The organism is Streptomyces apocyni (assembly GCF_009739465.1).
Classification (GTDB): Bacteria; Actinomycetota; Actinomycetes; order Streptomycetales; family Streptomycetaceae; genus Streptomyces; species Streptomyces apocyni.
Map to the genome: position 1 here is coordinate 1 of NZ_WHOM01000052.1, position 55988 is coordinate 55988.

Below are 55988 nucleotides of genomic sequence, written 5' to 3' on the forward strand. Positions count from 1 at the left end.
TCGGGCCGTCCCGTCCCGGTGCGGCGGACCAGGACTGGTGGCGGGTGGGACCGGCACCGGGAGGCGGCGGGGCGGACACCGTGCCGGGCTTCGTGGGCGGCGTGGAGATCCCGGAACTGTTCCGGGCGCCGCTCGACAAGGACGCCAAGGACGACGCCACAGCACCCCGCAAGAAGCCCGCCCCCTCCACAGAGCCAGCCCCAGCCCCGGCCCAGCAGCCAGACGCCACCACCGACACCACGACCGACCCCGCCACCACGACCACCCCGCCCGCCCGCCGCCGCTTCCCGCGCCTGCGCACCCCCGGCGGCCCGGGCCTGGGCAACCCACTCCTCCTCCTGGCTGCCGCGTCCCTCGTAGCCGGGGCGTTCCTCGGCAACTGGATCGCCCTGGGCATCGGCTGGGTCCTGGCCTACACCTCGCGCCGACTCACCCGAAGCGAGGCGAAGTTCGCCGCGCTCGGCGCGCCCGGGCTGGTCGCGGCGGCCGGGATGGTGTGGCTGTGGGGGCGGGTCGAGGGGCGCTGGGGCGCGGAGGTACCCAGGGACGGCATGGCCGACGCACTCGGCGACACCTGGCCCTGGGTCGTACGGGGAGCGGCCATCGCCTCAGCCCTGTTCCTGGTCTGGCGAGCCCGCCGCGCCCGCGCGTAGCTATTGACCACTAGATTAACGTTGTGCAACCTTGGAGGCATGACCGAGATCGCGATCAGTGCGGCCCGCTCTCAGCTCGGTGACCTCGTGCGCCGCGCGGCTCACGGCCGCGAGACCATCGCCCTCACTGACCATGGGCATGTGGCGGCCCTTCTCGTCTCGCCCCAGGTGATCGAGGACCTCGAAGACGCCCTCGCGCTTGCGGAGTACCAACGCCGCAAGGCCGAAGGCGCACTTGAAGAGGGCATCCCGCATGAGGAAGTCGGGCGGATGCTCGGGCTGCGCCCGTGACCTACCGGATCATCTGGGAGCCTGGCGCCACCAACGCGGCGGTGCGGTTCCTCAAGGACGACCCGACCGGCCTCGCCGCCGTCTACGAAGCCGTGGACTCGCTCGCCGAAGCGCCGCGCCCCGCGCAGTCCACCGCGTACGGCCCCGGCGCGCGACGCCTGCGTATCGGCAACTGCCGCGTGCTCTACCTCATCGAGGACGACGCCATCCGTATCTTGGTCACGCATCTCGGCCGCACGCCGTAAGCCGTATCCGCAAACGGCTGCGTATCGTTGAAGTACGCGGCTGCCCGACGACGGGGAGCTGGGGAGGAGCGCCACGATGACCATCGTAGAGACCGACAGGATCGAGATGGCCGACGACAACGCCCGGCGACTGGACGAGTTGTTCGAGCTGCTTGAGCGGATGACCCCCGAGGGATTCAAGGCAGAGGTCGTCGAGGGGGCCGTCCAGATGGTGCCGCAGCGGAATGTGCACTGGCAGATCATCCGCAAGATCCTGCGTGCACTGGAGAACAGGTTCGGCGAAGACGTGTTGGTGATGTCGGACGTACGCGTCGACTTCCCCGGCTACGAGAACGGCTTCTGCCCGGACGTGGCCAAGTTCCGTGACGGCGCGGAGCCGGACGCCGAGGGACGCTGGCGCCACGAGGACGTCGAGTTCGTCGCCGAGGTCATTTCCCGTGGCACGGGGGCGAACGACTACGGGCCGAAGAAGACCGCCTACGCGAAGGCCGGAGTCCCGGTCTACCTCATCGCCGACCCCTACCAGGGCCGGTGCCACTCCTACACAGACCCCAAAGACGGCGAATACCGCACCGAGTCCCGAGCCGACTTCGGCGAGCAGATTCCCCTCACCCACACCCTCCTCGACCTCACCCTCGACACCGCCAAGTTCCCCCGCGACTAGGGCCTGTCTGGCAATTCGCGTCGTCGCCCGGAGGGCGGCCTCGGTGCGGCGAGAGTGCGTGCATGGCGTCGCGAGACAGACGGGAATTGTCAGACAGGCCCTAGGACGTAGCGCGTCTCAGGCGGCCCGCGTGAGCCGGTTCGCGCGGGTGAACTGCCGTACGGCTTCCAGCCGTTCCTCGGGGAGCGGGCGCTGTTCGGTGAGGGCTGTGACGAGTTCCGGGGTGGCGCCCAGCTTGCGCAGGGGCGCGGTGTGCAGCCTGACGCAGAGGTGGCACTCGTCGCGCGTGGCGACGGTCAGGACGACGATCTGCACGCCCAGTGGGCCGAGGCCCTGGGAGCGGAACGCCTGCGCGCCCTGGAGTCCGACCTGCGCGCGGTCGTCCCGGCGGAGGCCTTCCGCCTCGACGCGGAGGGCTGGCTCGGAACCTGATCGCCGATGACCGTGCCATGAGTGCTGCTGGGGCCGCTAGGAGCGGCCACACGGGGTACTCGGAACGGTGGCCCGCCCCATCAGCTACGCGGCCAAGGAAGGAAGCTGATCGTCATGATGCGCATCGCGTTCCTGGCGGCGCCCAAGGGCGTCGAACAGGTGGAGCTGACCGAACCCTGGCAGGCGGTGACCGACGCGGGCGGCGAGCCCGTGCTGGTGTCCACGAAGGCGGGGGAGATCCAGGCGTTCCACCACCTGGACCGGGCCGACGTGTTCCCGGTGCAGGAGGTGGTCGGCGAGGTGTCCGCTGAGCACTTCGACGGTCTGGTGCTGCCCGGCGGGGTCGCCAATCCGGACTTTCTGCGCATGAACGACCAGGCCGTGGCGTTCGTGAAGGGGTTCTTCGAGCGGGGCCGACCGGTGGCGGCCATCTGTCACGCGGCGTGGACCCTCGTCGAGGCGGACGTGGTGCGAGGCCGCGTGCTGACCTCGTACCCGAGCCTGCGCACCGACATCCGCAACGCGGGTGGCGACTGGGTGGACGAGCAGGTCGTCGTCTGCGACCGGGGGCCCAACGCACTGATCACCAGCCGGAAGCCGGGTGACCTCAAGCCCTTCTGCGAGGCATTCCTGAAGGAGTTCACCGCGGCGGGACTACTGGCCGACCCCACGGCGGAGCCCCCCGACTGACCTCACGCCAGCCCGCCACCGTGAACCGCCCCGCGAGCGTCGGCGGGCTCTGTGGGGGTGGCGTGCCAAGGGGCGCCCGGGACGACCAGCGGGGACCCAGTGACAGGGTCGGGGACCACGACGCAGTCGAGACCGAAGACGTCGTGGACCAGGTCGGCCGTCACGATGTCGGCGGGTGGGCCGGAGGCTACGACGTGGCCGGACTTCATGGTGATGAGGTGGTCGGCGTAGCGGGCGGCCTGGTTGAGGTCGTGCAGGACGATGACGACGGTGCGGGCGCGTTCCTTGTTGAGCTGGCGCACCAGGTCCAGGACCTCGACCTGGTGGGAGATGTCCAGGTAGGTGGTCGGCTCGTCCAGGAGGAGGAGTTCGGTCTCCTGGGCGAGTGCCATGGCGATCCAGACGCGCTGGCGCTGGCCGCCGGAGAGCTCGTCGACTGAGCGGTCGGCGAGGTCGGACACGTCGGTACGGGCCATCGCCTCGGTGACCGCGCGCTCGTCCTCCGCTGACCACTGCTGCCACCAGTGCTGGTGCGGCTGCCGTCCGCGGGCGACCAGGTCCGCGACGGTGATCGCCTCGGGGGCCACGGGGGTCTGCGGGAGGAGGCCGATCTGTTGCGCGATGCGCTTGGTGGGGAGCTTGGTGAGGTCCGTGCCGTCGAGCAGGACCGCGCCGGTCTTGGGCTTCAGGAGGCGGCCGAGCGCGCGGAGGGTGGTGGACTTTCCGCAGGCGTTCGGGCCGACGATCACCGTCACCTTGCCGTCCGGGACGGCCAGATCGAGGTCGTGGACGACGGTGCGGTCCTCGTAGGCGAGGGTGAGGTTTTGGGCGCTGAGCCGTGTCACGACTTTCCTCCGGTACGGCTTCGGATGATCAACCAGATCAGGTACGGGGCGCCCACCGCCGCGGTCAGCACACCCACCGGCAGCTCGACCGGCGAGAGCAGACGGCGAGCCAGCAGATCGGCGAGTACGACGATGAGGGCGCCCATCAAGGCGCTGCAGAACAACGGGATCTGGGCGGTACGGGTCAGGCGCCGGGTCACCTGCGGGGCGAGCAGCGCCACGAACTCGACCGGGCCCGCCGTCCCCGTCGCCACCGAGGCGAGGATGACGCCGAGCGCGACCAGGCCAAGACGCACCCGGTTCAGCCGCACCCCCAGCGCGGTCGCCGTGTCGTCGTCCATGCTCACCGTGCGCTGCGCGCGGGCGGCCCAGGCGATCGCCGGGATCAGGGCGAGCAGCACCCAGCCGATGGGCGCCGCCTGGTCCCAGCCGAGGCCGTTCAGCGAGCCGGTCATCCAGATCATGGCCTGCTGGGCGACCAGGTAGTCGCCCTTGGTCAGGAAGAGCGTGGTGAGGGCGCGCAGCGCGAGCGCGAAGCCGATGCCGATGAGGACGAAGCGGGTGGCGTGCAGACCGCCGCGCCAGGCGAAGAGATAGACGAGCGTGGCCGCCAGGACGCCGCCGGACACCGCCACGTACGGCAGCGTGCCGTACGAGGCGAGGCCGAAGGTGACCGTGGCGACAGCCAGGACGCTGGCGCCCTGGCTGATGCCGATGATGTCGGGGCTGGCGAGCGGGTTACGGGCGACGGTCTGGATCAGCGCGCCCGCGACCCCGAACGCGGCGCCGACCAGCAGGCCCACGACCATCCGGGGAAGGCGAAGGGTGCCGACGACCAGTTCCTCGGACGACGGCTGGCCGAGGATCACCTTCAGGACCTCGGCCGGGGCGACGAAGCTCTCTCCCACGGAGAGGTACGCGACACACACCGCCGCGAGCAGTACGGAGAGGGCCGCCGCGACGACCGCCGCGCGCCGGTGGAGCAGGAAGGTGGCCCGGTGGACGCGGATCACCGCGTAACCGGCCGGGCGAACCGGGCGTGCCGGGGGCATGCCTTGCGTCCCCGTGGGGCGGGCGTTCAGGTCCGTCGTCACGCCGGTACCGCCTTCCGGCGCACCAGGGCCACCAGGAACGGGACGCCGATCAGGGCCGTCATCACGCCCGCGGGAATCTCGCCCGGCGGGAGGAGCACCCGGCCGATGACGTCGGAGACCAGCAGCATCACCGGGCCGAGCAGCGCCGCCATCGGCAGCACCCAGCGGTGCGCGCTGCCCACCATGGCGCGGGCGATATGCGGGACCGCGAGCCCGATGAAGGCCACCGGGCCCGCCGCCGCGACAGCGGTACCGGTGAGCACGGTCGCCCCGAGGCCGCCCACGATCCGTACCCGCGCGACGTTCTGCCCCAGGCCCTTGGCCATGTCCTCACCCAGGGCGAGCGCGTCCAGGCCGCGCGCCACCGAGGCCACCAGCGTCATGCCGAGGATCAGGAACGGCGAGAGCTCGTAGAACATCTCCAGCTCACGCCCGGCGAGCGAGCCCACCTGCCAGAACCGGAACTCCTCCAGAGCGGCGGCCCGCGTGGTCAGGACGGCCATGATCACCGAGAGCAGCAGCGCGTTGATCGCGGCACCGGCCAGCGCCAGCTTCACCGGCGTGGCGCCGCCCCGCCCCCGCGAGGCGATGGCGTACACCGCGACCGAGGCGATCGCCGCGCCCGCGAAGGCGAACCAGACATAGCCCGCGAGCGCGGTGATCCCCGTAAAGGCCATCGCCAGCACGACGGCGACCGACGCGCCCTGGCTGATGCCGAGAATCCCGGGGTCGGCGATGGGATTGCGGGTGATGCCCTGCAACACGGTGCCGGTGAGCGCGAGGGCCACGCCGACCATCAGGCCGATCAGGGTTCTGGGCACCCGCAGTTCGCGCACCACCGCGGCGTCGTCGCTGGTCCCGCCGTGCAGCACCGCGTCGAAGACGACCGACGGCGCGATCGGGCGGGCCCCGACCGCGAGCGAGAGCAGTACGGCCACGGCGAGCGCCAGCATCCCGCCGACCACCCAGCTGATACGTCGGATCACCAGCGACCGTCGCGCGGACACGGACTCCGCGCCGGACGAAGCGTCCGCACCGCACGAAGCGTCCGCACCGGACTTCGCGGACGCGGACGCTGAGGACTCAGAAGTCGAGGGCGACTTGGGTGGTATGACAGCCATCTGACCCTTTTCGATATGAGCTTAGGCTGGGCTAAGTGTACGGGCCGGGGGTCGGCTTCGAGTCGGCACAATAGGCGCCATGGCATCCCCCGATCACACCGGTCCGTCCGCCCACCCTTTCACCGTCGGCTTCGACCTGGACATGACCCTCATCGACTCCAGGCCCGGCATCAGGGCGGCCTACCAGGCGCTCTCCGCCGAGACCGGAGTGTGGATCGACGCCGACCTCGCCGTCACCCGGCTCGGGCCGCCACTGGAGCAGGAACTGGCGTACTGGTTCCCCGAGCATCGAATTCAGGCCATGGTCGACCGGTACCGCGAGCTGTACCCGACGCACGCGATCGAGCCAACTCTGCTGATGCCCGGCGCCCGCGAGGCCGTCACCGCCGTCCAGGAACAGGGCGGCCGCGCCATCGTCGTCACCGCCAAGCACGAGCCCAGCGCCAAGCTGCACCTCACCCACCTCGGCATCGAGCCCGACGCGGTGATCGGCTGGCTCTGGGCCGAGGCGAAGGCGGAGGCGCTGCGCGAGTACGGGGCCGCGGTCTACGTCGGCGACCACGTCGGCGACGTACGGGGCGCGCGCACCGCAGGGGCGCTGTCGGTCGCCGTACCGACCGGGCCCTGTGACACCGGTGAACTGCGCGCCGCGGGCGCGGATGTGCTGCTCAGCGACCTGACGCGGTTCCCGGGATGGCTGGCGGGGCACCTCGCGGCGCGCGCCTGACCGCACGGGCCCGACACGCCCGACGGGCCCCGAAGCGCCCCGCGGCGTCCGGTCAGTCGCCCGCTATGTCGCCTCGCGGGCCGCGCGGCGCTGCGCCGCGATCGACTGCAGCACCCCCGCTCCCGCGATGGCGAACCCGACGCCCATCAGCATGCTCACGGCATACGAGACGGTCGGGAACGGCTCCGTACCCAGGAACAGCGGGGCCACGGTGACCAGAGTGGCCACCGCCCCCACGAAGAAGACGATCGCGCCGATGCGGACCAGCCGGTCACCCGCGGCTTTAGGTGTGTCGCTCACCCGACCAGGGTAGTTCCCTGCGGGCAGGAACCAGACGGGGACGTCTTGTCACCGGCTCATGGACCAATAGTCTTGGTGGTGGCGGGTCAGTCGGCCCGCTGTAGTGCTATCCAGAGCCGTTTGAGCCCGGAAGTCCCGGGGGACCCGGCATCGGACCGACGAGTACGAGGACGAGGACAGACGTGCCTACCGGCAAGGTCAAGTGGTTCAACAGTGAGAAGGGCTTCGGCTTCCTCTCCCGCGACGACGGCGGTGACGTCTTCGTTCACTCGTCGGTGCTGCCCACGGGAGTGGACGCGCTCAAGCCCGGCCAGCGCGTCGAGTTTGGCGTCGTCGCGGGCCAACGCGGTGACCAGGCGCTGTCTGTGACGATCCTCGACCCCACGCCGTCCGTGGCGGCCGCCCAGCGCCGCAAGCCGGACGAACTCGCCTCGATTGTCCAGGACCTGACGACGCTCCTGGAGGGCGTCGCACAGCAACTGGAGCGCGGCCGCTACCCCGACAAGGCGCACGGCGCCCAGATCGCCGGAATGCTGCGGGCGGTGGCGGACCAGCTGGACGTCTAGAGAAACTGGACGTCTAGAGAAAACGGACGTCTAGAGAAGCCTGAGCGCGTCACGGCCGAGGGGCGGTACGAGCCCCTCGGCCGCCGCGCGCGTCAGCAGTCCCCGTACCGCCGCGTAGCCGGTCTCGCCGAGGTCGGCGGTGAACTCGTTCACATAGAGCCCGATGTGCTGGTTGGCGACGGCCGGGTCCATCTCCTGGGCATGCCGCAGCACATACGCGCGGGACGCCTCGGGGTCGTCCCAGGCCATCCGTACGGACGTGCGCGCGGCGTCGGCCAGGGACTTCAGCGTCGCCTCGCCCAGCGACCGCTTGGCGATGATCGCGCCGAGCGGGATCGGCAGCCCGGTCGTCCGCTCCCAGTGCGCGCCCATGTCCGCCAGGCAGTGCAGCCCGTACTCCTGGTAAGTGAACCGCGCCTCGTGGATGACCAGTCCGGCGTCCACCCGGCCGTCCCGTACGGCGGGCATGATCTCGTGGAACGGCATCACGACGACGTTCCCGACGCCCGCCTCCAGCGTGTCCGCGGCCCACAGCCGGAACAGCAGATACGCGGTCGACCGCTCGCTCGGCACGGCGACGGTCCTGCCCGCCAGATCCATGCCGGGTTCGCGCGTGAGGACGAGCGGGCCACAGCCGCGGCCCAGCGCGCCGCCGCAGGGGAGCAGGGCGTACTCGTCCAGGACGTACGGCAGAACGGCGTAGGAGACCTTCAGCACGTCCAGCTCGCCGCGTTCGGCCATGCCGTTGGTGACGTCGATGTCGGCGAAGGTCACGTCCAGCTCCGGCGCGCCGGGCACCAGACCGTGCGCCCAGGCGTGGAAGACGAAGGTGTCGTTGGGGCAGGGCGAGTAGGCGATGCGCAGCGTCATGGCGTCTCCCTCGGCCGTTCGCGGTTCTCCACAGGGTCCAGTACGGGGTCCAGTACGGGGTTGAGTACGGGGACGAGCCTGGCGGTCGCCGCGGTGAGCGCGGTGAGCGCGTCCCCGATCCGCCAGGCCGCGCGGTCGCGCGGGCCCACCGGGTTGGAGACCGCCCGCAGCTCCAGTACCGGACAACCCCGCGCGGCGGCCGCCTCGGCGACTCCGAAGCCCTCCATCGCCTCGGCGACGGCACCCGGGTGCCGGGCCCTGAGCAGCGCGGCCCGCTCGGCGGAGCCGGTCACGGTGGAGACGGTGAGTACGGTGCCCACGCGGGCGCCGGTGGCCGCCGCGGCGGCCCGTACGAGCGCGGGGGGCGGCCGGTGCTCGACCGTCCCGAAACCGAGCTCGGTGACCGGGACGAACCCGTCGGCGGTCTCGGCACCCAGATCGGCCGCGATGATCGCGTCGGCGACGACCAGGGTCCCGACCGGCGCGTCGGGCTGGAAGCCCCCGCCGATTCCGGCCGAGACCACCAGGTCGTACGGCTCGCCCGCGAGCGCGGCGGCGGTCAGGGCGCCCGCCGTACCGGCCGCGGCCGCCGCTGGTCCGACACCCGCAACCAGCAGCTCGACCTCGACCCCGACTCCGACCTCGACCCCGGCCTCGACCCCGACTCCGACCTCGACCGGACCGGGCCCGCGCTCCGGCAGGCCCGCGGCGACGGCGTCCGCCTCAGCGGACACCGCGGTCACCACTAGTACGCGCATCGGCCGCGCTCCCGGGATGTCACCGGCATGTACCGGGACGTCAGGCGTCTTCGTTGACGAGCTTGTAGTTCCAGACGCCCTTGATCTTGCCCGGCTCGCCTTCCTTGGCGGCCGACGTCTCCACGACGCTGATGTAGAGCTTGTCCGGCGCCGTCTCGCCCTGCGGGGCCGCGAACACGTCGATGTTCTGGAAGCTGCGGTAGGTCTTCTTGAACGGGTCGCCCTGGAAGACCTCCTGACCGTTGACCCACAGGGTCCAGCCGGTCTTGGAGACACTCGGGTCCACACCGATGCGCATCGTCTCGCCGGTGGTCACCTTGATGGACTTGTTGGACTTCTTCAGGGCGCACTCCTTGGCCTTCACCCGGTCGAGGCCCTTGTCGCCGTCGTCGTAACAGGTGGCCTCAGAGCTCACCGTGTTGTCCCCGAACGTCACCGTCGTCATGGGCGTCGGCTTGTCACCACAGGCCGACAGCACGAGGAGTCCGGCGGACACGGCACCGAGGGCAGCGGCGGTGCGGCGGCCCTTGGCCGCGAGCAGGAAGGTCATGACCCGAAGGCTATCGGGAGGCGACGGCCGTCATGCCACGCGGGGGTGCGACGCGCCCCGTCTGGCGGCGGCGAGCAGTCCGCGTACGGTCGTCAGCCAGCCGAGGGCCACGATGCCCGCGCCCACCGCCAGCCCCACACCGCCGTGCAGCGGCAGCGCGATCCCGATGGCGCCACCGACCACCCAGGACATCTGCAGGATCGTCTCGGAGCGAGCGAACGCGGACGTACGGACGAGCTCGGGCACGTCCCGCTGGATCACCGCGTCCAGCGACAGCTTGGCCAACGCCTGGGCGAAGCCAGCGGACGCCCCGAGCAGGCCGACCACCACCGCGCCGTACAGGGACGCCGCGGCGATCGCCATGGCCAGCACGAACCCCACCACCACGACGATGATCAGCTCCGGCGCACGGGCCCTGAGCGCCGCGCCGACCGCCGTACCGATCGCGTTCCCGACCCCCGCCGCGACGCCGACGATGGCCAGGGACACCGCGGCGCTCTGGTCCCCCAGCGGATCCTCACGGAGCAGGAACGCGAGGAAGAAGATCAGGAAGCCGGACAGACAGCGCAGGGTCGCGTTGGCGACCAGTCCATGGGTCACCGACGGGCCGACCGTCCGCAGCCCGATCTTGCGGGGCTCCTTCGGGGTACCCGGCAGATGCACATGGACGTGCTCCGCGTCCGCGGCGAGCAGCGCCCGGCGCTCACCCTTCGCCGAGTCCACCTTGTGCGGCAGCGTGAACGACAGGAACGCCCCGGTGACGAAGAGCACGAAGGCGCCGTACAGCGGCCACTCCGGGCCGATCCGATGCAGCCCGACAGCCGCCGGCGCCGCGATACCGGTGGCCAGCAGCCCGCCGAGCGTCACCCGGGAGTTCGCCTTGACCAGCGAGAAGCGCGGCGGCAGCAGCCGCGGGACGACGGCGCTGCGGACGACGCCGTACGCCTTCGATGACACCAGCACCGCGAGCGCGGCCGGGTACAGCTCGATACTGCCGGTCGCGACCGCACCCGACAGAGTGAGCGCGAGCAGCGCCCTGGCCAGCATCGAACCCGCCATCGCCGCGCGACGGCCGTGCGGAATACGGTCCAGGAGCGGACCGATCACCGGGGCCAGCAGAGTGAACGGGGCCATGGTGATCGCCAGATAGAGGGCGACCCGGCCGCGCGCCTCGTCCGTCGGTACGGAGAAGAACACCGTGGACGCCAGGGCGACGGTGACCATGACGTCGCCCGCGCCGTTCACGCCGTGCAGCTCGATCAGCTTGCCCAGGCCCGACTCGCCCGCGCCGTGCGCGTGGGTAGCCCGTCTGATGCCCTTCGCGGTCCCGGTGAACGGCAGGTGCAGAGCGCGCCCCACGGCGCGGGCTGCTTTGCGCAGCGCGCCCGGGTTCTGCGACGACTTTGCCGTGGTCACCCCGTCATAGTGCCCCAACACCAGCCACACCGGGGCCGTCCTGACGCCTGGTTGTCATCTGTTCACCGATCTTCACCGGGTGGCGTACGGGTCTTTACCGAGGGTGGCGTACGGGTCGCCCGCGCCGTCTTGGCGCCGTCCTGGCGCCGTCCTGGCGACTTCCTGGCGACGTCTTCACCGACGCACCTACCCGGTTCCCCTGACCTTGATGTGGGCCTCGGCGCGTGGAAGAGGTAGCGTGCGTAGCGCGCCCGCGGCGGTTGTTCTTGGCCGCGCGCCTCTTCGCGATCCCGCAGAATGGATGGCGTAGGCGCGCCCGAGAGTGACCGGGCGCGGACGTCGACGCGGCCCACCGGTCCGCTCCGTCCGTGCCCCGTAGCAGGTGAAGGCGCACTCGTGACGGCGTAGGAGAGAAGCGATACCTGTGAGCGCAGCGACAACGCGAAGCCGCACCCCCGACCGCCTGTGCGCCGAGGCGGTCGAGCTGGCAAGGGCCGCGGCCGAAGAGGCCGCCGCGCCCGGAGTCGTCGGCGAACACGTCGACGCCGTCTGGGAGGGCGACCGGGTCGTCACCCACCTCTTCGAGTGCCAGGACATGGGCTACCGGGGCTGGCGCTGGGCGGTGACCGTGGCCCGCGCGTCCCGGGCCAAGGTCGTCACCCTTGACGAAACGGTGCTGCTGCCGGGCGCCGACGCGCTGCTCGCGCCCGAGTGGGTGCCGTGGAGCGAGCGGCTGCGGCCGGGTGACATGGGGCCCGGCGATCTGCTGCCCACGGACGCGGAGGATCTGCGGCTTGAGCCCGGGTTCACCGGCGAGGATGTTCCGCCGCCGAACTCCGCGGTCTCCGATGAGATGGCCGAGCTGGTCGAGGCGGAGGACGCGGAGCTGACCGGCGGACCACCCGCCGAGCTGCCGATCGCCCCGGTCCGGGGCTCCATCTCGGCGGTCGCCGAGGAGCTGGGCATGCGCCGGGCGCGCGTCCTCTCCCGGTACGGGCTGCACATCGCCGCCGACCGCTGGGACGAGCAGTTCGGCGCCAAGACCCCGATGGCCCAGGCCGCGCCCGCGAGCTGCGTCTCGTGCGGGTTCCTGGTGCCGATGGCCGGGTCGCTCAGGCAGGCCTTCGGCGTCTGCGGCAACGAGTTCAGTCCGGCGGACGGGCGGGTCGTGTCGCTGGCGTACGGCTGTGGGGGGCACTCCGAGGCGGCGGTCATGCCGAAGCCGCCGCGTCCGGCGCCGCATGTCTTCGACTCGATGCAGGTCGACCTGATGCCGCTCCGGCCGCCGACGGACGCTGGGTCGGTGGACGCGGCGGGCGCCGCGGAGGACCTGGGTCACTCTTAGTGACCCAAGGCGGCCTGCCCGTGACGGCCTGCCCATGACGGCCTGCTGATCACTGCGGGGTGCTGCGGGGTGCTGCGGGTGTTGCGGGGTGGGGGTTATTCGGCGATTTCTGTGCGCTCCCACCATTCGAAGACGACCAGGCGTCCCTTTGCCGTGTCCGTGTGGCGTGGGGTGGCCTTGAAGTGCTCGTAGCCGCCGCGGTGCAGGATCTTCAGCTCGTTTCCCGGCGGGGTGATCGGGACGATGCGCTCGGGGAGATCGTCCGGTCCGCCTTCGAGGAATGCCTTGACTGTCATAAGACCAGTCTTGTCGGGTGTCCCCGCACCCGCATGTCGGGTGGTTCAGCCGAACGACGCACTCCGTGTGCGGAGGGAGCGGGTGGCGGAGAGGCTGCTGCCGTGGGCCAGGGGAGGGCCCCGTCAGCCTCGGCGCCCCGCGCCCTCAAGCAAGGAGTCACCTCGGATGACCGTACGACCCCTCATAGCTGGCCTCGCACTCGCGGCCCTCACCTCGATGACCCTCACCGCCGCCCCCGCCCACGCGGGTGATGGTGACCCGAAGGACGCTGGCAAGGTCTCCGTCGAGCTCGCTCGGGCCATCGCCGGGACCGCCAAGTACCACTATGAGCCGCTCGCCCTGAAGGACGGCTTCGTTCCCGACGCGGTGTGTGTCGAGTCTCCCGAAGGCGGCATGGGCTTCCACTACATCAACGAGGCCAACATCGGTTCGCTCGATCCGGCCAAGCCCGCGGCACTGCTGTACGAGGAGAAGAACGGCAAGCGGAAGCTGGTGGCCGTGGAGTACCTGGTCTACGACGCCGACCAGGACCTCGGCACGGACGACGACCGCCCGACGCTGTTCAACCAGCCCTTCGACGGACCGATGCCCGGCCACTTCCCGGGCATGCCTGTCCACTACGACCTGCATGTCTGGCTGTACAAGTCCAACCCGAACGGCAAGTTCGCCGAGTGGAACCCGCGCGTGAGCTGCCCCGAGGAGTGAGAGCACCGCGTATGCCACACGGCGGCGAAGCCAGTCCACTGGCTCCGCCGCCGTTGGCCGTGGGGTGACGCGGTACCTTCGGGCGGCAGTCGTCGTGAGAAAGGCAGAACCCCGTGAGCAAATTCGTGCGGCCCGCCCCCGAAGGGACCGATCCCTTCGGTACCGCGCGTCTGCGCCGGGCGGTGCTCGACGCGTGGAGCACCGCCCCGGCCCGGTTCCGGGAGGACGCCAACGCCGAGGAGGACCTGGCGCTGGGCGGGTACCGGGACCGGCTGGTGGTGGAGCTGGCGCAGAACGCGGCCGACGCTGCGGCCCGCTCGGGTGTGCCGGGACGGCTGCGCCTGACGCTGCGCGACGGGGTGCTGGTCGCCGCCAACACGGGGGCGCCGCTCGACGCGGCCGGGGTCGAGTCGCTGAGCACGCTGCGGGCCTCCGCCAAGCGGGAGGGGCACGAGGCGTCCGTGGGGCGGTTCGGGGTCGGGTTCGCCGCGGTGCTCGCGGTGAGTGATGAGCCCGCGGTGGTGGGGCGTTCGGGTGGTGTGCGGTTCTCGTTGGCTGAGGCGAGGGAGCTGGCGCGTCAGGCCGCGGGGTCCAGTCCCGGGCTGGCGGACGAGCTACGTCGTCGCGACGGGCATGTGCCGCTGTTGCGGCTGCCGTTGGCGGCGGAGGGTACCGCCCCGGAGTCGTACGACACCGTGGTGATTCTGCCGCTGCGTGATGCCGCCGCTGAGGCGCTGGCCGAGCGGTTGCTCATGGGGGTCGATGACGCGCTGCTGCTGGCCCTTCCAGGGCTTGCTGAGGTGGTCATTGAGACGGGGGACGGGGACGGTGACGGTGTCCGGACCCTTCGGCGCGTCGACGAGGGGCGCGAGCGCGTTCGGGTGGAGGACAGCCGGGACGGCGTGACGCGGTGGCGGATCGCCCGTGGGGGTGGGCCGCTGGAGCGTGCCTTGCTTGAGGGGCGGCCCGTCGAGGAGCGGCTGCGGCCGTACTGGTCGGTCACCTGGGCTGTTCCGGTGGAGGGGGACGGGGCCCCGGCCCGCCCTCGTACCGGGGCCGTGGTGCACGCTCCGACGCCGAGCGATGAGCCGCTCGGGATGCCCGCGCTGCTGATCGGCTCGTTCCCGATGGACGCCGCCCGGCGGCATGTCGCCCCGGGGCCGCTGACCGACTTCCTGGTCCAGCGCGCCGCCGAGCTCTACAGCGGGCTGCTGGCCGACTGGCGGCCGCCCACGATCGGGACCGTCGACCTGGTGCCGGGGGCGCTGGGCCAGGCCGCGCTGGACGGCGCGCTGCGCGCGGCGGTCCTGGAGCGGCTGCCGCGTACGCCGTTCCTGCTGCCCGCCCTCCCCGGCACGGAGGAGTACGACGGCGGCGATAGCGAAGACGGCGGCGGCGATGGCGATGGCGGTGACGACGCGGCGGTACGGGGAGAACGGCCGCTCGCGCTGCGGCCGTTCGAGGCCGAGATCGTCGAAGGGGCCGGTGCCGACACTGTACGGGTGCTGGCGGAGGTGCTGCCGACGTTGCTGCCCGCCGGACTTGAGCGGCGCGTCGAGCTGCGTACCCTCGGGGTCGCGCGGGTGCCGCTACAGGACGCCGTCGACCGGCTCGCCGGTCTGGAGCGGGACCCCGGCTGGTGGTGGCGGCTGTACGAGTCCCTGGCCGGGGTCGACCCGGACCGGCTGACCGGACTGCCGGTGCCGCTCGCTGACGGGCGGACCACCATCGGGCCCCGGCAGGTGCTGCTGCCCGGTGCCGACACCCCCGAGAGCGGCCACCTCGAAAACCTGGCCCGGCTGGGCCTGAAGGTCGCGCACGCGGATGCCGCCCACCCCTTGCTGGAGAAGCTGGGCGCGCTGCCCGCGACCCCGCGCGCCGTGCTCCGTACGCCCCAGGTGCGGGCCGCCGTCGCCGCCTCGCTGGACGACGACGTGTGGGACGAGGACGCGCTGGACGGCGACGAGCTGGCGCGCGTGGTGCTGACGCTCGTACGAGAGGCCGGACTTGAGCCCGGTGACGAGCCCTGGCTTGGTGCGCTCGCGCTGCCGGACGAGGACGGCGAGCTGGCTCCCGCCGGTGAACTGGTGCTGCCCGGAAGCCCCTTCGCGCAGGTCATGCGCGAGGGCGAACTCGCCGAGGTGGACGGCGAGTTGGCCGAGCAGTGGGGTGAGCAGCCGCTCGCCGCGTGTGGGGTGCTGGCCAACTTCGCCCTGGTGCGGGCCAGTGACGTCGTCCTCGACCCGGACGAACTGGAGCCGAGGGACGGCGACTTCGCCGAGCCGGACGACGTGGGCCTGCTGGACGCCGTCGACGTATGGAGCGAGGACCTGCTCGATCAGCTCCCGGACACGCCCGTGCCGCCCGTCGCCACCGAGCTGGTCGCCGTACGGGACCTGGACCTGGTCGACGACGACCGCTGGCCGCAGGCGCTCGCCCTGCTGTCCCAGCCGCCGCTGCGGGACGCGCTGACCCAGCCGGTACGGGTCCTGCTGCCCGACGGCACGACCGAGTCCGTACGCCCGTACACCGCCTGGTGGCTGCGCGGCCACCCGGTCCTGGACGGACGCCGTCCCGCCGGGCTGCGGGCCACGGGTGGTGACCCGCTGCTGGCCGGGCTCTACGAGGAGGTGGACGCGGCCGGGTTCGACGACGAGCAGGTGCTGCGGGCCCTGGGCGTACGCACCTCGGTGGCGGCCCTGCTGGACGAGCCCGGCGGCGCGGCCGAGCTGCTGGAGCGGCTGGCCGACCCCGAGTGCGACGTCAGCGCCGCCCAACTCCACGCCCTGTACGGCGCGCTGGCCGACCTCGACCCGGAGCAGGTGACGTTGCCGGATGAGTTGCGGGCGGTCGTCGACGGGGAGGTGCGGGTGGTGGACGCGGCGGACGCGGTCGTCGCCGACGCGCCCGACCTGCTCCCGCTGGCCGCGGGTCTCGCGCTGCTGCCGGTGCGGCCCGCCCGCGCGGCGGAGTTGGCGGAACTGTTCCAGGTGCGGCGGCTCAGCGAGGTGGGGTCCGGGGCGGACGTGCCGGACGAGGGTGTGGAGCGGGCGGTCCCGGACTCGGTCCGCGCCCTGCTCGGGCCCGCCACCCCGGCGACGTACCGCGAACACGAGGAGCTGGGCGACCTCGACTGGCGCCGGACGCCGGACGGCACGGTGCACGCCGCGACGCTGGAGGGCGTCGCGGCGGGCCTGGCGTGGGCCACGGCCCAGTGGCCGCGCCGCTTCGAGGTCGCGGCGCTGCTGGAGGACCCGTCCCGTACGGGGGAGCTGGCGCGGGACCGCTGGTTCGACTGACGTTCTCGACCGGCGTCCTCGACCGACGTCCCGCGCGTCTGCCTCAGTGGAAGATGAACGTGGCGGTCACCGACGCCGGGTTGGGGCAGAAGAAACTGCCCTCGTACAGCGGGATTTCGGCGGTGGCCGTGTAGGTGCGGGTGTCGCCGTCGCGCTCAGCTGTGACGTCCGACGCCCGGTAGCGGCACGTCACGCCGTATTGCGTGACGGAGATGTCCAACAGGTCCGTGCTCGCCGTGCCGTTCGTGTCGTCGAACGTCACGGTCGGGTCGTTGTTCAGTGACGCGGTGGTGGAACCGGTGCAGTTCAGGTTGCCGCCGGGCTGATTGATGGTGGTGTTGTCCACCGTCAGCGTGTTGGGGGCGGTGTCGCTGGTGGCGCCGTCGGTCCAACTACAGGACCGGCCTTCGGCGCCGATCGTTCCATCGACGAGCCCCTGGGCTGCGCTGGCGGGGCTGGTCGCCAGCCCGGTGACGGCCAGCGCGCTCAGCAGAACGCCGACGGCTTTCGGTGAGATACGAGACATTGCGCCCGCCCTTCCGCGAGTTGCGCATAGTTGATCTACCAACCAGTAACTGACTTGAAAGTAAGTGTGGACATGACAGGCGTCAATACATCGCGCCAACCTAAGAGTCCAAGGCATGCGTGCGGCCGTTCCTATAGATTCGAACGCACATTCCGCCGCAGGGCGGTCCAGGCCTATGTGACGTGAGGAAGCTGGCATGAGCACCATCCACCGCACCACGATGACGCCCACCAAGCTGGAGCTGCTCACCGACTGGCTGCCGAAGCAGAGTTGGTACGTGGGCGACGCGCAGGCGACGGAACTGGTCAGGGCCGGTGGCTTCCGGCTGGACGATCCGGAGGGCGCGGTCGGGATCGAGTTCATGGTGGTGGTGGATTCCGGCGCGCCCGGGCCGGTGGCGTATCTGGTGCCGATGGCCTACCGCGGTACGGCACTCGCGGACGCCCCCGACGAGGCGCTGATCGGCACCTCCGAGCACGGGGTGCTCGGCACCCGGTGGATCTACGACGGCCTCCAGGACCCGGTGGTGAGGGCGCGGTTGCGCGCCCTCCTGCGCGGCGAGGCGATACCGCAGCACCAAAACGAGAGCGACACCCCTGACCCAACCGTCACGGTCACCGCCACCGCCACCGCCACCGCGCACGACACCGACCCCGACGACGGGCTCGACGTGCGGATCAACCGCGTCCTGCGACCGACGGAAGCCACGGGGAACCCGTCCGGACGCCTCGTCGCGGGCTGGACCTGGCCGGACGGAACGGCCGCGCGGGGCGTACTAGCCTGAGCGTCCCGCCCGTACCCCACGACCTCACCCGCACCGGGCACATCAACAACGCCTATTCTCGTTCGAGTTACTCCGTTGACCAGGCGGAGAAGAGCCGGGGGATTCACACCATCATGGGCGGTACGGGCGGGGATGGGCGCGGCGAACGAAACGACCGCGAGAAGCAGAACGAACGGGACGACAGCGTCGACGGGGGTATCAAGCCGCTCGCGGTGAGCGACCCCGCCCGCATCGGGCCGTATCTGCTGCTCGGTCGGCTGGGTGCCGGTGGCATGGGGCGGGTGTTCCTCGCGCGGTCGGACAGCGGGCGGACCGTAGCCGTGAAGGTGGTCCACGAGGAGCACGTATCCGACGAGCAGTTCAGGGCGCGCTTCCGGCGCGAGATCGAGGCGGCGCGGAAGGTCGGGGAGCGGTACACGGCTCCGGTGCTGGACGCGGGTCCGGGCGACGAACCCCCGTGGGTCGCCACCGGGTACGTTCCCGGGCTCTCGCTTGAACAAGTGGTGCGGCGGCACGGACCGTTGCCGACCACGTCCCTGCACGCCCTCGCCGACGGACTACTCCGGGCGCTCAAGGACATCCACGGCGCCGGGATCGTGCACCGCGACCTGAAGCCGTCCAACGTGATGCTCACCGTGGACGGCACGAAGGTCATCGACTTCGGGATCGCACGGGCGCTAGAGACGTCCGTCGAGTCCCTGCTGACCAGTACGGGGATGGCCGTCGGCTCCCCCGGCTTCATGTCGCCGGAGCAGGTGCGCGGACAGCGCGCTGGGGCCAAGAGCGACGTGTTCACCCTCGGATGCGTACTGACCTACGCGGCGACCGGTCAACTGCCGTTCGGGCAGGGGGCCAGCAACCAGCACGCCGTGATGTTCCAGATCGTGGAGGGCGAGCCCGACCTGACGCGCGTCGAGGACGACGCGCTGCGCGCGCTCATAGCCCGCTGCCTCACGAAGGACATCGACGGACGGCCGGGCGTCGACGAACTGCTGGAGGACCCCGCGCGCACGGGTGCCCCCGCCGGGCGCGGCGCCTGGCTGCCCGCCGGTGTCGTCGCCCACCTCGCGCGGCAGTCCGCACGGCTGCTCGACGCCGAGGCGGCGCCGCCGCTGCGGGAAGAGCCGGTACGGGAACAGCCCGTGGACCTGGCGACCGTAACGCTGCGACCGAAGGACGGGCCCCCCGAAGCCACCCCGCCGGGCAACGGCTCCACCACGCGAAAACGAGAGCAAGAACGCAGCCCCCGTCGGCGCCGCACGCTCATCGCGCTGCCCATCGTCGCCGTCATCACCGTCGGCGGCGGCACGGTCGCCATGCTCGACCCCTTCGGGGGCGGCGGCGGGGACGGCACGCGGGCCCACCCGCCAGGCAGCAGCGCGAGCCCCGCACCTGGCACCAGCGACTCACCGAGCAATCCCAGCAGCTCACCCTCCAAGGAAGAGAAAGACACCAAGGCCGAGGACGACAAGAAGAAGCAGGACGACGAGGAGAAGGCCCAGGACGAGAAGAAGTCCCAGGACGACGACGAGGGCGGGCCGGACAAGCCGAAGTCCCAGGAGACCGGGGGCGGTTCGGAGAAGCAGGCCACGGACAGCGGCGGCGACTCATCCGGCGGCGACAACGACTCCGACAGCGACTCTGACAGCGGCGGCAAGTCCGGCTCGTCGGACGGCTCGGACGACGGAGGTTCGTCCGGCTCCGATGGCTCGTCCGACTCCGGTGGCTCGTCCGGCTCCGGCGACTCGTCCTCCGGCACGCCGCCGCCCGCGATGAAGGGCTACAAGCTTGCGTACACCAACTCCTGCATCGGCGCGTGCGACATGCCGATCAAGGTGAGCTGGTCAGCGATCGACCGAGCCACCCGGTACGACATCCGCTACACCAACAAGGGCAGCAACTTCACCGAGAAGAACGTCGACACCACCTACTCCACCGGCAACACCACCTACACCATCAAGGGCCCCTTCTCCGGCGACGAGATCTGCGTCACCGTACGCGCGGCCAACGAACACGGCCCCTCCGCCTGGGCGGAAACCTGGTGCGACACGGTGCCCTACTAGCCCCGCACCAGCCCGCACGCACTAGCCCGCACTAGCCCGCACTAGCTCCCCTCAGCGGGTGGGCACGGCGGCGGTGGTCCGGGCCACCGAGATGACGAGGGCGCGTAGTTCTTCGACGTAGCGTCGCATGTTCTTGTGGGCGGCGGGCGTGTCCGGGTAGCGGCAGCACAGGTGCAGGCCCTCATGGTTGCGGGTGAGCCAGACGCACACCTGGTCGCCGTACGAGACCCGGAGCAGCGCGTACGCCTTCATGTCCAGCCAGCGTTCCGATTCGGGAATGCCGCGCGTGTCCACGAACGACACGATGGAGAACAGGTCCGGAGACGTGGGCCGGAAGTCGTGGCCCAGCAGGCGCAGCACGCGGGCGATGGGGATCCGGGACAGCCGCCGGTTCTTGCGCAGTTCGACGCGGACCGTCTCCAGCGCGCCGTCGAAATCCGGCGCCCCCGCGACGGGCACCTCGATCGGGGCGCCGCCCACGTACCAGCCCACCGAGTCCATCGACGCGGACTTCGCCCGGGTGTGGAAGGGCACGACGGTGCGGTACACCTGCTGCCCGCCGACCTCGTGGACGATGCGAGCGGTGGCGGCGAGGATGCCGACCGGGCTGCCGCCGTACGGGCGGCAGTACGCCTCGAAGGCCGCCGCGTCGGCGTCGTCCACGAGCATGTCGCGCATCATCTTCTGGGTGGGCAGCGGCCCTTCGGGATCGAGGCCGAGGTCGACAGGGAAGGGCGGCAGCGTGCCGTCGCACGCGGCGACGAACTCACGCCAGCGCGCGACGATCGTGTGCGTGTCGTCGATCTGATCGGCGTTCGTCCGCTCGGTCGCGCAGAAGTCGACGTAGCTGGCGACCGGTGGCGTCTCCACGGCGTGGCCTTGGCGGGCGGCCTCGTACAGTTCGTGGATCTCGGCGGGCATGCGGTAGATCGAGTACGCGTCGACGTTGCTGTGGTCGAACGCCATGTAGACGCTCGCGCCGTCCTCCCTGAGGACCGCCGCGTAGATGAAGTTCGGCCAGCTGAGGGCGTCCGCCGCGACGTCGAAACGATCCTCCAGGTACCGGGTCAGCGTCGTGGCGTCGCCGAAGTCGCCGACGTCCTCGCGGTGCAGGGCGACGGCGTCCACGTCCAGCGTGAAACGCCGCATCTCGTCGCCGATCCAGCGAAAGCCGCTGCGCAGCGTCTCGTGCCGAAGGGTCCAGGCCCGCAGCGCCTCCTGGAGGGCCTCGGTCTCCACCGGCCCGTGGATGTCGAACGCCGCGCCGAGCCAGGTCGGCACGAACAGGCCGTCCTCGCGTACGGAACGCGACGTCCGGATGTGCGACTCCTGCACATAGGCGGGCGGCCGGGAATCTTCCGGCAAACCGGCCGCCGCCTCGACGGTCGACGGATGCAGCGTCCACTCCACGAGCCTGCCGGGCCGGACGTCGCAGTGGTGGATGTCGGTCAGTCGCACGGGGATCTCCGTTCCCGGCATCGCTCGATGCCCACGGAGCCCAACGAGGGATCACGCCCAAAGAGACGCAGCGGCGTCGCACCCCCCACGCGCCCGACGCCGCCGACACCGCGCCCTCTACGCTGGGACCCGACTTACGCAGGGGCCCGCCCTACGCCGGGACCCGCCGATCCACCGCCCGGAACGCGACCTCGATCCCCAGCGCCGCGACCGCCGCGATACCCACCGCCGCCCACGGCATCGTCGCCCCGACGAGCTGCAGCTTGAAGAACTCCTGAAGCCAGGGCACGACCATCACCAACAGGAACCCGGCACCCATAGTGCCGATCAGCGCGATCCGCCACCAGGTGTACGGGCGCGCGATGATCGCCAGGACCCAGATCGCGATCAGGAACAGGGTCAGGGTGGCCGCGCTGGTCTCGGCCTCGCGTGCGCCAGGGCCGACGTAGTGGTGGCGGGCCAGCAAGTACGTGGCGAAGGTGGCGAGAGCGGCGATCGCGCCACCGGGGATCGCGTACCGCATCACTCTGCGCACGAAGTGCGGCTGTGCGCGCTCCTTGTTGGGCGCGAGCGCCAGGAAGAAGGCCGGGACGCCGATGGTGAGGGTGGAGAGGAGGGTGAGGTGGCGGGGGAGGAAGAGGTACTCGACCTGGGTGCAGACCACCAGCAGCGCGAGCAGCACCGAGTAGACGGTCTTGACCAGGAAGAGCGTCGCCACACGCGTGATGTTGCCGATGACCCGGCGGCCCTCCGCGACGACCGAGGGCAGCGTCGCGAAGCTGTTGTTCAGCAACACGATCTGCGCCACCGCGCGCGTGGCCTCCGATCCGGAGCCCATCGAGACACCGATGTCGGCGTCCTTCAGCGCCAGTACGTCGTTGACGCCGTCACCGGTCATCGCGACCGTGTGCCCCTTGGACTGCAACGCACCGACCATGTCCCGCTTCTGCTGCGGGGTGACCCGGCCGAACACCGCGTTGCCTTCCAGGGCCTTGGCCATCTCGCCCTGGTCGTTGGGTAGCTTACGAGCGTCCACGGTGTTCTCGGCGCCGGGCAGTTGGAGCTTGGCCGCGACCGCGCCGACGGACACCGCGTTGTCACCGGAGATCACCTTCGCGGCGACGTCCTGCTCCTCGAAGTAGCGCAGGGTGTCCGCCGCGTCGGGCCGCAGCCGCTGCTCCAGGACGACCAGCGCGGTGGCCTGCGCGCCCTGGGCGACGGTGGCGGCGTCCAGGTCCTTGGCCGCGCGGGCGAGGAGCAGGACGCGCAGGCCCTGCTCGTTGAGGTGGTCGATCTCGGTGAGGGTCGGGTCGCCGGTCGGGAGCAGGACGTCCGGGGCGCCGAGCAGCCAGGTGGAGTTCTCGCCGTCGCCCTCGCTGAAGGAGGCGCCGCTGTACTTGCGGGCGGAGGAAAAGGGCAGCGACTCGGTGCAGCGCCACTCCTCGCTGTCCGGGTACCTGTCGATGATCGCCTGGAGCGACGCGTTGGGCCGGGGGTCGGACTCGCCGAGCGCGCCGAGCACCTTGCGTACGTAGCCGTCGTCCGCGCCGTTCAGCAGGCGCAGCTCGGTGACGTCCATGCCGCCCTCGGTGAGGGTGCCGGTCTTGTCGAGGCAGACGATGTCCACGCGCGCGAGGCCCTCGATGGCGGGCAGCTCCTGCACCAGGCACTGCTTCCGGCCGAGCCGGATGACGCCGATCGCGAAGGCCACCGAGGTGAGCAGCACCAGACCCTCGGGGATCATCGGGACGATGCCGCCGACGGTGTAGGCGATGGACTCCTTGAAGTTGTCGTCCTTGACCACGAGCTGGCTGATGACCAGGCCGATCGAGGTCGGGATCATCAGCCAGGTGACGTACTTCAGGATGGTGGAGATACCGGAGCGCAGCTCGGAGTGGACCAGCGTGAAGCGGGACGCCTCCTCGGCGAGCTGCGCGGCGTAGGCCTCGCGGCCGACCTTGGTGGCGGTGAAGGCGCCGCCGCCCGCGACCACGAACGAGCCGGACATCACCGGGTCGCCGGGCTTCTTCAGGACCGGGTCGGCCTCGCCGGTGAGCAGCGACTCGTCGATCTCCAGGCCGTCCGCCTCGACCACCGCGCCATCGACGACGATCTTGTCGCCTGGCCCGATCTCGATGAGGTCGCCGAGCACGATCTCGGAGGTGGAGATCTCGGCGGCGATACCGTCGCGGCGGACCGTCGGCTTGGCCTCGCCGATCACGGCGAGGTTGTCCAGGGTCTTCTTGGCGCGCAGTTCCTGGATGATGCCGATGCCGGTGTTGGCGACGATCACGAAGCCGAACAGGCTGTCCTGGATCGGCGCCACGATCAGCATGATCACCCAGAGCACGCCGATCAGGGCGTTGAACCGGGTGAAGACGTTGCCGCGGACGATCTCACCGATAGAGCGACTGCTGCGGACGGGTACGTCGTTGATCTCGCCGCGCGCGACGCGCTCAGCGACCTCGGACGTGGTCAGCCCGCGCGGGTCGACAGCCACGGCGGTGGCCGTCGCCTGCCGCGCCCGGTCGGAGGGGCCGGACTCCGGCGGGGTGGCCGGGTGTACGGGGTCCAGCTCGGACCCAGCGTTGATCGGCCGTCCTCCCCCTGGCTCAGGTCCGTCGGTGTCAAGATCTGCCCGCTGCGTCATGCCTCTGACGGTACGGGGCGGGGGCGCCGTTTACCCACTGAGGGGTGGGTAATCAGGGGTGCCCGGGGCGAAGATCCGACCTGGGGACTACGCGCGCCCTACGACGGGTCGTCCTCGGGGGCCGCGGTCGACTCCGCCCCCTTGGCTGACTCTGCCGTCTGCGTCGGCTGCGTCGCCTCCGCCGCCAGCGACCGCTTGATCGCGGCGTCGCGCTTGCGTACGTACCAGATGCCGATCAGCCCGAGCCCGGCACCGGCCAGCGGGGTCCACACCCACCAGGTGGCGTCGCGGTCGTCGAACCAGCCGTAGAACGGGAGCTGCGCGAGGAACACCACGAACCAGAGGATGGTGCCGCCCACGATGGTGGGGACCACCGGCCCCTCCAGGGGCTCTGGTGCCTCGTGCTTGATGGGTCCCGAGAAGAGTCCGGCCATGCGACCAGCTTACGAGGGCCGCGCGCGCGGCAGGCCGCGGGGCGAACGGGTGGTCGTCAAGGCACGCCGTAGAACTTCTCCGTCTCGTCGACCGCTGTCTTGAAGCGTTCGTCGAAGTCGTCACGGATGAGCGTCCGGACCACATAGTCCTGGACGTTCATTCCTCGCTTGGCCGCATGCTGGCGGAGCCGGTCGAGCAGCTCTCCGTCTATTCGCAGGCTGAGCACGTTGGTCCCCACGTTGGTCGCCATGCGCTTCAGCGTCGCGGGGGCGGGGCGGCCGGTGCGTCACTTTTCGGAACCAGCTCACTCGTATGAGTGATGTTGGTGGATGTCGTATCGACTGAGGCGTATTCGACTGGTCCTTAGTCAGGGTAATGAGTTACGCTAACTACATGCCGGACCTATCCGATGGCGACAACGCTGTCGCTGTGAACGCCCTGCGCTCCGCGATCATGCGGCTCAGCCGTCGACTCAAGCACCAGCGAGTCGACGAGTCGCTGAGCCCTACCGAGATGTCGGTGCTCGGCACCCTCGCGCGCTGCGGCTCCGCCACTCCAGGCGAGCTCGCCCGCAAGGAGCATGTGCAGCCGCCGTCGATGACCCGCATCGTGGCTCTGCTCGAAGCCAAGGGGCTGGTCAGGCTGGAGCCACACCCGGATGACCGCCGCCAGAAGGTGGTCAGCCAGACCGAGACGGCCGAGGCGATGCTCGAGCAGAGCCGCCGCAAGCGCAACGCCTGGCTGGCCGGACTGGCCGAGGACCTGGACGAGGACGAGTGGGCGAAGCTGCGTGCCGCCGCGCCCGTCCTGGAGAAGCTCGCACACCTGTGACAACGACCGCCTAGGAGGCGAACTTTTTTGAGTACGGGACCCGGAGCAGACTCCGCACCCGGACCAGACACCCCCGATCCCACCACCCGCATCGACTCAACGAAGCCCGCCGAGCCCGCAAAGCCCAGCATGTTCAGCTCGCTGAAGAACCGGAACTACCGGCTCTTCTTCACCGGGCAGGTGGTCTCGAACACCGGCACCTGGATGCAGCGCATCGCCCAGGACTGGCTGGTGCTCACCCTGACCGGCTCCGCGTCGGCCGTCGGTATCACCATCGCGCTGCAGTTCCTGCCCATGCTGCTGTTCGGCCTGTACGGCGGCGTCCTCGTGGACCGTCTGCCCAAGCGCGGCACGCTCTTCTTCACCCAGTCCGCGATGGCCGTCACCGGCGTCGCGCTCGCCGTGCTGACCCTCGCCGGGCACGTCCAGGCCTGGCATGTCTACCTCACCGCGTTCGTCCTCGGTCTGATCACCGTCGTCGACAACCCGGCGCGGCAGACCTTCGTCTCCGAGCTGGTCGGCCCCGACCAACTGGCCAACGCGGTCAGCCTGAACTCCGCGAACTTCCAGTCCGCGCGACTGGTCGGCCCCGCCGTCGCCGGTGTGCTGATCACCGCCGTCGGCAGCGGATACGCCTTCCTGCTCAACGGCCTGTCCTTCCTCGCACCGCTGATCGGCCTCGCGCTCATGCGCCCCGCCGAACTGCACAAGGCGGTGCGCACGCCACGCGGTAAGGGACAGCTCAGGGAAGGGCTGCGCTATGTGGCCGGGCGCCCCGAGCTGATCTGGCCGATCGTGCTCGTCGGCTTCATCGGCACGTTCGGCTTCAACTTCCCGATCTGGCTCACCGCCTTCGTGGACGACGTCTACGACTCGGGCGCCAGTACGTACGGTCTGCTCAACACCCTGATGGCCATCGGCTCCCTGTCCGGAGCACTGCTCGCCGCACGGCGCGGCAGCTCGCGGCTGCGGCTGCTGGTCGCCGCGGCGGTGGCCTTCGGCGTACTGGAGATCGTGACCGCCTTCGCACCGTCCTTCTGGCTGTTCGCGGCGCTGCTGGTGCCGCTGGGCATGTTCGGCCTGACGGTGAACGTGGTCGCCAACTCCAGCGTGCAGATGTCCACCGACCCGGCGATGCGGGGCAGGGTGATGAGCCTGTTCATGATGGTCTTCACCGGCGGTACGCCGCTCGGGGCGCCCCTCGTCGGCTGGATCACCGACACCTACGGAGCCAGGGTCGGCTTCGCCGCGGGCGGCGCCGTGTCGCTGCTGGCCGCGCTGACCATCGGGCTGATCCTGGCCCGGATCGGCGACCTGCGGCTGCGCGTGCGCATACGCGGCGGGGCCCCGCAGGTGCGGTTCGTGCCGCGCGAACGGGAATCGCTGGCTACGGCGGCCTGAGGACGGCCTGACGCCGGTGTGTCCGACGGCGTGTGTCCGACGGCAGTGTGGCTGAGGGCGGCCGGGGCGGGGAAGGAGTGACGTGTGAGACTCTTCGTCGCTGTCCTGCCGCCCGCCCCGGCCATCGCCGAACTCGCCGCCGAGGTCCATACGCTGCACGCACTCCCCGGCGCGGACCGGCTGCGCTGGATGGAGCGAGAGCACTGGCACTTCACGCTCGCGTTCCTGCGGGAGGTCCCCGAAGAGACGCTCCCCGCCCTCACCGAGCGGCTGGCCCGCGCCGCGCACCGTACGGACCCGTTCCAGATCGGCCTGCGCGGCGGCGGCCGATTCAGGGACCGGGAGCTGTGGGTCGGGGCGGCCGGGGAGCTGGACGTACTGCGGCGCCTCGCGGAACGCGCGACGGCGGCGGCACGGAAGGCGGACGTGCGGATGGAGGGGCCGGTCGGCCGCTTCACCCCGCACCTGACGCTGGCCCGAAGCCGCACGGCCCGGCGGGACGGTGGCGGACCCTCGACCGTCGACCTCCGCCCGTACGCCGCCGAGCTCCACGCCTTCGACGGCACCCCGTGGACGGTCGACGAGCTCACCCTCGTACGCAGCCACCTCCCCACAAGCGGAATCCCGGGCGAACGCCCCCGGTACGAGGTGGTCGGGCGCTGGCCCCTGGGCGCACCCGGCTAGCGCCTCCCCGGCGGATCGTGCCTGGGGTCGCGGGGTCTGGCACGCACGCCCCCACCCTCGAACTCGCTTCGCTCAGCTCGGGCGGGAGGGACCCCCTCGGCGTTGTCGTCCATCACCGACGCTCCGCGATGCCTCAATCCTCCGCCTTGCAGCTGCACGCACCAGACCCCGCTCGGCAGCAGCGAGACGGTACCCGACACCCGGGTCGGCCTGATCCGCCGGACAGGCCCTAACCTCATGGGGTGGACCCGAAGACCAGAAACCGGATTATGGCGGCTGTGCTGCTCCTGCTGTTCGCCGCGATCGCTGTGGCGAGCGCGGTCGGCTAGGCCGTTTCGTTTACCTGGAGGAGAGCCTGGGCCTGGAGTGGGCCCCTTGGGAAGCGGGTCCAGCCGTCCGCCGCGACCGGCGACGTGACCCGGCCACCGACCGGCCGGCCAGCGAGGACGTGCTCGTGGAAGTCGAGGGGGCCGGACCGGACGACCGCGTAGACGTGCTCTCCCCGAACCCGGGCCGGCGGCCAGGTACGCGGCGCCGGTGTGTCCCGGATGCTTCAGCGCCTCGTCCCGGTACGCCTCGGTGAACGGCGTGAACGCGGTGAACGCGGTGAACGCGTCTCCGCCGGCCTGGCCTGGCCCGGCACCGGTCGCCCGCCCGTTGCGGGCTGTCCCACGCTGCCCGTGCGCGAGGCGTCCCAGCAGTTCCCGGGGCCTGGGACGCCTCATCTTTTCCCAGTTCCCCGATGGCTCTAGCGGGATAGGGGGGAGCTGTAGAGACTGCTGTCACCGCCACCCCAGTCGGGGGCGCTCCGTTCGCCCGGCCTCTGGCACCTGCGTGGTGACCACTCTGCCAGCGGCACCCGGCGTGAGTGGCGGCGGTATGCCGAGTCGCAGTCGGCCGCGTTCTCTCGGCGCGGACGGGGCGGCTCGCCCGCGCACGGGGTGCGCCGTTCACCGTGACGGACCCGCAACCCGTGCCGGGGAACAGCACAACCGCGTCAACCGTCGTGCGGTAAGGGCAGTTGAGCCTGGCTGGGGCGGACGTGCGCCGATGACCGACGGATCCCGCCTGCCGATCCCACAGGGGAGGGCCGGCCGGCGGGATGCCCGTCAGACTCGTACCGGGCCGGACGCCCCGTACGCGAACAGGGGGAGAACAACGTGCTGCCGACCATCGCCTTCCACACCGACGACGTACCCCAGGAGCAGAGGCTCGACGCCTGGCGGGAGCATTCCGGCCGCGCGGCGGCGCCGATGGACGTCGTCAGCGTGCACGCCGCCGACTTCTGGGGCGAGCAGAGCCTCGTACGGCTCGGCGACGTGTCCCTTTGGCCGGTACACGTACAGGCGACGCGCTACCGGCGTACCCCACGGCTGATCCGCCAGTCCGACCCCGGCCTTTACCACGTGACCGTGATGCTCCCCGGCAGCGGCCGGTTGGGGGTCAGTCAGCTGGGGCGGGAGACCGTCCATGGCCCCGACGACCTCTACCTCATCGATATGTCCCGCCCCTTGGAGGTGTCCTCGCTCAAGGAGGACGAACTGCTGCGGGGCGTGGGCATCGAGATCCCTCGCGAGCTGCTCCGGCTGCCCGGCCGGCAAGATGTGGACGAGCTGCTCGGGCGGCGGCTGTCGGGGCGAAGTGGCTTCGGCGCGCTGCTGGTCCAGTACGTGACCCGCGTCGTCGAGGATCGCGACGTGTACGAGCCGTCCGACGTGCCCCGGCTGAACACCGTCCTCCTCGACCTCCTCACCGGCTTGCTCGCGAGTGAGCTCCAGGCCGAAGCCTCGCTCGCCCCGGAGACCCAGCGGCGGAGCACCGTCACCCGCGTCCGGTCCCATATCCAGCGGAACCTGCGCGACCCGCTGCTGTCACCCCAGACCATCGCCGCCGCACACCACCTGTCCACCCGCCAACTGCACCGCCTCTTCGCCGACGAGGAGCTCACCGTCGCCGCCTACATCCGTGAGCAGCGGCTGGAACGCGCCCGCCGCGAGCTCGCCTGCGGCGCCCTGGACGCCACTCCCCTCCACGTGATCGCCGCCCGCTGGGGCTTCCCCGCGATGGCACACTTCAGCCGCGCCTTCCGGTATGCCTACGGCATGCCGCCCAGCGAGTACCGGCAGCTCGCCCGGCTCGTCGACGGCGCGGACGCCGCACCGCCTGTCGCGGATGCTCAACCTTCTGTCACGGATCGTCAACGACACTCCGTCGCCGATGCCGCAGGATGTCGCTGAGCCACTAACTGGACCTGACTAGTGGCGAACTGACAGGAGTTTCCGCGTGAAGCGCACGAAGATGGTTCTGACTCTGGCGACCGCGGGCGTCATGGCGGTCACGCTTGCTGACCCCGCCTCAGCCCGTACGATCCACACCAAGACCGCCTCGGCCACGAGCAAGAAGCCGCCGTCCGGCATCATGTGCCGTGAGGTGCTCGTCAAGAAGAGCTATGTGGCGAAGGCGTGCTTCGCGCCGAAGGGCGACCGGCTCTGGGTCAGGGACAACAAGTCGGACGGCCTCGCCGCCGAGATCCGCGGCGAGGTGAACAGCAAGGGCCGTCCTGGGTTCCACTGCAAGTACGGCGCCAAGGCGCACAACGGCTGGCGGGTCTGCAACTTCGCCAAGAAGATGCCCGACGGCAAGAGGTTCGCCTGGTACGCGACGGTGACGAAGGCCGGCAAGGTCAAGTACACCAGCAACCTCGCGCTGAGCAACACCTGACCGGTCGGCGACCGCCCGCACGTACGCCGGACCGCCTCCGCCCCCGCAGGTCCGGCCGGGACCGGTCCTGAACGCGACGCCGTTCGGGACCGGTCTCCTTCGTTCGTGGTGGCGTCAGGGCCGGACGTAGGGGCGGGTCATGATCTCCATGTTGTGGCCGTCCGGGTCGTCGAAGTACGCGCCCGGGCCGCCGAACAGGTCGTTGGTACGGCCCGGTTCGGTGCGGCTGGCATCGGCGTAGTACGTGACGCCGACGGTCTCCAGGCGGGCGATCACGGTGTCGAACTGCTCGTCCGGCACCAGGAACGCGTAGTGCTGCGACTGGATCGGCTCGTCGCGCAGCTCGTAGTAGTCGAGCGTCACCCCGTTGCCGAGGTCGACGGGAAGACGCGGAGGGTGCGGCGGGCCGAGAGCCCGCCCCGTATTCACGCCGAGGCCGGGCGGTACTTCGCTGGGCTCGCGGTGTCTGGCACGCGTATCTGCGGCGTTGTCGTCAGTCGCCGCTGCTCCGCGGGACTCCCTCCTCCGCCTCGCAGCCGCACGCACCTGACCCGCTCCCTGGTCCAGCAAGATCCACACGACACCCTAGGCCGGACAGGCATCTTGGACGCTGCCCGCCCGCCCAGCCGAACGCGCCTCGCCGAGACTCACCAGGCGAACGCCTCCGGCGACGGCCCAGGCCCCGGGAAAATCTCGTCCAGCGAGCCGAGAACCTCCTCGCCGAGCTCCAGCTCGACCGCCCGCACCGCCGACGCCAGCTGCTCCGCCGTACGCGGACCGACGATCGGGCCGGTCACACCGGGCCGGGTGAGCAGCCAGGCGAGCGCCGCCTCGCCGGGCTCCAGGCCGTGCTTGTCGAGCAGATCCTCGTACGCCTGGATCTTCTCGCGCATCTGCGTGCTGGCGAGCGCGTCCGCGGAACGCCCGCTGGCCCGCCGCTTCCCCTCGCTCTCCTTCTTCAGTACCCCACCGAGCAGCCCGCCGTGCAGCGGCGACCACGGGATGACCCCCAGGCCGTACTCCCGCGCGGCCGGGATGACCTCCATCTCGGCGCGGCGCTCGGCGAGGTTGTAGAGGCACTGCTCGCTGACCAGGCCGTAGCTGCCGCGTCGCTGGGCGGCCTCGTTGGCCTGGGCGATCTTCCATCCGGCGAAATTCGACGACCCGGCGTACAGGATCTTGCCCTGCTGGACCAGGACGTCGATGGCCTGCCAGATCTCCTCGACCGGGGTGCGGCGGTCGATGTGGTGGAACTGGTACAGGTCGATGTAGTCGGTCCGCAGCCGCTTGAGGCTGCCCTCGACCGACCGGCGGATGTTGAGCGCCGAGAGCCGGTCGTGGTTGGGCCAGGCGGCGCCGTCCGAGCCCATGTTCCCGTACATCTTGGTGGCGAGAACGACCTTGTCGCGCCGCTCACCGCCACGGGCGAACCAGGAGCCGATGATCTCTTCGGTCCGCCCCTTGTTGTCGCCCCACCCATACACGTTGGCGGTGTCGAAGAAGTTGATGCCCGCGTCGAGCGCGGCGTCCATGATGCTGTGGCTGTCGGCTTCGTCGGTCTGCGGTCCGAAGTTCATGGTGCCGAGGACGAGTCGGCTGACCTTGAGTCCGGTACGTCCGAGCTGCGTGTACTTCATGGTTCCTCAGCCAACTGCGTGGAGTGCGCTCTAGGCAAGCGGATTGGGCCCGGGATTCGGGGGGCTTCCTCTTGCGGGTGAACGAGAGGCCACCAGCTGCGGTGCGAGGTAGCCTGTTCATAACGTCGCTGTTATGGCATGGGGAGATCGCGTTCTACGTGGACTTGTTGGCCGCGGAAGGTGTCCTGCTCAGCGAGCCGTACACCAAGCAGCTGAGTGGCAAGCTTCGGGAACTGCGGTTTCATCTCGATGGCGACGCGTTCCGTATCACCTACTGGATCGCCACCGGCCGTCGGATCATCCTGCTTACCGTCTTCCGCAAGCATCGGATGCGGGAGACCAGCGAGGTCGAGCGGGCTCGAAGGGCGATGGAGACCTGCATCGATCAGAAGCACACGGCGGATGAGGAGCACTGAGATGAGCGCGCGCAGGCAGTGGTCCGAGGTGCGGGCGGAAGGGCTCGCACACCCCCAGGCTCAGGAGGCGTACGACACGGCCCGTATCCGCTTCGAACTCGGTAAGGAAGTACGAGAGAGGCGAGAGGCTCTCGGCATGACGCAGGCCCAGCTGGCCCAGGCCGCAGGGCTCCAGCAGCCTGCTGTCGCCCGGTTCGAGGCAGGCGGCACGATGCCCACGCTGCCGCTCCTGGAGCGCCTCGCCGCAGCTCTGGGTGCGCGACTGCACGTCGGCTTCGAGCCCATGGACCGCGCGAGCTGAGCGGGGATTCCGAGAGGATTGGAACGACGTCGTGGGTGTCGGTGCCCGTGTGTGGGCCACGCTCCCGCATGCCCCCACCGAGACCCACACCAGAGCCACCGCCTGACAGCGGCGGCGTCAGCCGCGGGGGAAGTCGTCCGTGGTGAGGGTGGCGAGGTCGAGGGGCGTACCCGTCAGGTCGACTCCGGTGCCAAAGGCCACGGTCGTCTCGGTGAGGTAGTCGCCGTCCTTCGGCTGGGTGTAGAGGGTCACGTCAGCCGCGAAGCCGTTGAGGTGGCCGGGGAAGTCGATGCGTACGTCGGACTTGATGCGCCCTCGGGGGTACTTGGTCCGCAGCTGATCGTAGACGCTGGCGATGACCTGCCAATGGGTGTCCCGGTGCGGGGTCTGGTAAACCGTGCCCTCGACAATCTCGACCTTGTGTCCCTCGGGGGCGGGCATGCGGGTGAGCGACTCGAACATCGCGTCCAGAGTCGGCCCAGTGCCGCTGTCGTCGGTCATCTCGGTCCTGTCTGCGAGAACCCGTCACTTCGGCACACGTTCAACGATACGCAGGAGCCTCCGGATACGGCGCGCCCATCTCCCACGCCTGGTGCATCGCGTCGGCGAAGGCGGCGGCCAGTTTGTGTTCGCCGGAGGGGGCGGGGTGGGTGCCGTCGTAGGTGTCGTAGTGGATGTCGTAGGTGGGTGGGATCGTTGCCAGGAGGAGGGGGGAGGTGTCGGTGTCCAGGTCGGCGATCGTCTTCGCCAGGAGTTCGTTGAAGCGCGCTACGGCCGTGGCGAAGGGCTCGTCCTGTTCGGCGCGGATGTTGGGGATCACCGGGAGGATGACGATCGCCACCTCCGGGTTCGCCGCGCGGGCCTCCGTGATGAAGTGGCGGGCGTTCGCCGCCGTCTGCTCGGGGTCCGTGTAGAAGCCCAGGTCGATCAGGCCGAGGGAGGCGAGGATCACGTCGGCCTTGGTGGCGGACACCGCCTCGCGTATCTGCGGGGCCAGGTGTAGCCAGCCCTCGCCCCAGCCTGCCAGGTGGCGCCTGGGGAAGTCCGGGTCGGCGTAGTCGTACGAGAGGGGGGCCTCGGCCGCCTTGTCGTAGAGCGCCTCGCGGGGGCCGACGATGCGGAACGGGCCGCCGTGGGAGGCGCACAGGTGCTGCCACATGCGGTAGCGCCAGGTGTACTCACCCGCGCTGCCGATGGTCATCGAGTCACCGACGAAGAGGAACCTGAGCATCCGGTCATCATCGCTGATCGGGGCGCGTATCTGCGATGTGAGTCTGAGCACGGGAGATCGGGTGGGTAGGTGCGGTGGGGTGGCAGGGTGGGGGTATGCGTTCAGGGTCCTGGGTCGGTGTCGTGGGTGTCGTGGTCGGGGTTGTCGGTGCCCTGGTGGTGGGGGGTGCCGGGGGCGCTGTGGCCGATGGGGGGAACCAGAGCTTCACCATCGAGGATCCGCGGATCGTCGAGTCGAGTGGGCTGGCCGCCAGCAGTCGCCATCCGGGGGTCTACTGGACGCACAACGACAGTGATGACGGGCCCTACCTGTATGCCGTCGACTCCAAGAGCGGCAAGACCGTCGCCACGGTCACCCTGCGGGGGGTCGGGGAGCCGCGTGACGTGGAGGCGATCTCGATCGGGCCCGACGGGGATCTGTACGTGGGGGACATCGGGGACAACACCGGCGGCGGCTGGTCCCATGTGTGGATCTACCGGCTGCCGGAGCCCAAGGAGCTGCGGGACGTGACCGTGACCGCCACGCAGTACGTCGTGAAGTACGAGGGTGGCGCGCGCGACGCCGAGGCGCTCATGGTGCATCCGAAGACCGGGCGGGTCTACATCGGTGACAAGAAGAAGGACAAGGGGGGTGGGTTGTTTGTTGGGCCTGAGGAGTTGTCCGCGTCGGGGGCCAATGTCTTCAAGCGGGTCGCGGACGTCGACCTGTGGACCACCGACGGGGCCTTCTCGCCGGACGGTCAGCGGCTGGTGTTGCGGAGCTACTTCGAGGCCAAGTCGTATGCGTGGAAGGACGGCGGGCTCAGTGGTGCGGGGGAGCGGGTGCGCGTGCCGTTCCAGCGGCAGGGTGAGTCGGTGACGTACACGGCTGACGGTTCCACGCTGATGTTCGGCTCTGAGGGGGAGCGGAGTCCGGTGGAGCCGGTTCCGGCTCCGGGGGCTTCGGAGGGGGAGGGGAGTGAGTCGCCGTCCAAGGGCGGTTCGGGGGACGGGAGTTCGGCTGGGGGTGGGGATGAGGCTGGCGAGGACGGTGGCAGTCCTAACTACGCTCTGGGTGCCGTTGTCCTCGCCCTCGCGTTCGGCGTGACGTTTGGGCTCAAGCGACTGCTGCGGAGGAAATGAGTCACTCGCCTAGAACGCGTAGCTCGTAGTGCAGCGTCTTGTCCCGCTTCACTTTGTGGGCCAGCGGTACCAGGAAGCCGTGCATGAACGGGTACTTGCGGGCGATCGCCTTCGCCGCGTGCGTGTTCTCGTCGCTGTCCCGGTCGAGCAGGCGGACCCGGGCCTTGATCTCAGGCCCGGTCGGGGCGCCGCGCACGGTTGAGGGGGCGATCTCCACCACGGGGTTGTTGCGCATCCGTTTGGCCTTCCAGGCCTTGGCGTACGTACGGAAGTACGCGTGGTCGCCCTCGACCGCGATGTTCACCGGCGTGCCGACGCCGGTGCCGTCCCGCTTGTGGCTGGTGAGCAGGACGGCCCACTGCTTGACGAAGGGGGCGAGTGCCGGGCTGGTGGGGGTGGGGGTCGGGCTGTCTGGTGGCGTCATGCCGTCCATGCATGCACGGTCTGGGCGACATGTCACCCGGGCGTTCAGGCCCGTCGCGGTGATTCCCCCGACTGGCCGCGCTCCGCGACCCGTTTTTCCAGGCCGTCGAGCAGCAGGTGCAGGCCGAACTCGAAGTGGTCGATGTCGGCGGTGAAGGCGTCCTCGGACAGCGCCGCCTGGCGGGGGAAATCGCCGCTGGCCATGGCCCGTTCGAGATACGGCTGCTGGCTGTCCCAGAACTCCTCGTCGCTCAGGCCGGTCTCCCGCACCGCCTCGGCGGTCTGGATCTCCATCCGGGCCACACCGGTGGCGTAGTTCTGTGCCGCGACGATCACGGAGATCATCTCCGGGTCGGAGAACCCCATGCTCTTCAGCGGGCCCAGGGCCAGTTCGAAGCCGCGCAGGGCGCTGGGGCCGAGGAGTATCCGGGCCTGGTTGACCTTGAGCAGCCAGGGGTGACGGCGGAAGTGGTTCAGGAAGCCGCGGGCCATGGCGTCCACGGCCGTGCGCCAGTCCGGGGCCTCGGACCCGTCAGCGGTGTCCGTGCCGGTCGCGCCCTCCGCGTCCAGGCTTTCGCCCTGTACGCGGTCGATCATCAGGTCGAGCAGCTCGGCCTTGCCCGGGACGTACCGGTAGAGCGACATGGCGCCCGTGCCCAGCTCCGTGGCCAGGCGGCGCATGGAGAGGGCGTCCAGGCCCTCCGCGTCGGCGAGTTCCACGGCGGTCGTGACGATCCGGTCGATGGACAGGCCCGGTTTGGGGCCGCGGGCGGGGCGCGTCCCGGTGTTCCAGAGGAGGTCCAGGCTGCGCGCGATCTTTCCGGTGCCGCTGGTCGCTTCGGTGCTGCTCATGGGGCTCAGCTTAGGGCGTCCCAGGAAAAGTGGGTACGCCGTACGCGCAATAGGGTACGGTGTACTCGATTCTGGGTACGGCGTACCCAGTGGGCTTCGAGTGGCGGGAGACAGACCGTGGGCACCTATGCCGTGCACGCCGAAGGGCTGCGCAAGAGGTACGGCGACACACACGCACTGGCGGGCTTCGACCTCGCCGTACGCCCAGGCACCGTGCACGGCCTGCTCGGCCCGAACGGCGCGGGCAAGACCACCGCCGTACGCATCCTGGCCACGCTGCTCAGGCTGGACGGCGGCCGCGCCACGGTGGCCGGTGTCGACGTGGCCAGGAATCCCCGGGCGGTACGCCGCAGGATCGGGCTCACCGGCCAGTACGCCGCCGTCGACGAGGTCCTCACCGGGCGGCAGAACCTGGAGATGTTCGGGCGGCTCTTCCATCTGGGCGGGCCCCGGGCGCGAGAGCGCGCAGCGGAACTACTCGACCGGTTCGACCTGGTCGACGCCGCTGACCAGGGAGTCCAGGGCTACAGCGGCGGAATGCGGCGCCGCCTGGACCTGGCCGCGTCCATGGTCCTCGCCCCCGACGTGCTCTTCCTGGACGAGCCGACGACCGGCCTCGACCCGCGTGGCCGGGGCGAGGTCTGGGACGCCGTACGGGCGCTGGTCGCGGACGGCACGACCGTACTGCTCACCACCCAGTACCTGGACGAGGCGGACAAGCTGGCCTCCCAGATCACCGTCATCGACCAGGGGCGCGCCATCGCCGACGACACCCCGGACGGGCTGAAGAGCGAGGTCGGCGGCGACCGTATCGAGGTGGTGGTGCGCGAGACCGCCGACATTCCGCGGGCCTGGCAGGTGCTCTCCGGGGTTTGCAGCGAGGCCCCCGAGACGGACCACGGCGAGCGCCGCGTACACGGGCTCGTGCACGACCGGGTCGCCGCGCTCACCGAAGCCGCCCGCAGGCTGCGGGACGAGGGGGTGGCGGTCGAGGACATCGGGCTGCGCAGGCCCAGCCTGGACGATGTCTTCCTGCGGCTGACCGGACACCGTACGGCGAAGGTGGGGGCCGCGGTATGAGCGCCACCGAAGTGCGAGCAGCGGCGCCGGAACCGGAAGAGGCGACGGCGGAGGCGGGCGAGCGCCGGATCTTCTGGGCCCTCAGCGACAACTGGAACGTGGTGCGTCGCGAGCTCACCCACTACCGCAGGCAACCCATCAGCATCGTTTGGCAGTTGGGCTTCCCGATCATCTCCGTGCTGCTGTACGGCTATGTGTTCGGCGGCGCGATGAAGCCGCCCGGGGACGCGGGCAGCGGCATCGGCAGCGGCGGCAGTGGCGGCAGCGCGCAGTACCGCGACTATCTGATGGCCGGGATGTTCGTGATGACCATGGCCTTCGGTCTGATGAACACCGCGACCATCGTCGTCAACGACGCCGTCAAGGGCGTCACCGACCGCTTCCGCTCGATGCCGATGGCGCCATCCGCCGTGGTCTCCGGACGCGGAGTCACCGACCTGCTCGTGGCCACCGCCGAGTTGACGATCCTGGCCCTGACGGCCCTCGCCATGGGCTGGCGCTCCGGCGGCGGGCTCGGCGCGACGCTCGGCGCCTTCGGCCTGGTGCTGCTGCTCAGGTTCGCGCTGATCTGGGTCGGTGTCTGGCTCGGCCTGACCCTGCCGAACCCGGAGGCGGCCGGGGCGCTGTACGTGGTGATCTTCCCACTCACGATGATCTCCAGCATCTTCGTACCGACCTCGTCGATGCCGGGCTGGCTCGGCACGGTCGCCGCGTGGAACCCGATCTCGTCGACGGCGGTGGCCGCGCGCGAGCTGTTCGGCAACCCGGTGGCCGGTGACGGCAGCTGGGTGCAGGAGAACGCCGTACTGATGGCCGTTCTCTGGCCACTGGTGATCACGGCGATCTGCCTGCCGCTGGCCGTACGGCGCTTTCAGCGGCTGAGCCGGTAGGCGCACACGAAGGGGGCCGCCCCATGGGCGGCCCCCACCTTCGCTCCTGCTGCTTACAGCTGCCTACCGCTGCTGCTTAGAGCTGCTCGATCACGTAGTCGATGCACTTCGTGAGCGCCTCGACGTCAGCCGGGTCGATCGCCGGGAACATCGCGACCCGCAGCTGGTTTCGGCCCAGCTTGCGGTACGGCTCGGTGTCCACGATGCCGTTCGCGCGCAGCGCCTTGGCGATCGCGGCGGCGTCGATCTCGTCCGCGAAGTCGATCGTGCCGATGACCTGCGAACGCTGCGCCGGGTCGGCGACGAACGGCGTCGCGTACTTGGCGTCGTCGGCCCAGCCGTACAGCCGGGACGAGGAGTCCTTCGTACGAGCCGTGGACCAGGCCAGACCGCCCTGGCCGTTGATCCAGTCCAGCTGCTCGGCGAGCAGGAAGAGCGTGGACAGCGCCGGGGTGTTGTACGTCTGGTTCTTACGGGAGTTGTCGATCGCCGTCGGCAGACTGAAGAACTCCGGGACGTGGCGGCCGCTCGCGTGGATACGCTCGGCGCGCTCGATCGCGGCGGGCGAGAACACGCCGAGCCACAGGCCGCCCTCCGAGGCGAAGGACTTCTGCGGCGCGAAGTAGTAGACGTCGGTCTCGGCGATGTCGACCGGCAGGCCGCCCGCGCCCGAGGTGGCGTCCACCAGTACCAGGGAGCCCTTGTCGGCGCCCGCGACCCGCTTGATCGGGGCGGCGACACCGGTCGAGGTCTCGTTGTGGGTGTACGCGTAGACGTCGACGCCCACCTCGGCCTGCGGCTCCGGGTGGGTGCCCGGGTCGCTGCTGATCACGGACGGGTCCGCCAGCCAGGGCGCCAGCTTCGCGGCCTTGGCGAACTTGGAGGAGAACTCGCCGAACGAGAGGTGCTGCGACTTGTTCTCGATCAGGCCATGCGTCGCGATGTCCCAGAACGCGGTCGAGCCGCCGTTGCCGAGCACTACCTCGTAGCCGTCGGGGAGCTGGAAGAGGTCGCGTACGCCGTCCCTGACCCGGCCCACCAGGTTCTTGACCGGGGCCTGGCGGTGGGAGGTACCGAGTAGAGAGGTGCCGGTGGCGGCCAGGGCTGCCAGCGCCTCCGTACGCACCTTGGAGGGGCCCGCGCCGAAACGGCCATCGGCGGGCTTGATGTCAGCGGGAATCTGGATCTCAGCCACGGAAGGGAGCCTAGCCGGTCCCGGAAGGCGGACGGACGCGCGTCCGTCCGGTGAGACACGGGAGTGAGATGCGGTGCGGACTAGTACGGACCGGTGCGGACCGGTGTGGTCCTGCGGTCATGAGAACCGCCCACAGGGGCATCCTGAGCCCATGAGCGACCTCGACGGCCAAGACGACCGCCCAGACAACCGGCCAGACGACCGCCCAGACCGTGACCTACGCGGCCTCGACCGCGACCTGCGTGGCGCCGTACGCGGCGAAGTGGACTTCTCCGTCACCGCGCGAGCCCTGCACACCATGGACGCGTCCAACTACCGCCGGGTGCCCGTCGGCGTGGTCGCCCCGCACGACGCCGACGACGTGGCGGCGGCGCTCGCGGTCTGCCGGTCCCACGGCGTGCCGGTGGTGCCGCGCGGTGCGGGGACGTCGATCGCGGGCCAGGCCACCGGCACCGGCGTGGTCCTGGACTTCACCCGGCACCTACGCGACATCGTGAGCCTGGACGCCGAGGCGCGCACCGCCGTCGTCCAGCCGGGCGTGATCCTCGACGACCTGCGGAGCGCGGCGGCCCGGCACGGTCTCACCTTCGGCCCCGACCCGTCGACCCACAACCGCTGCACCATCGGCGGCATGATCGGCAACAACTCCTGCGGATCACACTCCGTGGCCTGGGGAACGACAGCCGACAACATCCACCAGCTGTCCGTCGTCACGTACGGCGGCGACACCCTGCGCCTCGGCCAAGGCTGGGACGGCGCCCCGAACGGCCTGCGCCAGCTCATCGAGGGCGAGTTGAAGCTGCTCCGCACCGGCTTCCCCGACCTCCCCCGCCGCATCTCCGGCTACGCGCTGGACGCACTGCTCCCCGAGCACGGTGCCGACGTCGCCCGCGCCTTCTGCGGCAGCGAGGGCACCCTCGGCGTGGTCACCGAAGCGACCGTACGGCTGGTCGACGCACCCCGCGCCCGCGCCCTGGCGGTCCTCGGGTACGCCGACGAGAGCGCGGCGGCCGAGGCGGCGGCCGGGCTGCTCCCGTACGGTCCGCTCACTGTCGAGGGCATGGCCGCCGACCTCGTACAGGCCGCGCGCGACCTGCCGCGCGGCGGGGCCTGGCTGTTCGTGGAGACCGGCGGCGAGACTCCCGCCGAAGCCCGCGCGCGGGCGGAGACGATCGCCCAGGCCGCCGACGCCCTGGACACGGCGATCGTCACCGACCCGGCGGGCCAGCGCGCCCTGTGGCGTATCCGCGAGGACGCCTCCGGCACCGCGACCCGGATGCCCGACGGCAGCGAGGCCTGGCCAGGCTGGGAGGACTGCGCGGTACCGCCGCCCCGACTGGGCGCGTACCTCCGCGACTTCCGCGCCCTCCTGGCCGAACACCACTTCCGAGGCACCCCGTACGGGCACTTCGGCGACGGCTGCATCCACGTACGCATCGACTTCGACCTGCTCACCACCCCCGGCATCGCCCGCTTCCGCCGCTTCTCCGAAGACCTGGCCGAACTCGTCGTCGCCCACGGCGGCTCCCTCTCCGGCGAGCACGGCGACGGCCAGGCCCGCGCTGAACTGCTGCCCAAGATGTACGGGCCCGACCTCGTCCGCCTCTTCGAACGCGCCAAGGCCCTCTGGGACCCGGCAGGCGGTCTCAACCCCGGCATGCTGGTCCACCCGCACCCCCTGGACGCCAACCTCCGCTTCGAGGTCCTGCCCCGCGAACCCGTCGACGTGGCCTTCGGCTACCCCCACGACGGCGGCGACTTCTCGGCGGCGGTGCGCCGGTGCGTCGGGGTCGCCAAATGCCGCACCACCACACCCGCCTCACCGACCACCGTCATGTGCCCGTCCTTCCGCGCCACCGGCGAGGAGGAACACTCCACCCGAGGCCGCGCCCGCCTGCTGCACGAGATGCTCGCGGGCGGCGTGGACGGCGTGGACGGCGCGGGTGGCGCGGGCGGGGTCGTCACCGACGGCTGGCGCTCCACGGAGGTACGGGACGCGCTCGACCTGTGCCTGTCCTGCAAGGGCTGCCGCTCCGACTGCCCCGTCGGCGTCGACATGGCCACGTACAAGGCGGAGTTCCTGCACCACCACTACGCGGGCCGCCGCCGTCCGATGGCCCACTACTCGATGGGCCGCCTGCCGCAGTGGCTCCGGCTGGCCGCGCCCTTCGCCGCCGTACTCAACGCGGCGACGCGGCTGCGCCCCCTGTCCGCGCTGGCCAAGCGCCTGGGCGGCATCGCCCCGGAACGCGACATCCCCCGCCTGGCGCCGCGCACGCTACGCCGCTGGTTCGCACACCGCGTGCGGACCACCCCCGAGCCGACGCGCACCACGGACACCGCTCCCACGGTCATCCTCTGGCCCGACACCTTCACCAACCACCTCTCACCATCGGTCGGTCAGGCGGCGGTACGCGTCCTGGAGGCGGCGGGCCTACGCGTCGTCCTGCCCCCAAAGGGCCTGTGCTGCGGCCTGACCTACGTCTCCACCGGCCAACTCACCCAAGCCCGCAAGGTCATGACCCGCACCCTGAACGCCTTGGCCGCCCAAGAGGCTGACCGGGAAGCCGCCCCCCTGGTCGTCCTGGAACCAAGCTGCGCCGCCGCCCTCAAAACCGACCTCCCCGAACTCCTGGGCGCCGACGACCCACGCGCACGCCGCCTGGCCGACTCCGTACGCACCTTCGCCCAGGTCCTGGAGGAGTACGCCCCCGACTGGACCCCGCCCCGGCTCTCCCGCCCCGTCGTCGGCCAGACCCACTGCCACCAGCACGCCGTCCTGGGCGACGCGGCCGAACGCCGCCTGCGCGAAAAGGCGGGCCTGACCGGCGAACTGAGCGGCGGCTGCTGCGGCCTGGCCGGAAACTTCGGCTTCGAACCCGGTCACTACGACGTGTCCCGCGCCTGCGCGGAGGAGCAACTCCTCCCCTCCGTACGCCAGGCCCCCGAGAACGCCGCGCTCCTGGCAGACGGCTACTCCTGCCGCACACAACTCCAGCAACTGGCGGGCTACGAGGGCCGACACCTGGCGGAGGTACTGGCGGAGGCACTGGGGGAGGCGCGGGGGGAGGCGCAGGGGGAGACACCGGCGGAGGCCCCCGAGCCGTAAGCGATCGCGCTCGCGCCGCATTACCGTCTCTATGTGCGTATGCCGCAACGAGCGGTGAGCCGGTGGGGGTTGTCGTGCGGGAGCTGTCGGGGTCTGAGTCGGGGTCCGTCGTAGCGGCGGGGTTGTCGCGTGGCGAGGGGCCCGGTCCCGTCGTCGTACGGGATCTGCGGGGCAGAGCGGGACAGACGCCCCGGACGCCCCGGAGCCTCCGCTTCCAGGAGGGCGACCTGGTGGTGGTCTCCGGCCTGCCGGGCAGCGGCAAGAGCACGCTGATCGCGCGCGCGGTGGCGGGGCCCCGAATCGACTCGCAGGACAGTCGGGACCGTTGGGCCCTACGGATGCCGCGCTTCCTCCCGTACGCGGTATACCGCCCCCTGGTGCGCATCGCGCACTACGCCGGGCTGTGGCGGGAGCTGCGCTCCGGCGCGAGCGTCGTCGTCCACGACTGCGGCACCCGGGCCTGGGTGCGGCACTGGCTGGCCCGCGAGGCGGCACGGCGCGGCCGGGACCTGCACCTGCTGCTGCTCGACGTGCGGCCGGAGGTCGCGCGCGCTGGCCAGCGGGAGCGGGGCCGGGGCGTCTCCCGGTACGCCTTCGCCCACCACTGCCGAGCGGTCGGACGGCTGATACGGGACGCTGAACGGGGGCGCGTCCCGGCGGGGTGCGCGTCGCTCGTGCTGCTCGACCGGGACGCGGCCAGTCGGCTGCGGGGGGTGGGCTTCGGTCCGTCGTGACGGCTGTCTCATCAGGCGAGCGGTGCCCGCGGGGCACTGGCGGGGCCTCGTAAGCTGCAAAAGGTGATGACGGAGCTGACCTGAGTCAGTATATTCGACTGGTCAGTGCGCCACAGTGAACCGAAGGACAGGCCCGTGAACGCAAGCCCGCAGACCGAGCCCTCGACCGTGGTGACCGGTAAGACCGGTGAGGTTGTGGCCGGTAAGGCCGGTGAGGTTGACGGGCGTGGGCGGCAGGGCGGGCGGTGGGGAGCGCTGGGGCCCGTGGGGCTGGTGCTCGCCGGTGGGGTATCGGTGCAGTTCGGGGCCGCTGTCGCGGTGACGCTGATGCCGCGCGCCGGGGCCGTGGGTGTGGTGACGCTGCGGCTGGTGTGCGCCGCGGTGATCCTTTTGCTCGTCTGCCGCCCCAAGCTGCGCGGGCACTCGCGTGCCGACTGGGGCACGGTCGTCGCCTTCGGTGTGGCGATGGCCGCCATGAACGGGCTCTTCTACCAGTCCCTCGACCGCATTCCGCTGGGCCCCGCCGTGACCCTGGAGGTCCTCGGGCCGCTCGCCCTGTCCGTCTTCGCGTCGCGCCGCGCGCTGAACGCCGTGTGGGCTGCCCTGGCGATCGGCGGCGTCTTCCTGCTCAGCGGTGGCGCCTCGGGCGACTTCGGAGGGCTCGACCCGGTGGGTGCGGCGTTCGCGCTCGGGGCCGGGGCGATGTGGGCCGCGTACATCGTGTTCAGCGCCAGGACCGGGCGGCGGTTCCCGCAGGCCGACGGGCTGGCCCTCGCCATGGCGGTGGCGGCACTCCTGATGCTGCCGCTCGGTGCGTTCGAGACGGGGACGAAGCTGCTGGACCCGAGCCTGCTGGCGCTCGGGGCCGCCGTCGCCGTGCTGTCCTCCGTACTGCCGTACACGCTGGAGTTGCTCGCGCTGCGCCGGATGCCCGCGTCCACCTTCGCGATCATGATGAGCCTGGAGCCCGCGATCGCGGCCGGAGCCGGGTTCCTCATCCTCAGCCAGGCGCTGTCGGCGACGGACGCGCTGGCTATCGCGCTGGTCGTGGTGGCCAGCATGGGTGCCGTGCGTACGCAGATGAGCGGTCGGAGTGGTCGGAGCGGTCGGAGCGGTCGCCAATAATACAAGCACGGTTGATTGTTTCTCTGGGTGCTGCCATGCTCGCGGGCACATCGACGTCCCGTGAGGGGAGCGCGCCGTGTCTGAGGCTGGGGCTGGGTCTGTAGCTGAATCTGTGCTCGGTGATCTGCGGGATGAGGGTGCGGAGCTCGACCGTCTCGTACGCGGGTTGAGCGACCAGAAGTGGGCATGGCGTACGAGCGCCGTGGGCTGGAGCATCGCTCACCAGATCGCCCATCTCGCCTGGACGGACCAGGTCGCTCTCCTGGCCGCCACCGAACCCGAGGCCTTCGCCGAGGAGGTCGCGAAGGCCGCCGCCGCGCCGGAGTCGTTCGTCGACCAGGGTGCCGAGGAAGGCGCGGCGCTGCCGCCCGCCGAGTTGCTCGCCCGCTGGCGCAACGGGCGTGAGGAGCTGTGGCGGGTGCTGCGGTCCGCGCCGCCCGGCACCCGGATTCCCTGGTACGGGCCGCCCATGGGCGTCGCCTCGATGGCCACCGCGCGGATCATGGAAACCTGGGCGCACGGCCAGGACATCGCCGACGGCCTCGGGCGGCGCCGGGAGCCGACCGTACGGCTGCGGCATGTCGCGCGGATCGGGGTGCGGGCGCGGGACTATGCCTTCGGGGTGCGGGGTCTCGCGGTGCCCGGCGAGGAGTTCCGGGTGGAGCTGGAGGGCATGGACGGGGAGGTCTGGGCGTACGGGCCCGAGGGGGCGGCCCAGCGGGTCACCGGCCCCGCGTACGACTTCTGCCTGCTGGTGACCCAGCGGGCACACCGCGCGGACCTGGCCGTACGGGCTGAGGGGCCGGACGCGGACCGCTGGCTGGACATCGCGCAGGCGTTCGCGGGGCCGCCGGGGAAGGGCCGGGCGCCGAAGGGCGGAGCCGGCGGTGAGTGAGGCTTCGCACCGGGGTCCGTTGCGGGGTCCGTTGCGGATCGGGAACGCCTCCGGCTTCTACGGCGACCGGTTCGACGCGATGCGCGAGATGCTCACCGGTGGCCCGCTGGACGTCCTCACCGGGGACTACCTTGCCGAACTCACCATGCTCATCCTCGGCCGCGACCGGCTGCGCGACCCGAAACTGGGGTACGCCAAGACGTTCCTGCGGCAGCTTGAGGAAGGGCTCGGGCTCGCCCACGAGCGCGGCGTACGGATCGTCGCCAACGCGGGCGGCCTGAACCCGGCCGGACTCGCGGACGCGATCCGCGAGTTGGCCGAGCGGGTCGGTGTCCCGGCTCGGGTCGCCCACGTCGAAGGCGACGACCTGCTCGCCCGCGGAGGCTGGGGCGACGGCGTCCTCACCGCCAACGCCTACCTCGGCGGCCACGGCATCACCGCGTGCCTGCGCGCCGGGGCCGACGTCGTCGTCACCGGGCGCGTGACCGACGCGGCGCTGGTGAGCGGGCCCGCGGCCTGGTGGTTCGGCTGGGGGAGCGAGGAGTACGACCGGCTCGCGGGCGCGGTCGTCGCCGGACATGTGCTGGAGTGCGGGACACATGCGACGGGCGGCAACTACGCCTTCTTCGCCGAACGCGCCGAGCGGGTCGAGTCGTTGCGCCGCCGCCCTGGCTTTCCGCTCGCTGAGATATACGAGGACGGGTCCAGCGTCGTCGGCAAGCACCCCGGTACCGGCGGCTTCGTCGACGCGGGCACCGTCACAGCCCAGCTCCTCTACGAGACGGGCCCCGCCCGGTACGCGGGCCCCGACGTCACCGCCCGCCTCGACACCGTACGGCTGACGGATGAGGGCGCGGGTGCGGGCGCGGGTGCGGGTGCGCGCGCGGACCGGGTGCGGATCGAGGGCGTACGGGGGGAGGCGCCGCCGCCCACGCTCAAGGTGGGGCTCAACCGGGTTGGCGGATGGCGCAACGAGGTCGTCTTCGTCCTCACGGGGCTTGATGTCGAGGCCAAGGCGGCGTTGGTGCAGGCGCAGTTGGAGGCCGCGCTGGACAAGTCTCGCCCGGCGGAGCTGCGGTGGGAGCTGGCCCGTACCGACCGGGCCGACGCGGACACCGAGGAGACGGCGAGTGCGCTGCTGCGGCTTGTCGTCCGCGATCCGGATCAGAGTGTGGTGGGGCGCGCGGTGAGCGGCGCGGCGATCGAGCTGGCGCTCGGTAGCTACCCCGGGTTCCATGTGACGGCTCCGCCGGGAAAGGGGACGCCGTACGGGGTGTTCGAGGCGGCGTACGTCGACGCGGGGAGTGTGCCGCATGTGGCGGTGCTGCCGGATGGGGAGCGGGTGGCGGTCGCTCCGGCGGCCTCGACGCGGCCTCTGGTGCCGGTCGCCCAACCGGTGCTGCCGGAGCCACTGCCCGAAGGGCCGTTGCGGCGGGCGCCGTTGGGGCTCGTCGCCGGGGCCCGGAGCGGGGACAAGGGTGGGGACGCGAATGTGGGGGTGTGGGTGCGGTCGGATGCGGCGTGGCGGTGGCTGGTGCACGAGCTGACCGTCGACCGGCTCCGCGAACTCCTCCCCGAGACGGCGCCGTTGCCAGTGGTCCGGCATGTGTTGCCGAACCTGCGAGCCCTGAACTTTGTCGTGGAGGGCCTATTGGGTGAGGGCGTCGCGGCCCAGGCGCGCTTTGATCCGCAGGCCAAGGGGCTGGGGGAGTGGTTGCGTGCGCGGGAGGTGGAGGTGCCGGTGGAGATGTTGTGATTCCCCAATCCCGCCCCTTCCCGTAACTGGGGGCAAGCCCCCAGACCCCCGGATCGCCCTTCGGGCTCGTCCTCAATCGCCGGACGGGCTGAAGATTTCAGCCCGTCCGGGCGAAAATCCAGCCCGTCCGGCGATTGAGGACCGGGGTCTGGGGCGGAGCCCCAGCTACGCCCCCGCCAGCCAGCGACCCGCACCGGAGGTACCCGCGTGACCGTCCTAGCCACCGCGCTCGACCCGCTGAGTCCCGACTACGTCACCCACCGCGACACCATGCTCGCCAAGCTGGCCGAACTGGACGCCGAGCACGCCAAAGCCCTCGCGGGCGGCGGCGAGAAATACGTCGACCGCCACCGAAAGCGCGGCAAGCTGCTCGCCCGCGAGCGGATTGAGCTGCTGCTCGACCCCGACACGCCGTTCCTGGAACTGTCCCCCCTCGCCGCGTGGGGCAGCGACTACCAGGTAGGCGCGTCGATGGTCTGCGGCATCGGCACGGTCGAGGGCGTGGAGTGCCTGATCACCGCCAACGACCCGACCGTACGCGGCGGAGCGTCCAACCCCTGGACCCTGAAGAAGGCCTTCCGCAGCCACGAGATCGGGCACGCCAACCGCCTCCCGTCCATCCACCTCGTGGAGTCCGGAGGCGCCGATCTCCCTTCCCAGAAGGAGATCTTCATCCCGGGTGGCGCGCTCTTCAAACACCTCACCCAGTCCTCCGCAGCGGGCATCCCCACCATCGCCGTCGTCTTCGGCAACTCCACGGCGGGCGGCGCGTACGTCCCCGGTATGTGCGACCACGTCATCATGGTCAAGGAACGGGCGAAGGTCTTCCTCGGCGGACCCCCGCTCGTGAAGATGGCCACCGGCGAGGAGAGCGACGACGAGTCGCTCGGCGGCGCCGAGATGCACGCCCGTACCTCCGGCCTCGCCGACTACCTCGCCGTCGACGAACCGGACGCGCTGCGCCAGACCCGCCGCGTGGTCGCCCGCCTCAACTGGCGCAAGGCGTACGCCGATCCGGGACCCGCCGAGCCACCCACGTACGACCAGGAGGAGCTGCTCGGCATCGTGCCGGGCGACCTCAAGATGCCCTTCGACCCGCGCGAGGTCATCGCCCGGATCGTCGACGCGTCGGACTTCGACGAGTTCAAGCCGCTGTACGGGGCGAGCCTGGTCACCGGCTGGGCCGCGCTGCACGGCTACCCGATCGGCATCCTCGCCAACGCCCAGGGCGTCCTGTTCAGCGAGGAGTCGCAGAAGGCCGCCCAGTTCATCCAGCTCGCCAACCAGCGCGACATCCCCCTCCTCTTCCTGCACAACACCACCGGCTACATGGTCGGCAAGGAGTACGAGCAGGGCGGCATCATCAAACACGGCGCGATGATGATCAACGCGGTGTCCAACTCCCAAGTCCCGCACCTGTCCGTCCTGATGGGCGCGAGTTACGGCGCCGGGCACTACGGCATGTGCGGCCGCGCCTACGACCCCCGCTTCCTCTTCGCCTGGCCCAGCGCCAAGTCGGCCGTCATGGGCCCACAGCAGCTCGCGGGCGTGCTGTCGATCGTCGCCCGGCAGTCCGCCGCCGCGAAGGGGCAGCCGTACGACGATGACGCGGACGCCGCGCTACGCGCCATGGTGGAGCAGCAGATCGAGTCCGAGTCGCTGCCGATGTTCCTGTCCGGGCGGCTGTACGACGACGGGGTCATCGACCCGCGCGACACCCGCACCGTCCTCGGCCTGTGCCTGTCCGCGATCCACACGGCGCCGGTCGAAGGCGCGCGCGGCGGCTTCGGCGTCTTTCGCCCCTAGTGGAAAGAGTGCGCTCCTTATGATCAGAACCCTCCTGGTCGCCAACCGTGGCGAGATCGCCTGCCGCATCTTCCGCACCTGCCGCGAACTCGGCATCGCCACCGTCGCCGTGTACTCCGACGCCGACGCGGGCGCCCTGCACGTACGCGAGGCGGACACGGCGGTACGACTGCCGGGCGCGGCCCCCGCCGACACCTACCTGCGCGGCGACCTCATCGTGAAGGCCGCCCAGGCGGCCGTAGCCGACGCCATACACCCCGGCTACGGATTCCTCTCCGAGAACGCGGACTTCGCGCGCGCCGTCGCCGACGCGGGGCTGGTCTGGATCGGGCCGCCGCCCGAGGCGATCGACGCGATGGCGTCCAAGACCCGTGCCAAGGAACTGATGGGCGTCGCCCCGCTCGCGGCGGACGCCGTGACCGAGGCCGACCTGCCCGTGCTGGTGAAGGCCGCCTCGGGGGGCGGTGGGCGCGGTATGCGCGTCGTACGGGAACTGGGGCAGCTGGAGGCTGAGTTGAAGGCGGCCGGGGCTGAGGCGGCGAGTGCCTTCGGGGACGGCGCGGTGTTCGTCGAGCCGTATGTCGAGGGTGGGCGCCATGTCGAGGTGCAGGTCATGGCCGACGCGTACGGCACGGTGTGGGCGCTGGGGACGCGGGACTGCTCGCCGCAACGCCGCCACCAGAAGGTCATCGAGGAGGCGCCCGCGCCGGGGCTCTCCGACGCCACCCGGGACACGCTGCGCGAACTGTCCCTGCGGGCCGCGCGCGCGACCGGGTATCTCGGGGCGGGCACGGTGGAGTTCCTCGTCGCGGACGAGCGCGTGCAGTTCCTGGAGATGAACACCCGGCTCCAGGTGGAACACCCCGTGACGGAGGCCGTGTTCGGGCTCGACCTCGTCGCCCTGCAACTCCGGATCGCCGAGGGCGACGCGCTGCCCCCGTCACCACCTGAGCCGCACGGGCACGCCGTCGAGGCCCGCCTCTACGCCGAGGACCCGGGCCGTGACTGGGCCCCGCAGACCGGACGGCTGCACCAGCTCGCCGTGCCGTCGAGCGTACGGCTGGATACCGGGTACGCCGACGGCGACGAGATCGGGGTCCACTATGACCCGATGCTCGCGAAGGTGGTGGCGTGGGCGCCGACGCGCGCGGAGGCGGTGCGGAAGCTGGCGGGCGCGCTGGAGCGGGCCCGGGTTCATGGTCCGGTCACCAACCGGGAGTTGCTCGTACGCTCCCTGCGGCACGCGGAGTTTGTGGCGGGGGAGGTCGACACCGGGTTCTACGAACGCCACTTGCCGGAACTGACGGCGGCGCCCTCCGGCGAGGCGGAGGCGCTGTCGGCGGTGGCTGCGGCGCTCGCGGATGTGGCGGTTCGTACGGCTGGAGTTCCCCCTACCCCGCCCCTTCCCGAAACTGGGGGCAAGCCCCCAGACCCCCAGATCGCCCTTCGGGCTCGTCCTCAAACGCCGGACGGGCTGAAGATTTCAGCCCGTCCGGCGTTTGAGGACCGGGGTCTGGGGCGGAGCCCCAGTTACGGGAAGGGGCGGGAATGGGGAAGAGGCACCGCGCAGCGGCCCACCCGCATCGGAGCGTGGCGCAACGTGCCCTCCCAACCCCAGGTCAAGCGCTACCTCGGCCGCGCCGAGCACCAAGTCCGCTACTGGTGGACCCGCGACGGCGGCGCCGTCCTCGAAGGCCACCCCGGCGTCCGCGTGCTCCACATCACCCCGCACCACGTGCACCTCGAAGTCGACGGCGTCCGCCGCCAGTTCGAGGTGGCCGCGTACGACGACGGCCGCGTCTACGTCGACACCCCGAACCACCCCTCCCACACCCTCACCGCACTCCCCCGCTTCCCCGACCCCACCCCCGCCCACCAGGACCCCGGCTCCCTGCTCGCCCCCATGCCCGGCACCGTCGTACGGGTCGCCGACGCGCTCGCCGAAGGGGACCGCGTACAGGCCGGGCAGCCGCTGCTCTGGCTGGAGGCCATGAAGATGGAGCACCGTGTCACCGCTCCGGTCTCCGGCACGCTCACCGCCCTGCACGCCGCACCCGGCCGCCAGGTCGAGGTAGGCGCCCTGCTCGCCGTCGTCGTCGCACACGAGGAGGAACCACAACCATGAGCCCCGCCCCCGCCCCCACCCCCGTAACCAGTCCGGTCATCGAAAGCCAGGAGCACCAGGACCTACGCGCCGCCGTCGCCGCACTCGGCAGCCGCTACGGCCGCGACTACCTGACCAAGGTCGTACGCGAAGGAGGCCACCCCCAGGAACTCTGGTCCGAAGCCGCCAAGCTGGGCTACCTCGGCGTGAACCTCCCCGAGGAGTACGGCGGCGGAGGCGGCGGCATAGCCGAACTCGCCATTGTGCTGGAGGAGTTGGGGGCGGCGGGCAGCCCACTCCTGATGATGGTCGTCTCGCCCGCCATCTGCGGCACCGTGATCGCCCGCTTCGGCACCGATGAGCAGAAACGCCAGTGGCTGCCGGGCCTGGCGGACGGCACCCGCACCATGGCGTTCGGCATCACCGAGCCGGACGCGGGCTCCAACTCGCACCGCATCACCACCACCGCCCGCCGCGACGGCGACGACTGGGTCCTCACCGGCCGCAAGGTCTTCATCTCGGGCGTCGACATCGCCGACGCCACACTCATCGTCGGCCGCACCGAGGACGCCCGTACCGGCAAACTCAAGCCGTGCCTGTTCATCGTCCCGCGCGACACCGAGGGCTTCCAGCGGCACCAGATCGACATGGAACTCCAGGCGGCGGAGAAGCAGTTCGAACTCGTCCTGGACGAAGTGCGGCTGCCCGCCGAAGCCCTCGTAGGCGACGAGGACGCGGGCCTGCTGCAACTGTTCGCCGGACTCAACCCCGAGCGCGTCATGACGGCCGCGTTCGCTGTCGGCATGGGCCGGTACGCGGTGGCCAGGGCCGTGGCGTACGCCAAGGAGCGCCAGGTCTGGAAGGAGCCGATCGGAGCCCACCAGGCCATCGCGCACCCGCTCGCGCAGTGCCACATCGAACTGGAGCTGGCCCGGCTGATGATGCAGAAGGCCGCGCACCTGTACGACGCGGGGGACGACGTGGGCGCGGGCGAGGCGGCGAACATGGCGAAGTTCGCGGCGGCGGACGCGTGCGTCAAGGCGGTGGACCAGTCGGTCCACACCCTCGGCGGAAACGGCCTCACGAGGGAGTACGGCCTGGCGTCCCTGATCGTGGCGTCCCGGGTGGCGCGGATCGCCCCGGTCAGCCGCGACATGATCCTCAACTACGTCTCGCACCAGACGCTCGGACTGCCCAAGTCGTACTGAGGGGCTGGCCGTCGAGGTCTTTCGGGAAGGGGCGGGGTGGGGGAGGATTCCGGCACGCTGGCGCCCATACGCCCGCACCCGACCCGCACCCCCCGCTCCCCGCTCCCCGCTCCCCGTCCGCACTCCATTGCCCCCGGAGGACCCACCATGGTGTTCCACAGCGAGTACGCAGACGTGACACCCGTCAGCACCCCCATCCACGACGCCGTACTCGGACGCGCAGCCGAGTACGGCGACGCCCCGGCCCTCATAGACGGCGTGGACGGCACCACCCTCACCTACGCCCAGCTCGACACCTTCCACCGCCGCATCGCCGCCGCCCTCGCCGACGCCGGGGTCCGCAAGGGCGACGTACTGGCGCTGCACAGCCCCAACACCGTCGCGTACCCCACCGTCTTCTACGCCGCGACCCGCGCGGGTGCCACCGTCACCACCGTGCATCCCCTGGCCACCCCCGAGGAGTTCGCCAAGCAGCTCCGCGACGCCGGGGCGACCTGGATCGTCACCGTGTCCCCGCTGCTCGGCGCCGCGCGCGCCGCCGCCGAACTCACCGGCGGCATCCGGGAGATCTTCGTCTGCGACCAGGCCGAAGGGCACCGGTCGATGCTCGACATGCTGGGGTCGACCGCCCCGGAACCGGCCGTCGACATCGACCCGGCCGATGACGTCGCCGTACTGCCCTATTCCTCGGGCACCACCGGCTCCCCCAAGGGCGTGATGCTCACCCACCGTTCCATCGCCACCAACCTGGCCCAGCTCTACCCGGCCCTGCCGATGGGCCCCGGCGACCGCATCCTCGCCATCCTCCCCTTCTTCCACATCTACGGGCTCACCGCGCTGATGAACGCCCCGCTGCGCCATGGCGCCTGTGTGGTCGTGCTGCCGCGCTTCGAACTCGACACCTTCCTCGCGGCCATCGAGAAGCACCGCATCACCGGCCTGTACGTCGCACCCCCGGTCGTCCTCGCGCTCGCCAAGCACCCCGCGGTCGAGCGGTACGACCTGTCGTCGGTCCGCTACCTGATCAGCGCGGCCGCGCCGCTGGACGGCGAGCTGGCGACCGCCTGCGCCGAACGCCTCGGCGTGCCGTTCGTCGGGCAGGCGTACGGCATGACCGAGCTCTCACCCGGCACCCATGTGACGCCGCTCAGCGCGCGGAGCACCCCGCCGGGGGCCGTCGGCAAGCTGATCGCCTCCACCGAGATGCGCGTCCTGGACCTGGACGATCCGTCGCGGGACGCCGAGCCCGGCGCCGACGGCGAGATCGCCATCCGTGGCCCGCAGGTCATGAAGGGCTACCTGGGACGGCCGGACGCCACGGCCGACATGATCGACGCGGACGGCTGGGTGCACACCGGGGACATCGGGCGGGTCGACGAGGACGGCTGGCTCTTCGTCGTCGACCGGGTGAAGGAGCTGATCAAGTACAAGGGCTACCAGGTCGCCCCGGCCGAGCTGGAGGCACTGCTGCTCGCCCACCCACGGATCGCCGACGCGGCGGTGATCGGCGTGTACGACGCGGACCGCGCCGAGGTGCCCAAGGCGTTCGTGGTCCCGAAGGCGGGTGAGGAGCTGTCGGCCGACGAGGTCATGGCGTACGTCGCCGAGCGGGTGGCGCCGTACAAGAAGGTGCGGCGGGTCGAGTTCATCGCGGCTGTGCCACGGGCGGTCAGTGGCAAGATTCTGCGGCGTGAGCTGCGCGCCAGCGAGAAGAGCGAGCCGAGCGCCAAGAGCGGCAAGAGCGAGCAGAGCGAGACGAGCGAGAAGAAGGAGGCCGGGTGACCGATACCGTCGTCGGGCGGCGGGACGAGCGCGGGGTCGCGACCCTCACACTCGACTCGCCGCACAACCGCAACGCACTCTCCGCCACCCTCGTCGCCTGTCTCGGTGACGCGCTACGGGCCTGCGCGGGCGACCCCGGGGTGCGGGTCATCGTCCTCACGCACGCCGGCGGCACGTTCAGCGCGGGCGCCGATCTCAAGGAGCCGCCCAGCCCGTACGCGTTCGTCGGGCTGCTGCGGCAGCTGGTCGCGCTGCCCAAGCCGGTGGTGGCGCGGGTCGCGGGGAAGGTGCGGGCGGGCGGGCTCGGGCTGGTCGGCGCGTGCGATATCGCCGTCGCTTCGGCGGGGTCGGACTTCGCGTTCACGGAGGTACGGATCGGGGTCGCCCCGGCGGTGATCTCGCTGCCGCTGCTGCCCCGGCTCGACCCGCGCGCGGCGACCCGGTACTACCTCACCGGGGAGCGCTTCGACGCGGCGGAGGCGGCCCGGATCGGACTGGTCACCGAGGCGGCGACGGGCGAGGTGGACGACGCGCTCGGGCCGGTCCTGGACGGGCTGCGCAGGGCGGCGCCCGGTGCCCTGGCCGCGACGAAGGAGCTGCTCGCGGCTAGGGTGCTGAGAGTCTTCGACCGGGACGAGGAGCAGCTCGTCCTGGAGTCGGCGCGGCTGTTCAAGTCGCCCGACGCGCGTGAAGGCATCACCGCATTTCTCGAACGACGGGACGCCTCATGGGTGTTGTGACCCCGCCTGGCCACACCGACAGCGTTGGCCACACCGACAGCGTTGGCCACACCGACCGCGCGGACCGTACAGACCGCGCGCCGAAGCAGGATCGCAGCCGGGCCACCCGGCGACGGCTGCTCGAAGCCGCCGTCTCCTGCCTCGCCGAGCACGGCTGGGCGGGCTCCACGGTGGCGGTGGTCGCCGAGCGCGCCGGAGTGTCCCGGGGCGCGGCGCAGCACCACTTCCCGACCCGTGAGGTGCTGTTCACGGCCGCCGTCGAGTACGTCGCCGAGCAGCGCTCACACGCGCTGCGCACCCTGCCGGGGCAGGACCGGGCGGCCATCGTCGCGGCCCTGGTCGAGCTCTACACGGGGCCGTTGTTCAGGGCCGCGCTGCATCTGTGGGTGGCGGCCTCCAACGAGGAGCAGCTGCGCGGGCGGGTGACCGAGCTGGAGGCCCGCGTGGGCCGTGAGACGCATCGGATGGCGGTGGAGCTGCTGGGCGCCGACGAGTCGCGGCCCGGCGTACGGGAGACGGTGCAGGGGCTGCTCGACATGGCCCGTGGCCTGGGGCTCGCCAACCTGCTCACCGACGACGCGGCTCGCCGTGACCGGGTGGTGACCCAGTGGGCGGCACTCCTGGACGACGCCCTCGGCTGACCACGTCCTCGGCTGACCACGTCCTCGGCTGACGACGTCCTCGGCTGAGGCGCTACCGGGTGCGAAGGCAGGCGCTTACGGGGCCAGGCGCTCCACGGCCCACCCCGTACCGTCGGCCGCCGGGACATAGCGGAGCCGGTCGTGCAGCCGGTTCTCGCGGCCCTGCCAGAACTCCATCGTCTCCGGCCGCACCCGGTAGCCGCCCCAGTGCGGTGGCACCGGCACCTGCTCGCCCTCCGGGTAGCGGGCCGCCAGCTCCTCGTACGAGCGGTCGAGCTCGGCGCGGCCGTCGACCACCGAGGACTGCGGGCTGGCCCAGGCGCCCAGCTGGGAGCCGTGCGGGCGGGTGCGGAAGTACGCCGCGGTCTCGTCGCGGCCCACGCGCGCGGCGGTGCCCGTCACCGTGACCTGGCGGGCCATCGCATGCCAGGGGAAGAGCAGCGCGACGGCCGGATTGGCGTCGAGCTCCCGCGCCTTGCGCGAGGCGTAGTTGGTGTAGAACACGAATCCGAGCTCGCCGA

At 71.1% G+C, this 55988-nt stretch carries 54 protein-coding genes and 2 pseudogenes (1 of these 56 running past the window's edge); 34 read left to right on the forward strand and 22 right to left on the reverse strand.

Features of this window, described 5'->3' with window-relative positions; translation table 11 throughout:
- The 6 genes and pseudogenes from GCN81_RS14230 to GCN81_RS14260 all read left to right on the forward strand — a co-directional run.
- A pseudogene (locus GCN81_RS14230) lies at positions 1–653 on the forward strand (hypothetical protein); the annotation flags it as partial.
- Between the two features lie 39 nt (positions 654–692).
- Positions 693–944 (forward strand): type II toxin-antitoxin system Phd/YefM family antitoxin, encoded by a 252-nt coding sequence (locus tag GCN81_RS14235; RefSeq protein WP_156724964.1) that lies wholly within the window; start codon positions 693–695, stop codon positions 942–944.
- Complete coding sequence (locus tag GCN81_RS14240) at positions 941–1189, forward strand: type II toxin-antitoxin system RelE family toxin (RefSeq protein WP_156724965.1); 249 nt, start codon at positions 941–943, stop codon at positions 1187–1189. The genes GCN81_RS14235 and GCN81_RS14240 overlap by 4 nt, the downstream gene beginning before the upstream one ends.
- Before the next feature lie 76 nt (positions 1190–1265).
- Positions 1266–1853: a Uma2 family endonuclease gene (locus GCN81_RS14245; protein ID WP_156724966.1), complete on the forward strand. Its 588-nt coding sequence runs from the start codon at positions 1266–1268 to the stop codon at positions 1851–1853.
- Between the two features lie 252 nt (positions 1854–2105).
- Complete coding sequence (locus tag GCN81_RS14255; protein ID WP_156724967.1) at positions 2106–2285, forward strand: hypothetical protein; 180 nt, start codon at positions 2106–2108, stop codon at positions 2283–2285.
- A gap of 117 nt (positions 2286–2402) precedes the next feature.
- Entirely contained in the window at positions 2403–2975 is a 573-nt protein-coding gene (locus tag GCN81_RS14260; RefSeq protein WP_156725049.1) for a type 1 glutamine amidotransferase domain-containing protein, read from the forward strand.
- 2 nt (positions 2976–2977) lie between these two features.
- On the opposite strand, the gene GCN81_RS14265 is transcribed toward GCN81_RS14260, so the two are convergent.
- The 3 genes from GCN81_RS14265 to GCN81_RS14275 are packed head-to-tail and all read right to left on the reverse strand — an operon-like array spanning position 2978 to position 5867.
- Positions 2978–3820 carry an ABC transporter ATP-binding protein gene (locus GCN81_RS14265; protein WP_156724968.1) on the reverse strand — a complete coding sequence of 281 codons (843 nt, stop codon included), beginning with the start codon at positions 3818–3820 and terminating at the stop codon, positions 2978–2980.
- Positions 3817–4872: a FecCD family ABC transporter permease gene (locus GCN81_RS14270; RefSeq protein ID WP_156725050.1), complete on the reverse strand. Its 1056-nt coding sequence runs from the start codon at positions 4870–4872 to the stop codon at positions 3817–3819. The genes GCN81_RS14265 and GCN81_RS14270 overlap by 4 nt, the downstream gene beginning before the upstream one ends.
- 38 nt (positions 4873–4910) lie before the next feature.
- The gene (locus tag GCN81_RS14275) at positions 4911–5867 is read right to left on the reverse strand and encodes a FecCD family ABC transporter permease (protein WP_156725051.1); all 957 of its coding nucleotides are present in this window, start codon (positions 5865–5867) and stop codon (positions 4911–4913) included.
- Between the two features lie 247 nt (positions 5868–6114).
- On the opposite strand from GCN81_RS14275, the gene GCN81_RS14280 reads away from it, so the two are divergent.
- A complete protein-coding gene (locus tag GCN81_RS14280) occupies positions 6115–6762 on the forward strand; it encodes an HAD family hydrolase (protein WP_156724969.1) in 648 nt (215 codons plus the stop codon).
- A 63-nt stretch (positions 6763–6825) separates the two neighbouring features.
- Here GCN81_RS14280 and GCN81_RS14285 read toward each other — a convergent pair whose 3' ends face one another.
- Positions 6826–7062 (reverse strand): hypothetical protein, encoded by a 237-nt coding sequence (locus GCN81_RS14285; protein WP_156724970.1) that lies wholly within the window; start codon positions 7060–7062, stop codon positions 6826–6828.
- Positions 7063–7244: 182 nt separating this feature from the next.
- On the opposite strand from GCN81_RS14285, the gene GCN81_RS32870 reads away from it, so the two are divergent.
- Positions 7245–7628: a cold-shock protein gene (locus GCN81_RS32870; protein WP_156724971.1), complete on the forward strand. Its 384-nt coding sequence runs from the start codon at positions 7245–7247 to the stop codon at positions 7626–7628.
- Positions 7629–7658: 30 nt separating this feature from the next.
- On the opposite strand, the gene GCN81_RS14295 is transcribed toward GCN81_RS32870, so the two are convergent.
- Genes GCN81_RS14295 through GCN81_RS14310 form a run of 4 tightly spaced genes read right to left on the reverse strand, consistent with a single transcriptional unit; the run spans position 7659 to position 11186 of the window.
- Positions 7659–8498, reverse strand: coding sequence for a 1,4-dihydroxy-6-naphthoate synthase (locus GCN81_RS14295; RefSeq protein ID WP_156724972.1), 840 nt, complete (start codon positions 8496–8498; stop codon positions 7659–7661).
- Positions 8495–9256, reverse strand: coding sequence for a futalosine hydrolase (locus tag GCN81_RS14300; protein ID WP_156724973.1), 762 nt, complete (start codon positions 9254–9256; stop codon positions 8495–8497). Before GCN81_RS14300 ends, GCN81_RS14295 begins: the two co-directional genes overlap by 4 nt.
- 40 nt (positions 9257–9296) lie before the next feature.
- Positions 9297–9806, reverse strand: coding sequence for a hypothetical protein (locus tag GCN81_RS14305; protein WP_156724974.1), 510 nt, complete (start codon positions 9804–9806; stop codon positions 9297–9299).
- A gap of 30 nt (positions 9807–9836) precedes the next feature.
- Positions 9837–11186, reverse strand: coding sequence for an MFS transporter (locus GCN81_RS14310; protein WP_156725052.1), 1350 nt, complete (start codon positions 11184–11186; stop codon positions 9837–9839).
- 460 nt (positions 11187–11646) lie between these two features.
- Between GCN81_RS14310 and GCN81_RS14315 the strand changes: the two genes are divergently transcribed.
- The gene (locus tag GCN81_RS14315) at positions 11647–12567 is read left to right on the forward strand and encodes a DUF3027 domain-containing protein (protein ID WP_156724975.1); all 921 of its coding nucleotides are present in this window, start codon (positions 11647–11649) and stop codon (positions 12565–12567) included.
- Between the two features lie 95 nt (positions 12568–12662).
- On the opposite strand, the gene GCN81_RS14320 is transcribed toward GCN81_RS14315, so the two are convergent.
- Positions 12663–12863: a DUF5988 family protein gene (locus GCN81_RS14320; protein WP_156724976.1), complete on the reverse strand. Its 201-nt coding sequence runs from the start codon at positions 12861–12863 to the stop codon at positions 12663–12665.
- A 166-nt stretch (positions 12864–13029) separates the two neighbouring features.
- On the opposite strand from GCN81_RS14320, the gene GCN81_RS14325 reads away from it, so the two are divergent.
- The gene (locus GCN81_RS14325) at positions 13030–13569 is read left to right on the forward strand and encodes a hypothetical protein (RefSeq protein ID WP_156724977.1); all 540 of its coding nucleotides are present in this window, start codon (positions 13030–13032) and stop codon (positions 13567–13569) included.
- Between the two features lie 113 nt (positions 13570–13682).
- Positions 13683–16868 carry a sacsin N-terminal ATP-binding-like domain-containing protein gene (locus tag GCN81_RS14330; RefSeq protein WP_156724978.1) on the forward strand — a complete coding sequence of 1062 codons (3186 nt, stop codon included), beginning with the start codon at positions 13683–13685 and terminating at the stop codon, positions 16866–16868.
- 43 nt (positions 16869–16911) lie between these two features.
- On the opposite strand, the gene GCN81_RS14335 is transcribed toward GCN81_RS14330, so the two are convergent.
- Positions 16912–17394, reverse strand: a complete 483-nt coding sequence (locus GCN81_RS14335; protein ID WP_156724979.1) for a hypothetical protein — start codon at positions 17392–17394, stop codon at positions 16912–16914.
- A gap of 196 nt (positions 17395–17590) precedes the next feature.
- On the opposite strand from GCN81_RS14335, the gene GCN81_RS14340 reads away from it, so the two are divergent.
- Positions 17591–18178, forward strand: a complete 588-nt coding sequence (locus GCN81_RS14340) for a maltokinase N-terminal cap-like domain-containing protein (protein WP_156724980.1) — start codon at positions 17591–17593, stop codon at positions 18176–18178.
- Positions 18179–18291: 113 nt separating this feature from the next.
- The gene (locus tag GCN81_RS14345) at positions 18292–20241 is read left to right on the forward strand and encodes a protein kinase domain-containing protein (RefSeq protein ID WP_156724981.1); all 1950 of its coding nucleotides are present in this window, start codon (positions 18292–18294) and stop codon (positions 20239–20241) included.
- A gap of 51 nt (positions 20242–20292) precedes the next feature.
- Here the strand turns inward: GCN81_RS14345 and GCN81_RS14350 are convergent, their stop codons facing one another.
- The 4 genes from GCN81_RS14350 to GCN81_RS14365 form a co-directional block, all read right to left on the reverse strand.
- Positions 20293–21699 carry a condensation domain-containing protein gene (locus GCN81_RS14350; protein WP_156724982.1) on the reverse strand — a complete coding sequence of 469 codons (1407 nt, stop codon included), beginning with the start codon at positions 21697–21699 and terminating at the stop codon, positions 20293–20295.
- Between the two features lie 151 nt (positions 21700–21850).
- Positions 21851–24349 carry an HAD-IC family P-type ATPase gene (locus GCN81_RS14355; protein ID WP_156724983.1) on the reverse strand — a complete coding sequence of 833 codons (2499 nt, stop codon included), beginning with the start codon at positions 24347–24349 and terminating at the stop codon, positions 21851–21853.
- Between the two features lie 98 nt (positions 24350–24447).
- On the reverse strand, positions 24448–24783 hold the full coding sequence (locus GCN81_RS14360) for a DUF2530 domain-containing protein (protein ID WP_156724984.1): 336 nt from the start codon (positions 24781–24783) through the stop codon (positions 24448–24450).
- A gap of 56 nt (positions 24784–24839) precedes the next feature.
- The gene (locus tag GCN81_RS14365; RefSeq protein ID WP_156724985.1) at positions 24840–25034 is read right to left on the reverse strand and encodes a ribbon-helix-helix protein, CopG family; all 195 of its coding nucleotides are present in this window, start codon (positions 25032–25034) and stop codon (positions 24840–24842) included.
- A 143-nt stretch (positions 25035–25177) separates the two neighbouring features.
- Between GCN81_RS14365 and GCN81_RS14370 the strand changes: the two genes are divergently transcribed.
- The 5 genes from GCN81_RS14370 to GCN81_RS14390 all read left to right on the forward strand — a co-directional run bounded on the left by GCN81_RS14370 (position 25178) and on the right by GCN81_RS14390 (position 30421).
- Positions 25178–25615, forward strand: a complete 438-nt coding sequence (locus GCN81_RS14370; protein ID WP_156724986.1) for a MarR family winged helix-turn-helix transcriptional regulator — start codon at positions 25178–25180, stop codon at positions 25613–25615.
- 27 nt (positions 25616–25642) lie between these two features.
- Positions 25643–27016, forward strand: a complete 1374-nt coding sequence (locus tag GCN81_RS14375) for an MFS transporter (protein ID WP_156724987.1) — start codon at positions 25643–25645, stop codon at positions 27014–27016.
- An 84-nt stretch (positions 27017–27100) separates the two neighbouring features.
- Positions 27101–27700, forward strand: coding sequence for an RNA 2',3'-cyclic phosphodiesterase (gene thpR / locus GCN81_RS14380; protein ID WP_156724988.1), 600 nt, complete (start codon positions 27101–27103; stop codon positions 27698–27700).
- A gap of 1160 nt (positions 27701–28860) precedes the next feature.
- A complete protein-coding gene (locus GCN81_RS14385) occupies positions 28861–29937 on the forward strand; it encodes a helix-turn-helix domain-containing protein (RefSeq protein ID WP_156724989.1) in 1077 nt (358 codons plus the stop codon).
- A 46-nt stretch (positions 29938–29983) separates the two neighbouring features.
- Complete coding sequence (locus tag GCN81_RS14390; protein ID WP_156724990.1) at positions 29984–30421, forward strand: hypothetical protein; 438 nt, start codon at positions 29984–29986, stop codon at positions 30419–30421.
- Between the two features lie 114 nt (positions 30422–30535).
- Here GCN81_RS14390 and GCN81_RS14395 read toward each other — a convergent pair.
- Both GCN81_RS14395 and GCN81_RS14400 read right to left on the reverse strand, forming a co-directional pair.
- Positions 30536–30823 (reverse strand): annotated as a pseudogene (locus GCN81_RS14395) (VOC family protein); the annotation flags it as partial.
- Positions 30824–31068: 245 nt separating this feature from the next.
- Complete coding sequence (locus GCN81_RS14400; protein ID WP_156724991.1) at positions 31069–32058, reverse strand: aldo/keto reductase; 990 nt, start codon at positions 32056–32058, stop codon at positions 31069–31071.
- Positions 32059–32159: 101 nt separating this feature from the next.
- Here GCN81_RS14400 and GCN81_RS14405 point away from each other — a divergent pair, with 101 nt between their 5' ends.
- Together GCN81_RS14405 and GCN81_RS14410 are read left to right on the forward strand one after the other, a co-directional pair.
- Positions 32160–32474: a type II toxin-antitoxin system RelE/ParE family toxin gene (locus GCN81_RS14405; protein WP_325065108.1), complete on the forward strand. Its 315-nt coding sequence runs from the start codon at positions 32160–32162 to the stop codon at positions 32472–32474.
- A gap of 1 nt (position 32475) precedes the next feature.
- The gene (locus tag GCN81_RS14410) at positions 32476–32775 is read left to right on the forward strand and encodes a helix-turn-helix domain-containing protein (RefSeq protein ID WP_156724993.1); all 300 of its coding nucleotides are present in this window, start codon (positions 32476–32478) and stop codon (positions 32773–32775) included.
- A 117-nt stretch (positions 32776–32892) separates the two neighbouring features.
- On the opposite strand, the gene GCN81_RS14415 is transcribed toward GCN81_RS14410, so the two are convergent.
- Both GCN81_RS14415 and GCN81_RS14420 read right to left on the reverse strand, forming a co-directional pair.
- Complete coding sequence (locus GCN81_RS14415; protein WP_156724994.1) at positions 32893–33276, reverse strand: PDDEXK family nuclease; 384 nt, start codon at positions 33274–33276, stop codon at positions 32893–32895.
- A 40-nt stretch (positions 33277–33316) separates the two neighbouring features.
- The gene (locus GCN81_RS14420) at positions 33317–34006 is read right to left on the reverse strand and encodes a GDSL-type esterase/lipase family protein (RefSeq protein ID WP_156725053.1); all 690 of its coding nucleotides are present in this window, start codon (positions 34004–34006) and stop codon (positions 33317–33319) included.
- A 95-nt stretch (positions 34007–34101) separates the two neighbouring features.
- On the opposite strand from GCN81_RS14420, the gene GCN81_RS14425 reads away from it, so the two are divergent.
- Positions 34102–35127: a hypothetical protein gene (locus GCN81_RS14425; protein WP_156724995.1), complete on the forward strand. Its 1026-nt coding sequence runs from the start codon at positions 34102–34104 to the stop codon at positions 35125–35127.
- Position 35128: 1 nt separating this feature from the next.
- Here the strand turns inward: GCN81_RS14425 and GCN81_RS14430 are convergent, their stop codons facing one another.
- Both GCN81_RS14430 and GCN81_RS14435 read right to left on the reverse strand, forming a co-directional pair.
- The gene (locus tag GCN81_RS14430; protein WP_231626716.1) at positions 35129–35560 is read right to left on the reverse strand and encodes a PPOX class F420-dependent oxidoreductase; all 432 of its coding nucleotides are present in this window, start codon (positions 35558–35560) and stop codon (positions 35129–35131) included.
- A gap of 35 nt (positions 35561–35595) precedes the next feature.
- Complete coding sequence (locus tag GCN81_RS14435) at positions 35596–36402, reverse strand: TetR/AcrR family transcriptional regulator (protein ID WP_156724996.1); 807 nt, start codon at positions 36400–36402, stop codon at positions 35596–35598.
- 117 nt (positions 36403–36519) lie between these two features.
- Here GCN81_RS14435 and GCN81_RS14440 point away from each other — a divergent pair, with 117 nt between their 5' ends.
- Together GCN81_RS14440 and GCN81_RS14445 are read left to right on the forward strand one after the other, a co-directional pair.
- Positions 36520–37482: an ATP-binding cassette domain-containing protein gene (locus tag GCN81_RS14440; RefSeq protein ID WP_156724997.1), complete on the forward strand. Its 963-nt coding sequence runs from the start codon at positions 36520–36522 to the stop codon at positions 37480–37482.
- Positions 37479–38372 (forward strand): ABC transporter permease, encoded by an 894-nt coding sequence (locus GCN81_RS14445; protein WP_156724998.1) that lies wholly within the window; start codon positions 37479–37481, stop codon positions 38370–38372. Before GCN81_RS14440 ends, GCN81_RS14445 begins: the two co-directional genes overlap by 4 nt.
- Before the next feature lie 76 nt (positions 38373–38448).
- Here the strand turns inward: GCN81_RS14445 and serC are convergent, their stop codons facing one another.
- On the reverse strand, positions 38449–39567 hold the full coding sequence (serC, locus tag GCN81_RS14450; RefSeq protein ID WP_156724999.1) for a phosphoserine transaminase: 1119 nt from the start codon (positions 39565–39567) through the stop codon (positions 38449–38451).
- A gap of 151 nt (positions 39568–39718) precedes the next feature.
- Between serC and GCN81_RS14455 the strand changes: the two genes are divergently transcribed.
- The 11 genes from GCN81_RS14455 to GCN81_RS14505 all read left to right on the forward strand — a co-directional run bounded on the left by GCN81_RS14455 (position 39719) and on the right by GCN81_RS14505 (position 55467).
- The gene (locus tag GCN81_RS14455) at positions 39719–42676 is read left to right on the forward strand and encodes an FAD-binding and (Fe-S)-binding domain-containing protein (RefSeq protein ID WP_156725000.1); all 2958 of its coding nucleotides are present in this window, start codon (positions 39719–39721) and stop codon (positions 42674–42676) included.
- A gap of 122 nt (positions 42677–42798) precedes the next feature.
- A complete protein-coding gene (locus tag GCN81_RS14460; protein ID WP_231626725.1) occupies positions 42799–43410 on the forward strand; it encodes an ATP-binding protein in 612 nt (203 codons plus the stop codon).
- Positions 43411–43581: 171 nt separating this feature from the next.
- Positions 43582–44535, forward strand: coding sequence for an EamA family transporter (locus tag GCN81_RS14465; RefSeq protein ID WP_407697969.1), 954 nt, complete (start codon positions 43582–43584; stop codon positions 44533–44535).
- A 76-nt stretch (positions 44536–44611) separates the two neighbouring features.
- Positions 44612–45430: a TIGR03084 family metal-binding protein gene (locus GCN81_RS14470; RefSeq protein WP_197287638.1), complete on the forward strand. Its 819-nt coding sequence runs from the start codon at positions 44612–44614 to the stop codon at positions 45428–45430.
- A gap of 79 nt (positions 45431–45509) precedes the next feature.
- On the forward strand, positions 45510–47186 hold the full coding sequence (locus GCN81_RS14475) for an acyclic terpene utilization AtuA family protein (RefSeq protein ID WP_231626726.1): 1677 nt from the start codon (positions 45510–45512) through the stop codon (positions 47184–47186).
- 207 nt (positions 47187–47393) lie between these two features.
- Positions 47394–48992: an acyl-CoA carboxylase subunit beta gene (locus tag GCN81_RS14480; RefSeq protein WP_156725003.1), complete on the forward strand. Its 1599-nt coding sequence runs from the start codon at positions 47394–47396 to the stop codon at positions 48990–48992.
- 19 nt (positions 48993–49011) lie between these two features.
- Positions 49012–51117, forward strand: coding sequence for an acetyl/propionyl/methylcrotonyl-CoA carboxylase subunit alpha (locus GCN81_RS14485; RefSeq protein WP_156725004.1), 2106 nt, complete (start codon positions 49012–49014; stop codon positions 51115–51117).
- Positions 51114–52304 carry an acyl-CoA dehydrogenase family protein gene (locus GCN81_RS14490; RefSeq protein ID WP_156725005.1) on the forward strand — a complete coding sequence of 397 codons (1191 nt, stop codon included), beginning with the start codon at positions 51114–51116 and terminating at the stop codon, positions 52302–52304. The genes GCN81_RS14485 and GCN81_RS14490 overlap by 4 nt, the downstream gene beginning before the upstream one ends.
- Positions 52305–52451: 147 nt before the next feature.
- Positions 52452–54086, forward strand: coding sequence for a 4-coumarate--CoA ligase family protein (locus GCN81_RS14495; protein ID WP_197287639.1), 1635 nt, complete (start codon positions 52452–52454; stop codon positions 54084–54086).
- A complete protein-coding gene (locus GCN81_RS14500; protein WP_156725006.1) occupies positions 54083–54826 on the forward strand; it encodes an enoyl-CoA hydratase family protein in 744 nt (247 codons plus the stop codon). Before GCN81_RS14495 ends, GCN81_RS14500 begins: the two co-directional genes overlap by 4 nt.
- Positions 54814–55467, forward strand: a complete 654-nt coding sequence (locus GCN81_RS14505) for a TetR/AcrR family transcriptional regulator (protein ID WP_156725007.1) — start codon at positions 54814–54816, stop codon at positions 55465–55467. The genes GCN81_RS14500 and GCN81_RS14505 overlap by 13 nt, the downstream gene beginning before the upstream one ends.
- 75 nt (positions 55468–55542) lie before the next feature.
- Here the strand turns inward: GCN81_RS14505 and pdxH are convergent, their stop codons facing one another.
- Positions 55543–55988 carry the 3' portion of a pyridoxamine 5'-phosphate oxidase gene (pdxH, locus tag GCN81_RS14510; protein WP_156725058.1) on the reverse strand. Its footprint extends 196 nt past the window's final position, so only the last 446 of its 642 coding nucleotides appear in the window; its start codon lies off the right edge, out of view; it ends in the stop codon at positions 55543–55545.

Excerpts from the sequence above, each read along its gene's own strand:
- GCN81_RS14235 (WP_156724964.1), top strand. The coding sequence starts at position 693 with ATGACCGAGATCGCGATCAGTGCGGCCCGCTCTCAGCTCGGTGACCTC.
- GCN81_RS14245 (WP_156724966.1), top strand. The coding sequence starts at position 1,266 with ATGACCATCGTAGAGACCGACAGGATCGAGATGGCCGACGACAACGCC.
- GCN81_RS14260 (WP_156725049.1), top strand. The coding sequence starts at position 2,403 with ATGCGCATCGCGTTCCTGGCGGCGCCCAAGGGCGTCGAACAGGTGGAG.
- GCN81_RS14270 (WP_156725050.1), bottom strand. The coding sequence starts at position 4,872 with ATGCCCCCGGCACGCCCGGTTCGCCCGGCCGGTTACGCGGTGATCCGC.
- GCN81_RS14275 (WP_156725051.1), bottom strand. The coding sequence starts at position 5,867 with ATGCTGGCGCTCGCCGTGGCCGTACTGCTCTCGCTCGCGGTCGGGGCC.
- GCN81_RS14280 (WP_156724969.1), top strand. The coding sequence starts at position 6,115 with ATGGCATCCCCCGATCACACCGGTCCGTCCGCCCACCCTTTCACCGTC.
- GCN81_RS14295 (WP_156724972.1), bottom strand. The coding sequence starts at position 8,498 with ATGACGCTGCGCATCGCCTACTCGCCCTGCCCCAACGACACCTTCGTC.
- GCN81_RS14300 (WP_156724973.1), bottom strand. The coding sequence starts at position 9,256 with ATGCGCGTACTAGTGGTGACCGCGGTGTCCGCTGAGGCGGACGCCGTC.
- GCN81_RS14305 (WP_156724974.1), bottom strand. The coding sequence starts at position 9,806 with ATGACCTTCCTGCTCGCGGCCAAGGGCCGCCGCACCGCCGCTGCCCTC.
- GCN81_RS14320 (WP_156724976.1), bottom strand. The coding sequence starts at position 12,863 with ATGACAGTCAAGGCATTCCTCGAAGGCGGACCGGACGATCTCCCCGAG.
- GCN81_RS14325 (WP_156724977.1), top strand. The coding sequence starts at position 13,030 with ATGACCGTACGACCCCTCATAGCTGGCCTCGCACTCGCGGCCCTCACC.
- GCN81_RS14335 (WP_156724979.1), bottom strand. The coding sequence starts at position 17,394 with ATGTCTCGTATCTCACCGAAAGCCGTCGGCGTTCTGCTGAGCGCGCTG.
- GCN81_RS14340 (WP_156724980.1), top strand. The coding sequence starts at position 17,591 with ATGAGCACCATCCACCGCACCACGATGACGCCCACCAAGCTGGAGCTG.
- GCN81_RS14345 (WP_156724981.1), top strand. The coding sequence starts at position 18,292 with ATGGGCGGTACGGGCGGGGATGGGCGCGGCGAACGAAACGACCGCGAG.
- GCN81_RS14355 (WP_156724983.1), bottom strand. The coding sequence starts at position 24,349 with ATGACGCAGCGGGCAGATCTTGACACCGACGGACCTGAGCCAGGGGGA.
- GCN81_RS14360 (WP_156724984.1), bottom strand. The coding sequence starts at position 24,783 with ATGGCCGGACTCTTCTCGGGACCCATCAAGCACGAGGCACCAGAGCCC.
- GCN81_RS14365 (WP_156724985.1), bottom strand. The coding sequence starts at position 25,034 with ATGGCGACCAACGTGGGGACCAACGTGCTCAGCCTGCGAATAGACGGA.
- GCN81_RS14370 (WP_156724986.1), top strand. The coding sequence starts at position 25,178 with ATGCCGGACCTATCCGATGGCGACAACGCTGTCGCTGTGAACGCCCTG.
- GCN81_RS14400 (WP_156724991.1), bottom strand. The coding sequence starts at position 32,058 with ATGAAGTACACGCAGCTCGGACGTACCGGACTCAAGGTCAGCCGACTC.
- GCN81_RS14410 (WP_156724993.1), top strand. The coding sequence starts at position 32,476 with ATGAGCGCGCGCAGGCAGTGGTCCGAGGTGCGGGCGGAAGGGCTCGCA.
- GCN81_RS14415 (WP_156724994.1), bottom strand. The coding sequence starts at position 33,276 with ATGACCGACGACAGCGGCACTGGGCCGACTCTGGACGCGATGTTCGAG.
- GCN81_RS14420 (WP_156725053.1), bottom strand. The coding sequence starts at position 34,006 with ATGCTCAGGTTCCTCTTCGTCGGTGACTCGATGACCATCGGCAGCGCG.
- GCN81_RS14425 (WP_156724995.1), top strand. The coding sequence starts at position 34,102 with ATGCGTTCAGGGTCCTGGGTCGGTGTCGTGGGTGTCGTGGTCGGGGTT.
- GCN81_RS14430 (WP_231626716.1), bottom strand. The coding sequence starts at position 35,560 with ATGGACGGCATGACGCCACCAGACAGCCCGACCCCCACCCCCACCAGC.
- GCN81_RS14435 (WP_156724996.1), bottom strand. The coding sequence starts at position 36,402 with ATGAGCAGCACCGAAGCGACCAGCGGCACCGGAAAGATCGCGCGCAGC.
- GCN81_RS14445 (WP_156724998.1), top strand. The coding sequence starts at position 37,479 with ATGAGCGCCACCGAAGTGCGAGCAGCGGCGCCGGAACCGGAAGAGGCG.
- GCN81_RS14455 (WP_156725000.1), top strand. The coding sequence starts at position 39,719 with ATGAGCGACCTCGACGGCCAAGACGACCGCCCAGACAACCGGCCAGAC.
- GCN81_RS14475 (WP_231626726.1), top strand. The coding sequence starts at position 45,510 with ATGCGCGAGATGCTCACCGGTGGCCCGCTGGACGTCCTCACCGGGGAC.
- GCN81_RS14485 (WP_156725004.1), top strand. The coding sequence starts at position 49,012 with ATGATCAGAACCCTCCTGGTCGCCAACCGTGGCGAGATCGCCTGCCGC.
- GCN81_RS14490 (WP_156725005.1), top strand. The coding sequence starts at position 51,114 with ATGAGCCCCGCCCCCGCCCCCACCCCCGTAACCAGTCCGGTCATCGAA.
- GCN81_RS14495 (WP_197287639.1), top strand. The coding sequence starts at position 52,452 with ATGGTGTTCCACAGCGAGTACGCAGACGTGACACCCGTCAGCACCCCC.
- GCN81_RS14505 (WP_156725007.1), top strand. The coding sequence starts at position 54,814 with ATGGGTGTTGTGACCCCGCCTGGCCACACCGACAGCGTTGGCCACACC.